General features: G+C 40.0%; 50 protein-coding genes and 5 tRNA genes (2 of these 55 running past the window's edge). 40 read left to right on the top strand and 15 right to left on the bottom strand.

The features are described from left to right. The 10 genes from I6F44_RS04580 to purF form a co-directional block, all read left to right on the top strand. Positions 1 to 1,781: the 3' portion of a TonB-dependent receptor gene (locus tag I6F44_RS04580; protein ID WP_197173355.1), read on the top strand. It extends 442 nt beyond the left edge of the window; 1,781 of the gene's 2,223 nt are visible here — the last part of the coding sequence; the start codon falls outside the window, past its left edge; it ends in the stop codon at positions 1,779 to 1,781. A 265-nt stretch (positions 1,782 to 2,046) separates the two neighbouring features. Next, positions 2,047 to 3,168 carry a 4-phosphoerythronate dehydrogenase gene (locus I6F44_RS04575; RefSeq protein ID WP_197173354.1) on the top strand — a complete coding sequence of 374 codons (1,122 nt, stop codon included), beginning with the start codon at positions 2,047 to 2,049 and terminating at the stop codon, positions 3,166 to 3,168. Between the two features lie 48 nt (positions 3,169 to 3,216). After that, on the top strand, positions 3,217 to 4,233 hold the full coding sequence (locus tag I6F44_RS04570) for an aspartate-semialdehyde dehydrogenase (protein WP_007586655.1): 1,017 nt from the start codon (positions 3,217 to 3,219) through the stop codon (positions 4,231 to 4,233). 354 nt (positions 4,234 to 4,587) lie between these two features. Next, positions 4,588 to 8,997 (top strand): FimV/HubP family polar landmark protein, encoded by a 4,410-nt coding sequence (locus I6F44_RS04565; protein WP_197173353.1) that lies wholly within the window; start codon positions 4,588 to 4,590, stop codon positions 8,995 to 8,997. 148 nt (positions 8,998 to 9,145) lie between these two features. Continuing rightward, on the top strand, positions 9,146 to 9,943 hold the full coding sequence (gene truA, locus I6F44_RS04560; RefSeq protein WP_007584098.1) for a tRNA pseudouridine(38-40) synthase TruA: 798 nt from the start codon (positions 9,146 to 9,148) through the stop codon (positions 9,941 to 9,943). Positions 9,944 to 10,083: 140 nt separating this feature from the next. After that, positions 10,084 to 10,959, top strand: coding sequence for an acetyl-CoA carboxylase, carboxyltransferase subunit beta (gene accD, locus I6F44_RS04555; protein WP_007376856.1), 876 nt, complete (start codon positions 10,084 to 10,086; stop codon positions 10,957 to 10,959). 25 nt (positions 10,960 to 10,984) lie between these two features. Beyond that, positions 10,985 to 12,250 (top strand): bifunctional tetrahydrofolate synthase/dihydrofolate synthase, encoded by a 1,266-nt coding sequence (folC, locus tag I6F44_RS04550; protein ID WP_024590974.1) that lies wholly within the window; start codon positions 10,985 to 10,987, stop codon positions 12,248 to 12,250. Between the two features lie 11 nt (positions 12,251 to 12,261). After that, the gene (locus I6F44_RS04545; RefSeq protein WP_197173352.1) at positions 12,262 to 12,903 is read left to right on the top strand and encodes an SPOR domain-containing protein; all 642 of its coding nucleotides are present in this window, start codon (positions 12,262 to 12,264) and stop codon (positions 12,901 to 12,903) included. 195 nt (positions 12,904 to 13,098) lie between these two features. Continuing rightward, complete coding sequence (locus tag I6F44_RS04540; protein WP_007376853.1) at positions 13,099 to 13,593, top strand: CvpA family protein; 495 nt, start codon at positions 13,099 to 13,101, stop codon at positions 13,591 to 13,593. Positions 13,594 to 13,611: 18 nt separating this feature from the next. Then, positions 13,612 to 15,138 (top strand): amidophosphoribosyltransferase, encoded by a 1,527-nt coding sequence (gene purF / locus I6F44_RS04535; protein ID WP_007580920.1) that lies wholly within the window; start codon positions 13,612 to 13,614, stop codon positions 15,136 to 15,138. 116 nt (positions 15,139 to 15,254) lie between these two features. On the opposite strand, the gene I6F44_RS04530 is transcribed toward purF, so the two are convergent. Then, positions 15,255 to 15,854, bottom strand: coding sequence for a Yip1 family protein (locus tag I6F44_RS04530; protein WP_007580923.1), 600 nt, complete (start codon positions 15,852 to 15,854; stop codon positions 15,255 to 15,257). Between the two features lie 206 nt (positions 15,855 to 16,060). Between I6F44_RS04530 and miaE the strand changes: the two genes are divergently transcribed. Beyond that, on the top strand, positions 16,061 to 16,828 hold the full coding sequence (gene miaE, locus I6F44_RS04525; RefSeq protein WP_007580925.1) for a tRNA isopentenyl-2-thiomethyl-A-37 hydroxylase MiaE: 768 nt from the start codon (positions 16,061 to 16,063) through the stop codon (positions 16,826 to 16,828). On the opposite strand, the gene I6F44_RS04520 is transcribed toward miaE, so the two are convergent. From I6F44_RS04520 to I6F44_RS04510, 3 genes are all read right to left on the bottom strand, one after another. Next, positions 16,825 to 17,610, bottom strand: a complete 786-nt coding sequence (locus I6F44_RS04520) for a transporter substrate-binding domain-containing protein (protein WP_007580927.1) — start codon at positions 17,608 to 17,610, stop codon at positions 16,825 to 16,827. The two genes, miaE and I6F44_RS04520, sit on opposite strands and share 4 nt — an antisense overlap. A gap of 54 nt (positions 17,611 to 17,664) precedes the next feature. Continuing rightward, positions 17,665 to 18,402: a UDP-2,3-diacylglucosamine diphosphatase gene (locus I6F44_RS04515; RefSeq protein WP_007580929.1), complete on the bottom strand. Its 738-nt coding sequence runs from the start codon at positions 18,400 to 18,402 to the stop codon at positions 17,665 to 17,667. Positions 18,403 to 18,489: 87 nt separating this feature from the next. Beyond that, on the bottom strand, positions 18,490 to 18,981 hold the full coding sequence (locus I6F44_RS04510) for a peptidylprolyl isomerase (RefSeq protein WP_007580931.1): 492 nt from the start codon (positions 18,979 to 18,981) through the stop codon (positions 18,490 to 18,492). Positions 18,982 to 19,136: 155 nt separating this feature from the next. Here I6F44_RS04510 and cysS point away from each other — a divergent pair, with 155 nt between their 5' ends. Beyond that, on the top strand, positions 19,137 to 20,516 hold the full coding sequence (gene cysS, locus I6F44_RS04505; RefSeq protein ID WP_024592761.1) for a cysteine--tRNA ligase: 1,380 nt from the start codon (positions 19,137 to 19,139) through the stop codon (positions 20,514 to 20,516). Between the two features lie 72 nt (positions 20,517 to 20,588). On the opposite strand, the gene folD is transcribed toward cysS, so the two are convergent. Continuing rightward, positions 20,589 to 21,443 carry a bifunctional methylenetetrahydrofolate dehydrogenase/methenyltetrahydrofolate cyclohydrolase FolD gene (folD, locus tag I6F44_RS04500; RefSeq protein WP_002958348.1) on the bottom strand — a complete coding sequence of 285 codons (855 nt, stop codon included), beginning with the start codon at positions 21,441 to 21,443 and terminating at the stop codon, positions 20,589 to 20,591. Between the two features lie 352 nt (positions 21,444 to 21,795). Between folD and I6F44_RS04495 the strand changes: the two genes are divergently transcribed. The 11 genes from I6F44_RS04495 to I6F44_RS04445 all read left to right on the top strand — a co-directional run bounded on the left by I6F44_RS04495 (position 21,796) and on the right by I6F44_RS04445 (position 31,293). Further along, a tRNA-Pro gene (locus tag I6F44_RS04495) sits at positions 21,796 to 21,872 on the top strand. 55 nt (positions 21,873 to 21,927) lie between these two features. Next, positions 21,928 to 22,004, top strand: a tRNA-Arg gene (locus tag I6F44_RS04490). Between the two features lie 23 nt (positions 22,005 to 22,027). Further along, positions 22,028 to 22,103, top strand: a tRNA-His gene (locus tag I6F44_RS04485). A gap of 14 nt (positions 22,104 to 22,117) precedes the next feature. Beyond that, positions 22,118 to 22,194: transfer RNA gene (locus I6F44_RS04480), tRNA-Pro, on the top strand. A gap of 70 nt (positions 22,195 to 22,264) precedes the next feature. Then, positions 22,265 to 22,341, top strand: a tRNA-Pro gene (locus tag I6F44_RS04475). Between the two features lie 378 nt (positions 22,342 to 22,719). Further along, the gene (tig, locus tag I6F44_RS04470) at positions 22,720 to 24,024 is read left to right on the top strand and encodes a trigger factor (protein WP_007580935.1); all 1,305 of its coding nucleotides are present in this window, start codon (positions 22,720 to 22,722) and stop codon (positions 24,022 to 24,024) included. 164 nt (positions 24,025 to 24,188) lie between these two features. Then, positions 24,189 to 24,806: an ATP-dependent Clp endopeptidase proteolytic subunit ClpP gene (gene clpP / locus I6F44_RS04465; RefSeq protein WP_024590978.1), complete on the top strand. Its 618-nt coding sequence runs from the start codon at positions 24,189 to 24,191 to the stop codon at positions 24,804 to 24,806. Positions 24,807 to 24,941: 135 nt separating this feature from the next. Then, on the top strand, positions 24,942 to 26,225 hold the full coding sequence (clpX, locus tag I6F44_RS04460; RefSeq protein WP_002958344.1) for an ATP-dependent protease ATP-binding subunit ClpX: 1,284 nt from the start codon (positions 24,942 to 24,944) through the stop codon (positions 26,223 to 26,225). 151 nt (positions 26,226 to 26,376) lie between these two features. Further along, positions 26,377 to 28,746, top strand: a complete 2,370-nt coding sequence (gene lon / locus I6F44_RS04455; RefSeq protein WP_010553844.1) for an endopeptidase La — start codon at positions 26,377 to 26,379, stop codon at positions 28,744 to 28,746. A 183-nt stretch (positions 28,747 to 28,929) separates the two neighbouring features. Further along, a complete protein-coding gene (locus I6F44_RS04450; RefSeq protein WP_157823336.1) occupies positions 28,930 to 29,220 on the top strand; it encodes an HU family DNA-binding protein in 291 nt (96 codons plus the stop codon). Positions 29,221 to 29,391: 171 nt separating this feature from the next. Next, a complete protein-coding gene (locus tag I6F44_RS04445) occupies positions 29,392 to 31,293 on the top strand; it encodes a SurA N-terminal domain-containing protein (RefSeq protein WP_101163092.1) in 1,902 nt (633 codons plus the stop codon). A gap of 108 nt (positions 31,294 to 31,401) precedes the next feature. On the opposite strand, the gene I6F44_RS04440 is transcribed toward I6F44_RS04445, so the two are convergent. The 7 genes from I6F44_RS04440 to pspF all read right to left on the bottom strand — a co-directional run bounded on the left by I6F44_RS04440 (position 31,402) and on the right by pspF (position 38,334). After that, entirely contained in the window at positions 31,402 to 31,893 is a 492-nt protein-coding gene (locus I6F44_RS04440; protein WP_197120707.1) for a VOC family protein, read from the bottom strand. Positions 31,894 to 31,978: 85 nt separating this feature from the next. Beyond that, positions 31,979 to 32,740, bottom strand: coding sequence for an ATP-binding cassette domain-containing protein (locus tag I6F44_RS04435; protein WP_010553756.1), 762 nt, complete (start codon positions 32,738 to 32,740; stop codon positions 31,979 to 31,981). Further along, positions 32,740 to 33,732: a peptide ABC transporter ATP-binding protein gene (locus tag I6F44_RS04430; RefSeq protein WP_007580952.1), complete on the bottom strand. Its 993-nt coding sequence runs from the start codon at positions 33,730 to 33,732 to the stop codon at positions 32,740 to 32,742. Before I6F44_RS04430 ends, I6F44_RS04435 begins: the two co-directional genes overlap by 1 nt. Further along, positions 33,733 to 34,626 (bottom strand): ABC transporter permease subunit, encoded by an 894-nt coding sequence (locus I6F44_RS04425; RefSeq protein WP_024592757.1) that lies wholly within the window; start codon positions 34,624 to 34,626, stop codon positions 33,733 to 33,735. It lies immediately after the preceding gene. After that, positions 34,613 to 35,647 carry an ABC transporter permease gene (locus I6F44_RS04420; RefSeq protein ID WP_007580956.1) on the bottom strand — a complete coding sequence of 345 codons (1,035 nt, stop codon included), beginning with the start codon at positions 35,645 to 35,647 and terminating at the stop codon, positions 34,613 to 34,615. Before I6F44_RS04420 ends, I6F44_RS04425 begins: the two co-directional genes overlap by 14 nt. Beyond that, positions 35,647 to 37,254: an ABC transporter substrate-binding protein gene (locus I6F44_RS04415; protein WP_024607851.1), complete on the bottom strand. Its 1,608-nt coding sequence runs from the start codon at positions 37,252 to 37,254 to the stop codon at positions 35,647 to 35,649. The genes I6F44_RS04420 and I6F44_RS04415 overlap by 1 nt, the downstream gene beginning before the upstream one ends. Positions 37,255 to 37,269: 15 nt before the next feature. After that, a complete protein-coding gene (gene pspF / locus I6F44_RS04410) occupies positions 37,270 to 38,334 on the bottom strand; it encodes a phage shock protein operon transcriptional activator (RefSeq protein WP_197173351.1) in 1,065 nt (354 codons plus the stop codon). A gap of 186 nt (positions 38,335 to 38,520) precedes the next feature. Here pspF and pspA point away from each other — a divergent pair, with 186 nt between their 5' ends. The 9 genes from pspA to I6F44_RS04365 all read left to right on the top strand — a co-directional run bounded on the left by pspA (position 38,521) and on the right by I6F44_RS04365 (position 46,653). Next, complete coding sequence (pspA, locus tag I6F44_RS04405; RefSeq protein WP_002958333.1) at positions 38,521 to 39,180, top strand: phage shock protein PspA; 660 nt, start codon at positions 38,521 to 38,523, stop codon at positions 39,178 to 39,180. 67 nt (positions 39,181 to 39,247) lie between these two features. Beyond that, positions 39,248 to 39,481: an envelope stress response membrane protein PspB gene (gene pspB, locus I6F44_RS04400; protein WP_002958332.1), complete on the top strand. Its 234-nt coding sequence runs from the start codon at positions 39,248 to 39,250 to the stop codon at positions 39,479 to 39,481. After that, a complete protein-coding gene (gene pspC, locus I6F44_RS04395) occupies positions 39,478 to 39,879 on the top strand; it encodes an envelope stress response membrane protein PspC (protein WP_007580963.1) in 402 nt (133 codons plus the stop codon). Before pspB ends, pspC begins: the two co-directional genes overlap by 4 nt. 63 nt (positions 39,880 to 39,942) lie before the next feature. Then, entirely contained in the window at positions 39,943 to 41,361 is a 1,419-nt protein-coding gene (locus I6F44_RS04390) for a YcjX family protein (RefSeq protein WP_197173350.1), read from the top strand. After that, positions 41,358 to 42,386, top strand: coding sequence for a YcjF family protein (locus I6F44_RS04385; protein WP_197173349.1), 1,029 nt, complete (start codon positions 41,358 to 41,360; stop codon positions 42,384 to 42,386). Before I6F44_RS04390 ends, I6F44_RS04385 begins: the two co-directional genes overlap by 4 nt. A 414-nt stretch (positions 42,387 to 42,800) precedes the next feature. Then, positions 42,801 to 43,982, top strand: a complete 1,182-nt coding sequence (megL, locus tag I6F44_RS04380) for a methionine gamma-lyase (RefSeq protein ID WP_007580969.1) — start codon at positions 42,801 to 42,803, stop codon at positions 43,980 to 43,982. 237 nt (positions 43,983 to 44,219) lie between these two features. Beyond that, complete coding sequence (gene phhA, locus I6F44_RS04375) at positions 44,220 to 45,017, top strand: phenylalanine 4-monooxygenase (RefSeq protein WP_002958327.1); 798 nt, start codon at positions 44,220 to 44,222, stop codon at positions 45,015 to 45,017. Positions 45,018 to 45,054: 37 nt separating this feature from the next. Further along, positions 45,055 to 45,399 carry a 4a-hydroxytetrahydrobiopterin dehydratase gene (locus I6F44_RS04370; protein ID WP_002958326.1) on the top strand — a complete coding sequence of 115 codons (345 nt, stop codon included), beginning with the start codon at positions 45,055 to 45,057 and terminating at the stop codon, positions 45,397 to 45,399. A 225-nt stretch (positions 45,400 to 45,624) separates the two neighbouring features. Further along, entirely contained in the window at positions 45,625 to 46,653 is a 1,029-nt protein-coding gene (locus I6F44_RS04365; protein ID WP_197173348.1) for a DUF2971 domain-containing protein, read from the top strand. A 112-nt stretch (positions 46,654 to 46,765) separates the two neighbouring features. Here the strand turns inward: I6F44_RS04365 and dapD are convergent, their stop codons facing one another. From dapD to map, 3 genes are all read right to left on the bottom strand, one after another. Further along, the gene (dapD, locus tag I6F44_RS04360; protein WP_002958324.1) at positions 46,766 to 47,593 is read right to left on the bottom strand and encodes a 2,3,4,5-tetrahydropyridine-2,6-dicarboxylate N-succinyltransferase; all 828 of its coding nucleotides are present in this window, start codon (positions 47,591 to 47,593) and stop codon (positions 46,766 to 46,768) included. 9 nt (positions 47,594 to 47,602) lie between these two features. Continuing rightward, positions 47,603 to 50,221 (bottom strand): [protein-PII] uridylyltransferase, encoded by a 2,619-nt coding sequence (gene glnD, locus I6F44_RS04355; RefSeq protein ID WP_121954025.1) that lies wholly within the window; start codon positions 50,219 to 50,221, stop codon positions 47,603 to 47,605. Positions 50,222 to 50,287: 66 nt separating this feature from the next. Beyond that, a complete protein-coding gene (map, locus tag I6F44_RS04350) occupies positions 50,288 to 51,073 on the bottom strand; it encodes a type I methionyl aminopeptidase (RefSeq protein ID WP_007580976.1) in 786 nt (261 codons plus the stop codon). Between the two features lie 271 nt (positions 51,074 to 51,344). On the opposite strand from map, the gene rpsB reads away from it, so the two are divergent. The 8 genes from rpsB to rseP form a co-directional block, all read left to right on the top strand. Further along, positions 51,345 to 52,073 (top strand): 30S ribosomal protein S2, encoded by a 729-nt coding sequence (rpsB, locus tag I6F44_RS04345; RefSeq protein WP_007580978.1) that lies wholly within the window; start codon positions 51,345 to 51,347, stop codon positions 52,071 to 52,073. A gap of 103 nt (positions 52,074 to 52,176) precedes the next feature. Then, positions 52,177 to 53,028 (top strand): translation elongation factor Ts, encoded by an 852-nt coding sequence (tsf, locus tag I6F44_RS04340; protein ID WP_007580981.1) that lies wholly within the window; start codon positions 52,177 to 52,179, stop codon positions 53,026 to 53,028. Positions 53,029 to 53,185: 157 nt separating this feature from the next. Further along, a complete protein-coding gene (gene pyrH, locus I6F44_RS04335) occupies positions 53,186 to 53,935 on the top strand; it encodes a UMP kinase (RefSeq protein ID WP_007580982.1) in 750 nt (249 codons plus the stop codon). Positions 53,936 to 53,984: 49 nt separating this feature from the next. Further along, positions 53,985 to 54,506, top strand: a complete 522-nt coding sequence (frr, locus tag I6F44_RS04330) for a ribosome recycling factor (protein WP_206008562.1) — start codon at positions 53,985 to 53,987, stop codon at positions 54,504 to 54,506. Between the two features lie 58 nt (positions 54,507 to 54,564). Beyond that, positions 54,565 to 55,344: an isoprenyl transferase gene (locus I6F44_RS04325; RefSeq protein ID WP_007580985.1), complete on the top strand. Its 780-nt coding sequence runs from the start codon at positions 54,565 to 54,567 to the stop codon at positions 55,342 to 55,344. 19 nt (positions 55,345 to 55,363) lie between these two features. Further along, positions 55,364 to 56,230 carry a phosphatidate cytidylyltransferase gene (locus I6F44_RS04320; protein ID WP_007580986.1) on the top strand — a complete coding sequence of 289 codons (867 nt, stop codon included), beginning with the start codon at positions 55,364 to 55,366 and terminating at the stop codon, positions 56,228 to 56,230. Next, on the top strand, positions 56,227 to 57,432 hold the full coding sequence (ispC, locus tag I6F44_RS04315) for a 1-deoxy-D-xylulose-5-phosphate reductoisomerase (RefSeq protein WP_121954026.1): 1,206 nt from the start codon (positions 56,227 to 56,229) through the stop codon (positions 57,430 to 57,432). The genes I6F44_RS04320 and ispC overlap by 4 nt, the downstream gene beginning before the upstream one ends. A gap of 1 nt (position 57,433) precedes the next feature. Beyond that, positions 57,434 to 57,671: the start of a sigma E protease regulator RseP gene (gene rseP, locus I6F44_RS04310; protein ID WP_121954027.1), read on the top strand. The gene runs 1,115 nt beyond the window's last position; the window shows 238 of its 1,353 coding nt (coding positions 1-238); its start codon is at positions 57,434 to 57,436; the stop codon falls past the right edge of the window.

Genomic DNA, 57,671 nt, shown 5'->3' with positions numbered 1-57,671 from the left:
GTACTTTATATGGCCGTAATACATTAGGTGGCGCTGTAAATGTAATTACAAAGCAACCTGGTGATGAAGGTATTGTTACTACTACAGCTAAGCTGGGAAGTCGTGGACGTATTGCCGGTGATGTTTATTTTAATAACTCACTAACAGATGATGTAAGTATGTCTGCAAGTGCATCGTATAAAACACGTGATGGTGTGGGCGAAGCTGTTAATTTAGCAAACCCAGAAAAAGAAATTGGTGAAGAAGAAGAATTTAGTGGTCGTGTTGCACTTAAATGGCAAGCAAATACCGACTTAGCATTCACTTTTTCTTTAGATGGTGTTGATAACGAATCTGGCCAATCGCCTTATACTATTGAATTGACAGACCCACTAGACTCAAATGATGTGTTTAATGGCGACTTCCCATTATTGACTCAAGATTTAATTCCATCAGACCCTGATGATTTAGGCACAACTGTTGCGGGTATTGAATCTACCTCTTACTCAGGTTGGGGCACATCGTTTTCAGCCGACTGGGCAATTAACGATACTTATACCACTAAGTTTATCTCAAGCTACCGTACATCTGAGTATGAAGGTGGCCTAGATGATGATGCATCACCTTTAAACTTGTCTGAGTTTCCAGAGGAGGGCGGTGCTGATCAGTACTCATTTGAAGTTCAGCTAAATGCAACATTCGATAATATGGACTTTGTATCTGGTCTTTACTTTTTTAATGAAGATGGCTTTACACGTTCAGGCCCGTTTGTATTTAGCCCATTTAATACACCTAATGGCTTGTTGAATGATGGTGTAACAGAATCATTTGGCGGTTACGGCGAATTTGAAATTAACCAAGAAACTAATTCGTATGCAGCATATATAAATGCCAGCTACGATTTAACTGACGATTTAACGGTTGGTGGTGGCCTTCGTTATTCAAAAGATAAGAAAGATGCAAATGCTATATTCCCATCATTTCCAACTCGTAAATATGTAAGTGCAGATTTTGATGCAGTTACGTGGGATGTAAATGCATCTTATCAGCTTAGCAATAATATGAATGTTTATGGCCAGATTCAAAAAGGCTATCAAACAGGTGGTTTTCCACCGCGTCCATTTGGTGGACCAGATCAATTTGTATCGTTTGACGAAACAAAAGCGATTAACTACGAAATGGGCTTAAAAGGCCAAGTACACGAAAATGTATCTATGATGCTTGCGGTATTTGTGACTGATTACACCGATTTAGCATTGCCGTTTTCAGATCCAACAGCGGGTGGTGGCTTTGTAACAATTGTAGAAAATGCGGGTCAATCTACAGCGCAAGGTATTGAGCTTGAAACAACCGTTGCTATTACCGATGACTTTACTATTCGTAGTGCAGTTGGTTATTTAGATTCTGAAATAACAGAAGTGGCTGAGGGTGTACAAGGCATAGGTAAAGGCGATTCACCAGCACTGACGCCACGCTGGACTGTCATGGTTGCACCTTCTTACTTTATGGATTTAGAGAGTGGCGCAACACTTGCGTTTAATGCTAATTATTCGTATCGCAGTGAAATGCAAGGTCAATCAGTTTACAACCAAAGTGAGACCATTGATTCTCGTGAACTAGTTGGTTTTAATATTTCGTACACTAATCCATATGGCGATATGGAAGTTACACTGTATGGTGAAAACGTTCTAAACGAAGTTTACGATGTTGGTCGCCTACAACAATCAGGTTTTGTTGGTGTAATGCGTAGTAATGACCGCAGTGAATTTGGTTTGAAACTCAAAAAAGATTTTGAGCTATAAACTAAAATAAAGTAAATAAAATTCAATGTAATTGACGTTTATTTTTCATAATAAAGGCCGAATCATGCTGTGATTCGGCCTTTATATATTCAATAGTAAAATTATTATCCGCATAATTTAAATCCCTAATTTAAATTGCTGATTTAAAACAATCAACATAACCACTTTTAAGTATTTGTATCAGCTAAAATGCGCCTTTTTAGTTTGTGTAAAGGCTTGGTTGTTCGTTACAATGGCGCCACTTAATTGCCAAACGGACTCAGTGATGAAAATTCTTGCCGATCAAAATATGCCTTTAGTTGAGCAGTACTTTGCAGACTTTGGTGAGGTTGAGCGTTTTGATGGTCGTAAATTAACGCCTGAACAATTAATAAATGTAGATGTACTCCTTACTCGTTCAGTGACTAATGTTAATCATGAACTATTGGCACAAGCTAACAAGCTGAGCTTTGTGGGCACTGCCACAATTGGCATTGACCATATTGATACGCAATTACTACATGACAGAAATATTGCTTTTACCAGTGCTCCTGGTTGTAATGCCGTTGCTGTAGCTGAATATGTAATTAGTAGTTTATTTGCATTAAGCCAAGAAAATGCGCGCCCATTGTGTGGTCAAACAATTGGTATTGTAGGAATGGGTAACATTGGCACGTGTTTGTCGCAAAAATTAAAAGCATTAAATGTCGACTTACTGTTATGCGATCCAATTAAGCACGAACAGGGCTTACTACAAGAGCATGTAGCGCTTGATGAGTTATTAGCGCAATCAGATGTTGTTACTTTTCATGTTCCACTTATTAAAAGTGGCGAGCACAAAACGCTGCAAATGATGAATAAAGAGCGATTAAAAGCACTTAAGCCAGGAACCACGCTAATTAATGCAAGCCGAGGCGACGTAATTGATAATCAAGCATTGCTTGAGGTAATGGAAGCTGGGGCTGATTTAGATATAGTACTTGATGTATGGGAAAAAGAGCCCAATATTCTAACTGAATTACTAGAGCATGTGCGTTATGCCAGTGTGCATATCGCAGGGCATACACTTGAGGGGAAAGCACGAGGTACACAAATGTTGTATCAAAAATTGTGTGACCTAAAAGGTGTAGAGGTGAGTAAATCGTTGGATGATTTTTTACCAATACCTGCTATTACACATGCAACTGTTACGCAAAGCCTTAGCGAGCAAGATATTGCCCGTTTGGTGCATTTAATTTATGACGTACGCCGCGATGACGGAATTTTACTTCGTCATTTAGAAGGTGAGGGCTTTGATAGTTTACGTAAAAACTATCCGGTAAGGCGAGAATTTAGCACCTTATTCCTACAAGGTGATAGCCCACAACTAGCAGCACTTAGTCAACTTGGCTTTAGCATAGCTAAATAATTATTTAACTAACGATGTTGTTTTAATGTCGTTTATAGAGGAAGAAATATGTCGCAAAAATATAACGTTGCCGTACTTGGCGCTACTGGTTTAGTAGGCCGTCAAATCATTGAAACGCTAGCAGATCGTAAGTTTCCTGTAGATCAGCTTTTTTTACTTGCGAGCAGCCGCAGCGCAGGTGAAGACATAAAGTTTCGTGGTGAGACCATTGAAGTACTTGACGTTGAAGGCTTTGATTTTAGCCAAGCGCATATAGGTTTGTTTTCTGCTGGTGGTAGTGTATCTGAAAAATATGCTCCTATTGCTGCTGATGCCGGCTGTATTGTAATCGATAATACATCGCACTTTAGAAATGATTTTGAAATCCCACTAGTGGTGCCAGAAGTTAATGCTTCAAGTCTAGCTGATTTTAGGAATCGTAATATTATTGCTAACCCTAACTGTTCAACTATTCAGATGATGTTAGCACTTAAACCAATTTATGATGCTTACGGAATAGACCGTATTAACGTATCTACTTACCAAGCTGTATCGGGCGCAGGTAAAGAAGCGGTTGATGAACTTGCAAAGCAAACAGCTAACTTGATGAATGCACGCCCTATGGATAATAAAGTATTTCCAAAGCAAATTGCATTTAACGTTATTCCTCAAATTGATAGCTTTGAGGATAATGGCTATACACGCGAAGAAATGAAAATGGTAAATGAAACTCATAAAATTTTGGGTGATACCACTATTGCAGTAAATCCTACATGTGTACGTGTTCCCGTGTTTTTTGGTCACTCAGAATCAATTAATATTGAAACGCGCATGCCTTATGACTTTGAACACGTTAAGCAACTTTTAAAAGACGCGCCTGGTGTCGAGCTAATTGATGATGAAGGTGATTACCCTACAGCAGTGTCTGACGCTAGTGGTAACGATACTGTTTATATAGGCCGATTACGTGCTGATATTTCTCATCCTCATGGATTAAACATGTGGGTTGTAAGTGATAACACTCGCAAAGGTGCTGCAACTAACAGTATTCAAATTGCAGAAGAGCTTATTGCTAATTACATGTAATAGTTAATAGCGCTGAACACACTTTCGAAGCGGTAAACATTATTTGTTTGCCGCTTTTTGTTTATAGAGCTTGTCAGTTTTTTGCCGTTTATTTTTAAAAGTATAAAAACTGATTGATAACACTCAATAAATTAATATTTATAAAGATGTTTTAAGGCATTTATTTTCAAGGTGTTGCGATGGATATTAAGCCTTAACTGGTTTATAGTTTGTAATTGGAATAGAGCTTGCAATAAAAATAGATTGTAATAATAAATGCGAATCAGTCATTTGGCTGATAACAGCAATAATCAACAATATTTATGCACTTAAGCTTTAAGTGTTTTGTTAATATTTAAATATTAAAGGATCAGCATGCGCGGTTTAGTTACACTTATTATATTAGCGTCTGCATTGATAGTAACGCCAGTTTACTCTCAAGACAGTACCCAATTAAAGGGGCCTAAAGGCGTTGACTATGGTGCGCAAGGGCGATCTATTGGGCCAATTAAACCAACAGATACACTTTGGCGTATAGCGGCTAAAGTGCGCCCAGATAACTCCGTCAGCATTTATCAAGTTATGCAGGCCTTGTATAACAAAAACCCCAACTCTTTTTTAGAACAAAATCTTAATCATATTCAAAATGGTGCCTATTTAAAAATCCCTACTTTAGCCGAAATAAAAGGTGTAAATACACAGCTTGCAAAACAACGCTCAGAGCAAGATGATGCATTATGGGAAAAGAAAAAAAATGGCACACTTACGCAAAGCGAAATTACCTCAGCACAAACAAAAGTAACCCAAGCTCGTAAAGTCGACGTAGACGATGCCAAAAAAGAGATACAGAAAGAATTAAATGAAATAAAAACAGAGCAAAGTACTAAGCTGGTTGAGTTACAACAACAATTTAAAAATTCTGTAAGCAATGTAGAAGAAATTTTAGTTGAGAATAATAATCTTAAAAAACAATTATCAGGTATTTCAAACGAACTCGAAAACTTACGCTTGCAGTTAGGGCAAGACAGTGAAATTCAAAATCAATTAAAAGAACTAATTGTTAAGCAAAACGAGATTATTGCACAACAAAAAAAACAAGAGATAGTACCAAAAGAATCGTTTGATTTAAGCTCATTATTTTCAAATCCGATAGTGCTGGGTTTATTAATGTTTATTCCTGGGCTACTGATTATTTTTGCAATTGTTATGTTTTTACGCAAACGAGCAAGTAATCAAGAAGAGCCACAAAACGATGATGACTTTTTACCACAAACCCCAATTTACACTGGCGATGATGATTTAGGTCCAAGTTTAAATGACGATCCAATTGTACCCGACCCTTTAGATGACTTGAGTGTTCAACTTGATGATAATCTTGAAAATGGTATGTTGCCTGATGATGATTTAGATGACGGCCTAGATGATTTTTCAGGTGGTGAGAATTTACTCGATCAGGATGAGCTTGAAAGTCTACTAAGTGATGACATTGTTTTTGATGATGAAAATACCGATGACGATGATGAACTCGATATTTTTATGCAGCAAGGGTTTGATCAACCTTCAGATGAAAACGCTGAAGATATTGATTTAGACTTATCTGATGACTCAATAAACAATGATGAAATTCTAACTAATGACGATTTAGATAGCTTGTTTGATGAAGACGATAGTCTACCTGAGTTTGATGCACCGCAAACAAGCGAAGCTTTAGAGGATGATAGCTTAGAGTCTCATGATGAAATGGCGGCTTTAAGTGAGGAGCTTGCAGATGATGATAATTTTGATATAGATGAATTATTAGATCAAACATCAACAGAATTAGATACCTCAAATAACACTTCAGCTGAACTTGATACAAGCGACGACTTTGATTTAGACGATATAGATAGCTTAATTGATGAAGCGAATGACCCAAAAAGTGATGTGGTAGATGACTCAATTGATGCAGAGTTACTCGACGAAGATGAACTTCTAGAAGAAAGCGACGATTTTGATTTAGATGACATAGATAGCTTAATTGATGAAGCAGCGGTTGACACTGCAGATGATTCATTAGTTGAGGAAAGCGACGATTTTGATTTAGATGACATAGATAGCTTAATTGATGAAGCAGCGGTTGACACTGCAGATGATTCATTAGTTGAGGAAAGTGATGACTTTGATTTAGACGACATAGATAACCTAATTGATGAGGCAGCAGTTGATACTGCAAATGATTCATTAGTTGAGGAAAGTGACGACTTTGATTTAGACGACATAGATAGCTTAATTGATGAGGCAGCGGTTGATACTGCAAATGATTCATTAGTTGAGGAAAGTGACGACTTTGATTTAGACGACATAGATAACCTAATTGATGAGGCAGCAGTTGATACTGCAAATGATTCATTAGTTGAGGAAAGTGACGACTTTGATTTAGACGACATAGATAGCTTAATTGATGAGGCAGCGGTTGATACTGCAGATAAATCATTAGTTGAGGAAAGTAACGACTTTGATTTAGACGACATAGATAACCTAATTGATGATGAACTAAAAAATTCAGATGTAAGAGATTCAGAACTTGATAATGCATTAGCAGACTCAGTTGAGGATTTAGCAGATGCTCAAGAAGAATTAAATGTCGATGATATTGAGTCGCTTGCTTCATCATTAAATGAAGAGCCTGAACTTACAGAAGAGCCAGAGCTTGAAGAAGAGCCAGAGCTTGAAGAAGAACCAGAGCTTGTAGAAGAGCCAGAGCTTGAAGAAGAACCAGAACTTGTAGAAGAGCCAGAGCTTGAAGAAGAGCCTAAGCTTGAAGAAGAGCCCGAGCTTGAAGAAGAGCCTGAGCTTGAAGAAGAGCCTGAGCTTGAAGAAGAGCCTGAGCTTGAAGAAGAGCCTGAGCTTGAAGAAGAACCTGAACTTGAAGAAGAGCCAGAGCTTTACGATGAGCCAGAACTTGAAGAAGAGCCTAAGCTTGAAGAAGAGCCTAAGCTTGAAGAAGAGCCAGAACTTGAAGAAGAACCAGAGCTTTACGATGAGCCAGAGCTTGAAGAAGAGCCAGAGCTTGAAGAAGAGCCAGAGCTTGAAGAAGAGCCAGAGCTTGAAGAAGAACCAGAACTTGTAGAAGAGCCAGAGCTTGAAGAAGAGCCTGAGCTTGAAGAAGAGCCAGAGCTTGAAGAAGAACCAGAACTTGAAGAAGAGCCAGAGCTTTACGATGAGCCTAAGCTTGAAGAAGAGCCAGAGCTTGAAGAAGAGCCTGAGCTTGAACAAGAGCCAGAACTTATAGATGTAACGGTTGATGATTTTTCAGACACATCAGAGTCGCTTCTTGATCCTGAAGATGCACTTGAAGAATATACAGATGATACTTTAAAGAGCGTTGATGAGCTTTTAAGTGAGCTACAACAGGCCACTGATGACGACTATATAGAAACACCTGATTGGTCTTTAGATGAGCTTGATGATGATCTTGAAGAAATAGAAGTTGATCTTGGTGACGATCCGCTAGCGGGCGACGATGACTCAGATCTTACTGAAATTGAAGAGCAGCTTGATAGCGAGCTTGTAACGCCAAGTGAAGAGTTGGATGAATATCCTGAACTTGAATTAGACGATGATCAATCATTATTAGAGAATGAGCCTTCGTTTGAGCCGCAAGAGCTTAAAGGAGATGCATCGGGTGATGAAAATGCAGTAGCACTTAGTCAAACAGAGAAAGATCTCGCAAATGCGCTTATGGCAGATGGTGATTTAGATAGTTTAGAAGATGATTTTGATGATGAACTATTAATTGATAATGACTTCTCTGAATTAGAAACTGAAACGGAGATTGAAGATGAGTCGCTTGATGATGATTTACTTCAAGAAATTAATAATGAGGTTGATTCTGTTGAACCACCAAGTATTGAAGATGACATCAAACCTCTTAACCTTGATGAAGTTCAAGAAACATTAGAAAGTGAGTTGCCATTTACCCCTGAAGAATTACAAGGGGATGATTTAGATGGTGAGGCACCGGGAGTCGCTTCCAGCCAAGCTGAGCAAGATTTAGCAAACGCACTTATGGCAGATGCTGATTTAGATAGTTTAGAAAATGATTTTGATGATGAGATTTTAATTGAAAATGATTTTTCTGAATTAGATGCTGAATTTGACGAAGATAGTTTAGAGCAAGCGCTAACTGATGAGTTATCAGACGAATCGCAAGAGCAAACAAATGCAGAGCGCGAAGCACAGTTAACAAGCTTAGATGAAGTGGGTAGCACTGATATTAGCTCTGACGACGAACTTGATGAAGAGTTTATGTCGAATTTGACGCAAACTGATTTTGATTCATTACTTAGTGAGTTAGCAGAGCCTGAAGACTTAAGTGTTGATGACAGCAGTGAATTTGATGTTGACTTTGACAGCTTGCTAAAAGAAGACTTAGAGACAGATGATTCATTAACTACAAAAGAGTCACTTGTTGAAGGTAGTGATGTTGAGCAACTTGATAATGACGAATTTGTAGATATTGATTCATTATTAGAAGAAAGTGACGACGCTGAACTTGAACACGAACCTTACACCGACGTTAATATGGATGTCGGTTTGAGTGAGTTTGATGCATTACTTGCAGGTGATAACCCAACGGATGTTGATGCTGAAAGTGGTGGCTACTCAGCTAAACTTGATTTAGCGCGTGCTTATATTGAAATTGATGATTTTGATTCTGCGCTTAAAGTTATTGAGGATGTCATTAACAAAGGTCCTGAAGAAGTTCAAGAGGAAGCACTTAGCTTAAAAGCTAAACTAAAATAATTAAAATGTTTATAAGAACCCGTATCTAGCTTAGCTAAATACGGGTTTTTTTATGTGTATTGGTTTGATTACGACAGGTCTCCTTTTATTGCATCGTTAGATAGCATAAAATGCCTCGTTCATTAGCACAGTAGGTAAAACGGTAATTATGCGAGTAGCACTTGGAGTTGAATACAACGGCGCACGTTATAGTGGTTGGCAGCGTCAATCACATGTAAATAGCGTACAGCAAGAAGTAGAAAAAGCGTTGTCGCGTATTTGTAATCATCCTGTTGAAGTTATATGTGCAGGGCGTACAGATGCTGGTGTGCACGGTACAGGCCAAGTAATACACTTTGAAACGCAAGCCGATCGCGATATGGTCGCATTTACACTAGGTATGAATACTTTAATGCCTAAAGATATTGCTATTCGCTTTGCCCAACCGGTTGCTGATGACTTTCATGCCCGTTTTAGTGCTACAGCTCGTCGTTATCGCTATGTTATTTATAACTCCCCCCTACGAGGTGCGGTATTAAACGAGGGGGTTACGCATTTTCATCATCATCTTGATGAAACAAAGATGCAAGAGGCGTGTCAGTACTTAATAGGTAAACACGATTTCACCTCTTTTAGAGCGATACATTGCCAAGCGAATACACCGACAAGAACAATTCATCATCTGTCGGTACAGCGCCAAGGTACTTACGTTATTATTGATATTAAAGCGAATGCATTTTTACATCACATGGTACGTAATATCACAGGCAGCTTAATGGATGTTGGTTTACATAAACAACAACCTATATGGATAAAAGAGCTACTTGATTGTAAAGAACGCGCAAAGGCCAGTGCTACCGCTAAGGCTGCTGGTTTGTATTTAGTGGATGTTGACTACCCTGAGCAATTTAATATTCCTCAAACACCTTTAGGCCCTTTATTTTTGCCTGATATAGATGTGGTATAAGTACTTTTTATGAGCACTTTTAACTACTAAGACCAGTTTTTTATACCGCGTTAGTGTAATTCATGTTTTAATTGAAAAAATTTGTCTGCTAATTGCTATTAGCAGGCTCGCGACACAGAACAGTATTAAGAGAGTTGCAAATGAGTTGGCTAGAAAAAATCTTACCTAAAACGACAAAATCATCAGGTCGTAAAGAAATCCCAGAAGGTGTTTGGGCTAAGTGTACATCGTGTGATTCAATTTTATATAAAGCTGAATTAGAAAAGTCATTAAACGTATGTCCTAAGTGTGACCATCACATGCGTGTTAGTGGCCGTAAGCGCCTAGAGCACTTTTTAGATGAAGGTGATCGTCAAGAGCTTGGTACACAACATGAGCCTAAAGACATTCTTAAGTTTAAAGATTCTAAAAAGTACTCTGACCGTATCAGTGCAGCCCAAAAAGCAAGTGGTGAAAAAGATGCACTTGTAGCTATGAAAGGCCGATTAAAAGGTATTCCAGTGGCAGCGGTAGCATTTGAGTTCTCATTTATGGGTGGTTCAATGGCTTCTGTTGTTGGCGCTCGCTTTGTTGATGCTGTTGATCAATGTTTAGAGCATAACATGCCGCTTATTTGTTTTTCTGCATCAGGCGGAGCACGTATGCAAGAAGCGCTTATGTCGCTTATGCAAATGGCTAAAACAAGTGCTGCACTTGCAAAAATGACGGAAAAAGGTCTTCCATTTATTTCAGTAATGACCGACCCGACAATGGGTGGTGTATCTGCATCACTTGCTATGCTGGGTGATATTAACGTTGCTGAACCTAAAGCGTTAATTGGTTTTGCAGGTCCTCGTGTTATTGAGCAGACTGTTCGCGAAACATTACCTGAAGGTTTTCAGCGTAGTGAATTTTTGCTAGAACATGGTGCAATTGACATGATTATTGACCGCCGTGAAATGCGCGATACCCTTGCACGCATTTTAGCTAAATTTATGAACTTGCCTTCTACGGAACAAGAGCATAGAGTAGCGTAAATTTCAGCTTTACTGATTACACGCTATGACAAAAACAATTCCTAGCCAATCATCAAGCCTTGATGATTGGCTTTTTTATTTAGAAAGTGTTCACCCAGCTAACATTGCAATGGGCCTAGAACGAGTTGCTAATGTTGCCAACAATATTGGCCTTTTAAACACTCCAAGTAAAATTATTCTTATTGCCGGTACAAACGGTAAGGGCACCACTGCACGTTGCTTAGAGTCGCTATTGCTAGCGCAAGGTTTTAGCGTGGGTACTTACGCATCTCCTCATTTAATTCGTTATAACGAGCGTGTACGAGTTAATGGCGAAGAACTGGCAGACCAATTTCATATAGATGCTTTTCACCAGCTTGAGCAAGGCCGTAAAGACACTCCTTTGACTTATTTTGAATATGGTACTTTGGGTGCGTTGGCAATTTTTAAACGCTGTAAGGTCGATTATGTATTACTAGAGGTTGGTCTAGGCGGGCGCTTTGATGCTACAAATATAGTAACTCCCTTTGCAAGCGTGATCACCACTATCGATTTAGATCATAAAGAGTACCTAGGTGATACACGAGAGTTAGTGGCTTATGATAAAGCCGGTATTTTTCGTGAAAATACGCCTGCTATTATAGGGGATTTAAATATTCCTCACACAATGACTGATTACGGCAAAGAAATTAATGCCAATATGACGTTGTCGGGCAGTGACTTTATTTTCAAAGAGAATGCTGAGAGCTTTAATTGGCAATATAAAGAACATAATCTTGTAATAGATAAGCCAGCAATACCGTGTCAAAATGCAGCAACTGCGTTAACTGCGCTAAGTGTTTTAAGCTTATTACCTAGTGAGCAAGTCATACGAAGTTGCCTCGCTAATTTAGTTGTAGAAGGGCGGTTTCAGCAGTTAAGCGCTGAGCCTTTAGTCTTTACCGATGTAGCACATAACCCTGAGTCGGCGCGTTATTTAGCCAATAAGTTATCAAGCTATAAAGATAAAGGCTTTAAAATTCATGCATTAGCCGCTATGCTTGCTGATAAAGATAAAGTGGGTGTACTCAAAGAAGTAAGTCACTTGGTCGATGAGTGGTCATTAGCGAGCTTAAGTGGTCCGCGAGGCGACACTGCAAGTAATTTACAAAATGCGCTGCAGGGTATATCTCATCATAATACTATCAATAGCTATGATAGTGTGGCACAGGCACTGAGTGTAATTTTACCAAAACAACAAAGTGATACTATGTTGATTGTATTTGGTTCATTTTTTACAGTGGCCGGCGCTATTAATTACTTTAAAAAATAGAGAGGATGTCGGTGAACTCAAGTTTTATTAATCGCTTAGTCGGAACAAGTATAGTAGTGATCGCAGCAATTGTGTTTATCCCTAATATACTCGATGGCGAAAAAGTGCATTATAAAGAGGGCTTTAAAGCGATACCTGATCGCCCTGAGTTCAAAACAATCGATCTTCAAGAGTCAATTGATGAAAACATGGCTAATGCTGAGCCACTAAAACAAGATGAAATTGAAGATATTCAAGCTGACGATGAAGCTTTTGAGCAGCAAAACGCTATTGATGAGAGTGACTACGCTGTAGAGAATAAAGTTGTTGAAGCGACTATTGAACCCAAAGCAACACCGATCACTAAGGCACCGGTTCAGGCTAAACCAAAACCTATTGCGCCTCGTAAAAGTGATGAAAACCTAACAAGTATGGCTTACGTTATTCAATTAGGTAGTTTTTCACATGTTGCAAATGTAAAAGCATTACAGGCTAAATTAAAAGTTGAAGGGTTTAAAACGTTTACTAAACCGATTAAAACCCCAAATGGGACGTTAACCAAGGTATTTGTTGGTCCTTCGCTTGATAAAAATGAATTACAAAAGCAGCTTCCCCAGCTGAAAGAGCTTACTAAATTAAATGGTAAAGTTACGCAATACGAAGTAACAAAATAATTTAAAAAAGGCTTGTATCACAAGCCTTTTTTTATTTATTTATATTTGTTTTTATCATTATCTTTATCTCACAATACCCATTCTATAATGTTAATTTTTTGTATTGACTACAACCCAGTAATCTCCCGTTTAAACTTGCATACTAACGATGTTTGGGTATAGAATGCGCCCCAAATTAGCGACTAATTGGTTCTTATGATCTGGGTTGATTACGCCATTATTGGCATCATTGCATTGTCTACCATCATCGGTTTAATACGCGGCTTTGTAAAAGAAGCAATGTCATTAGCGGTATGGGCTGGCGCCTTTATCATCTCTAGCTTATTTTACCAATATTTAGCTTCCTTCCTAACAACCATTTCTGAACCCCTTTTAAGAAATGCTGCGGCCATAGCCATATTATTCTTTGCGACGCTACTGTTAGGCGGTTTACTAAACTATATTTTAGGTGAGCTTGTACATCGTACTGGTTTATCGGGTACCGACCGTGTCTTTGGCATAGTGTTTGGTGCTCTACGAGGCGTGTTGGTCGTGAGCGCGTTACTCTTCTTTCTTGATGCTTTTACTGGTGCACCCAATACGCACTGGTGGGGCAATTCTATTTTGATTCCAGAATTTGGCTTTGTTGTTGAATGGTTCTTTTCGTACCTAGAAAACAACTCGAGCTTTTTAAATTCAGTAAACCGTTAATCGGCGAGGATAAATTACATGTGTGGTATCGTTGGAATAGTCGGAACATCCCCTGTGAATCAGGCGATTTATGATGGCTTAACTGTTTTGCAGCACCGTGGTCAAGATGCCGCGGGTATCATTACCATTGAGAATAATACGTTTAGCTTGCGCAAAGCAAATGGCTTAGTGAAAGATGCCTTTCACACACGTCATATGAAACGACTACAAGGTACAATTGGTCTTGGCCATGTGCGCTATCCTACAGCAGGATCTTCAAGCTCATCTGAAGCACAGCCTTTTTATGTTAACTCACCGTTTGGTATAGCACTTGCCCATAATGGCAACCTTACTAATGCAGAAGCTTTAAAAGAGCAGTTATTCTCAGAAGCACGTCGTCACGTTAATACAACATCAGACTCTGAAATTTTACTTAATATCATGGCACATGAATTAAGCAAATCTGATAAGTTGCATTTAGACCCTGAAGATATTTTTACTGCGGTAACCGAAGTAAACAATAAAGTAAGCGGTGGTTATGCAACTATTGCTATGATTATCGGCCACGGCATTGTTGCTTTTCGCGACCCTAATGGTATTCGCCCACTTGTATTTGGTAAACGCGAAACCGAAAAAGGTACTGAGTACATGTTTGCCTCAGAAAGCGTTGCGTTGAAACCGGACGGTTTTGAGTTTGTACGTGATGTAGCCCCTGGTGAAGCTATATATGTTACAGAAGAAGGTGAATTCCATTCACTTAGTTGTGCTGATAAGGCATCTTACTCGCCGTGTATTTTTGAATTTGTTTATTTTGCTCGACCTGACTCAACAATAGACCGTATGTCTGTGTACGCAACACGCGTAAACATGGGGACTAAACTAGGCGAAAAAATTGCACGTGAATGGGCTGACAAAGATATTGATGTAGTTATCCCAATCCCAGAAACTTCATGTGATGTAGCACTGGAAATCGCACGTGTACTTGATTTACCGTATCGCCAAGGTTTTGTTAAAAACCGTTATATTGGTCGTACATTTATCATGCCTGGCCAAGAGATGCGTAAAAAATCAGTGCGTCAAAAGCTAAACGCAATTGATCGCGAGTTTAAAGGTAAAAACGTATTATTAGTTGATGACTCAATTGTTCGTGGTACAACATCAGCACAAATTGTTGAAATGGCCCGAGAGTCTGGCGCTAAAAACGTTTACTTTGCATCAGCGGCACCTGAAATACGCTTCCCTAATGTGTACGGTATTGATATGCCTTCAGCAGCTGAGCTTATTGCTCACGGACGTGAAGTAGAAGATATTAATGCAAGTATTGGTTCTGACGGTTTAATCTTTCAATCGTTAAAAGATTTAATTGCTGCGGTTAGCCAAGAAAATCCTGAAATTACTAAGTTTGAAACTTCAGTATTTGATGGCCAATATATTACTGGCGATATTGATCAAAACTATTTAAATCGTATTGATAAGCTACGTAACGATTCAGCAAAAAGCACCCGCGAAAGTGCGATGTCTTCAGGTTTAGAGATACACAACCAAGACGAAAACGAAGCTGATTAATGATTAGTTAATAAAAAGTCGTTACACAAACAAAAGGAGCTAATTAGCTCCTTTTTTGCGAAGGAAAGAAAGGGAACATTTCTATCAAACATGACTCTTTTTTTAGGTGAAATTTATTAAGTAAACATTGGGCTAACAATCCCATTAGTCCAAAGCATAGCTGTTACAGCTAAAATAATAACCAGTAATATTAATCCACACGTTACTACCGAGCTGGCGTAAATAAAGCCGCGCTCTTCTGGGATATGCATAAGTATTGGTACGCCGGTATAGAGTAAATAAACCGAGTAAGCCAGTGCAATAATTCCAATACACACTACAAACCAAAGTACAGGCCAAAAAGCGGCGAGTGCCGACATAAACACTGGTGTTGCAGTATATGCTGCAAGTTCAAGTGTTTGTGTAAATGTAGGTTTAGAGCCAAATGTAACCGCCATCCAATGGGCTAAATACGCCAATGCAAAAACACCCGCTATTAAAGCAAAATACATTGCACCTGCAATTAGCAGTGCACTATCGTGCGTTAAAAATACGGGATTGCCTGCACCTATACTCCATCCTAAATAAACAGATGAGTAGTAGCCCATTATTGAAGGAAATAAAGCAATCAGTAAAATATGCGACAAACTATAGGTTAAACTTTCATGGCGATTATCTATTGTTTGCCATTCTTCAAGTGGGTGAGCATAAATGCCCCAGAGGTGATTTAGTATCATAGTACTTACTCCATAAAAGGAACGTATTATTGTTTTGGTTGGTTTATTTTTATACAGTCTATGTACAGTTATGGTTCACTTATTTTGCAAAGTCAAGTTAACTCGTTATTAACATTTAGACGCAGATAAGGGCTTTGATTTATCCCAAGCAAAATTTCGTGTTAAAATAACGGTCTATCAAATTTATTTAGTAATGAGCAGTCAACGTGCCACATAGCCAACTTTTAGAGCCGATTAATAACTTTTTATTGTGTACCACCCCAGAGCAATGGGTGGAGCAAGCAATTAAAAAAGAAAACTTATCAGTCATTTTAATAGATCACTTAATTTGTGAATTAAAAGCAGCTCAAAGTGCGATGTTTTTAATACGTAAATACGCGGTAGATAAAGAGGGTAGTGATGCATTACTCGAGTGGCTAAAGCCATTTGAAACGCTTATTTACAAGCGAGAAGGGAATTGGCGCGATCTGGCTGCTAAAAATAAGCTCACTAAATCAATAATTCCTAAATCGAGTTCTCCATACGGGCAAGGTCTAATCGATAAAATGGTTTTGCTGATAAAAGAAGAGCTGCATCACTTTTATCAAGTGCTCGAAATTATGGACGAGTACGGTGTTGAGTATCGAAGTATTACACCATGTCGTTACGCAAAAGGCATGCTCCGTCATGTTAAAACGTTCGAGCCCGATGCATTAGTCGATAAGCTAATAGTAGGCGCTTATATTGAGGCGCGTTCGTGTGAGCGTTTTGCAAAGCTTGCACCGCATGTTGACAAACGTTTAGGTGATTTTTATATTTCGTTGTTACGTTCAGAAGCGCGTCATTACCAAGATTATTTAACTTTAGCGCAAGAAATTGCTGATTTTGATATTACCGAACGCGTAAACTTTTTTGGTGAAAAAGAAAAAGAGCTAATTTCTACAACCGATACTGATTTTAAATTTCACAGCGGTGTTCCAATAGCGCAAAGCTAATTTTCTTTTAAGAAATTAATATACTCTGCTATTTTCTGATTGCTGAAATTATGTTTTTTCATAATTTTAGCAATGCATCCATTTTTAGTTATTATATCAATTCCTCTATTAAATTTTTGTAAGTATTCTTTGGCTCTATAATTTGATTTAGAGACAACTAAATATAGTTTATGAGAAGCAAGATCTGGCGATAAGTACTCAATATTATTATCATCTGAATCTTCGGTTTTAGTGTGTTCAAGCCAATAATTTCCAACCTCTTTAGTACCCGCGACTAAATCAATACGCCCTTGTTGTAGTAAATATAAGCTTGTAGGAAGGCTTTTAGTGGACGTTATTGCCAGCTCCCTATTTCTAGCAAACTCTTGGCTTACAACGGCATTGTCTTCTGTGCCAATACTATAAGGTGTTAATGATTGAACTGTACCATCGAAATTAATAACACTCTCTTTTCGTTTGAAAACTCCTGAGTGAGCAACTGCAAGTGGACGAGAGTAGTAAAAAACTTCATTTCTTTTTAATGAATAAAAAGCACCTAAAATAGCGGTTTTTCTGTTTTTTTCTAATAGCTTTAGGGCGCGGTCCCAGGTCGTAAACTCGGCTTCGCTATTAATACCTTGCGTTTTAAGAGCTGATTCGGCTATTTCATATAGCCAGCCATTACTAGGTAGGTTTTCGCTAAAATAGGGAGGGTAGTTTTCTGTAACAATTTGCCATGTTTGCTTGCTAAATACTTGTGTAGGAATGGCAATTACTACGATGAAAATTAACAGCTTAATCATTCAACCTCTCACTATTATTCATATATATAGATAAATAATAGTCAGAATTTTAAATTATGCGAAAGGCGTGCTAATTAATTCTTGTGATTGAGGGGTAACGACTAAATAAGAGCCTTGGGTATACCAGTCACCTAGCACTGTGCGAGTAAGTGTTTGTTCATTAACTTTATACGTATGAACATTAGGGCGATGAGTATGACCATGAATCATATTCGTAACGTTATGTTTGGCAAAGGTGGCAAGTACAGCCTCATCGACAACGTCTAAAATTTCGATAGGTTTATCAGCTTGGCTTAACTTACTTTTTTCGCGGGCATTACGCGCTATTTTTTTACGATACCAAAGCGGCATTGCAAGCATCAATTTTGGCCACCACCAACCACGGCTCTTTTTACGAAAGTTTTGATATTCAGTGTCTTGGGTGCACATTTCGTCGCCATGTAAAATAACGGTAGGCGTGCCATATAAATCAATGACTGTTTGTTCATCGAGTAATGTCATTGCGGCCATGTCGGCATATTGCTTGCGCATAATGAAATCACGATTGCCATGAATAAAATAAACAGGTGTGCCACCATCATTAACGGCGCTTAAATGTTTTGCTACATCGGCACTCAGTGCAGTAATGTAGTCATCTCCAACCCATACTTCAAAAAAATCACCCAAAATATAAAGTGCATCTACATCTTTATTTAATATATGTGTATTTAAAAAGTCAAAAAATGCAGCGCTAATGTCGGGGCGGTTTTCGCTTAGGTGTAAATCTGCAATAAAGTAAGTTTGGCGAGTCATAGGTCAGTCTATTCTAGTTTTAAAAAAACGGGCATATACTAATAGTACACACCCGCTTATATACTCACATAATATGAGTAAACGTTACTAGTTAACAGTAACGCTTTCGATGATCACATCTTCAAGAGGTACGTCTTGGTGAAAACCAGTACTACCTGTTGCAACTGCTTTAATCTTATTTACTACGTCCATGCCTTCTACTACTTCAGCAAAAACACAATAACCCCAACCTTGCGATGTTTCGCTGCTGTGGTTTAAAAAGTCGTTGTTGTTCACGTTAATGAAAAACTGTGCTGTAGCTGAATGAGGATCAGGTGTACGTGCCATAGCTAAAGTGCCTACTTTATTAGACAGGCCATTATTCGCTTCATTCTGAATTGGGTCGTTTACTTCTTTTTGTTCCATACCTGGAACAAAACCACCGCCTTGAACCATAAAACCATCGATTACACGATGAAAGATAGTGCCGTTGAAAAAATCAGCATTTGCATACTCTAAAAAGTTTTTAACTGTGTTTGGAGCTTCTTGCTCAAACATTTTAATGGTGATGTCACCAAAATTAGTGTGTAGAACAACCATGTGTTTTCCTATATCCGGTTTAAATATTGGCGCTATTTTATCGTAGTTGGCTAAGATTAACAAAGTAGATGTTTGGTTTGTTATAAAGCGCTAGAGCAGGGGCTTTTCAAGTGGTAACATAACTGTTCAAGTAAATAGTCAAGGACTCAAAGTAAATGGTAAATATATACAACACACTCACGCGACAAAAAGAGCAATTTAAACCTATGGTCGAAGGAAAAATCGACATGTATGTGTGTGGTATCACCATTTATGATTACTGCCATATTGGACACGCTCGTACTTTTGTAGGTTTTGACGTTATTGTGCGCTATTTACGCCATATTGGTTACGATTTGAAATATGTACGTAACATTACAGATATCGACGATAAAATAATTAAACGTGCGAACGAAAATGGTGAGTCAATAAACGACTTAACTGTGCGCATGACTAAAGCGATGCATGAAGATTTTGATAGCCTAAATATGTTACGCCCAGATATTGAACCAACAGTTACAAGCCATATGGATGAAATTATCGTTATGGTTAAGCGCTTGATTGAAAAAGGCCATGCCTATGTCGCAGCCGACGGCGATGTTTTGTTTGATGTATCAACGTTTGAGCAATACGGTGCACTTTCTCAGCAAGATTTGACTATGTTGCAATCAGGCTCTCGCGTTGAAGTAGCGCAAGATAAAGACGATCCACTTGATTTTGTGTTATGGAAAAAAGCAAAAGCAGGTGAACCATCATGGTCATCACCTTGGGGTGAAGGGCGTCCGGGTTGGCATATTGAATGTTCGGCAATGAGCTCAAAGCACTTAGGTGAGCATTTTGATATTCACGGTGGGGGGTCTGATTTACAGTTTCCACATCATGAAAACGAAATTGCCCAATCGTGCTGTGCAAACAACGGCAAGTATGTAAATACATGGATACATACTGGCATGGTTCAAGTAAACAAAGAAAAAATGTCTAAGTCGTTAGATAACTTCTTTACAGTGCGTGAAGTTTTAAAAGCATACGATCCTGAATCTGTTCGTTACTTTTTAATTTCAGGTCATTACCGCAGCCAACTAAATTACTCACAAGAAAATTTAGACCAAGCGCGTTCATCACTTGAGCGCATTTATACAGCGCTTCGTGATGTCGAACCGGTAGAGTGCGATTTAGAAGGTAATGAGTTTGTTGCTAAATTTAGAAAAGCAATGAATGACGACTTTAATACACCAGAAGCACTACCTGTGTTGTTCGAACTTGCTAAAGAATTAAACCGCGTAAAAGAAAGTGACGCAGTTCAAGCTGGGCAACTTGCGTTTATATTACGCAGTATTGGTAACGTTTTAGGTGTTGCTCAACAAGCACCGGAAGCCTTTTTACAAGGCGGGCAAGATGACGACGAAGTTGCGACAATTGAAGCATTAATTGTAAAACGTAATGAAGCACGTACGAGTAAAAACTGGGCTGCTGCTGATGAAGCACGTGATGCGCTTAATGCGTTAGGTGTAATACTTGAAGATTCAGCCGGTAAAACAACGTGGCGTAAAGCGTAAGCGTTTAAAGTAATACACGTTAAACAAAAAAAGGGTTGCCAAATGGCAACCCTTTTTTGATTTTTTAACAGCTTAGCTGTGATATTTCTCACACGCTTCAAGTGTGTTTTCAATTAAGCTCGCGACCGTCATCGGGCCAACGCCACCTGGTACAGGTGTAATAAAATGCGCTTTTTGTTCAGCCACACTGTATTGAACATCACCAACTAATTTACCCGTGTCTAAACGGTTAATGCCTACATCGATGACTATAGCGCCTTCTTTTATCCAATCTCCAGGTATAAATTCAGGTTTACCTACAGCCACAACTAATAAGTCAGCGCGGCGAACATGCGTTTCTAAGTCTTGAGTAAACTTATGGCATACTGTGGTAGTACAACCCGCTAATAAAAGCTCTAGCGACATTGGACGACCAACAATATTTGACGCGCCAACGACAACTGCATGCATCCCTTTATAACGTACACCCGTTGAATCAAGTAATGTAATAATACCTTTAGGGGTACATGGGCGAAGGGCAGGCATACGCTGTGCTAATCGACCAATGTTATATGGATGAAATCCATCAACATCTTTATGTGGGGTAATGCGTTCTAAAATCTTTTCAGCATCAAGACCTTTTGGCAGTGGTAACTGCACTAAAATTCCATCAACTTCGGCATCATTATTTAGCTCGTCAATTAAATCTAAAAGAGTTTGCTCTTGCGTGTCTGCTGGTAAATCAAATGATTTGGAGATAAAACCTACTTCTTCACAGGCTTTACGTTTTGAACCAACATAAACTTGGCTTGCTGGATCAAGTCCTACAAGTACTACTGCAAGTCCTGGTGCACGTAAACCATTTGCTACACGTTCACTTACGCGTTCTGCTACAGCGCTACGTACTTGTTTTGCGATTGCCTTACCATCAATGATGTTTGCCGTCATGGGTGACCTTTAATTGGGGTTAATTAACTAGATACCGATACTCTAAAAACGAATGCATAATAAAATAGGGGTAAAAATGCTAATAAAGAAAACATACTCTTTATTTAACTCGTTTTATAATGTGCCTACTATTTTCGCAGAAAAGCATAGCAGCGCCAAGTTGCTTTTAATGTATATAACATTTGAGTTATTAAATAGTTTAAATTTCAGCCTACTATTGTAATATTTAACCATTGTGGACTAAAAATGAGCACTTGATTGGTTTTATTAAAAAAACGTTTGACCTAACCCCGTCAAATCACTATTATGCACCCCGTTGTCAACGAGGTCACTCGCTAACAATAATAAGTTTCGGCGATTAGCGCAGTTTGGTAGCGCACTTGGTTTGGGTCCAAGGGGTCGCAGGTTCAAATCCTGCATCGCCGACCATTTTTATAATTTATTATAATCGAATAGCTTATTGGTAAACTATGAAGTTTTCGATGCGCCCATAGCTCAGCTGGATAGAGCAACGCCCTTCTAAGGCGTGGGTCGAAGGTTCGAATCCTTCTGGGTGCACCATTTGAAAACATGTAAATATAGCGGTGATTGTAGCTCAGTTGGTAGAGCCCCGGATTGTGATTCCGGTTGTCGTGGGTTCGAGCCCCATCAGTCACCCCATTTACAACGAATATCGGCGATTAGCGCAGTTTGGTAGCGCACTTGGTTTGGGTCCAAGGGGTCGCAGGTTCAAATCCTGCATCGCCGACCATTTTCTTAAAATGGTCTTAAACTCTCAGTTTAAGTGTTCAGTATGAAAAAAGAAGTTAACTCTTCAATGTCGGCGATTAGCGCAGTTTGGTAGCGCACTTGGTTTGGGTCCAAGGGGTCGCAGGTTCAAATCCTGCATCGCCGACCATTTTCTTATCTAATAAGAATAATAAGTAAATTCCTCTAAGTTATAAATCTAAATCTGTTAGCCTATAATTCTATTAAATAATTTCTACTTTAATCCATTCAATGCCTAGTTAGCCTGTTTTTTATTCAGTTAGTCTCTATAGTCCCTTATCTAGTCCAAATAATTGCCCCCTATACTCGACTATCATAAATATTAGGTTATAATGCCGCGTCTATTGTTTAACATAGTGCCCGAAGGGCAAAGCAGCAATGGTATCTCATGGTAGCGACGGATGCTTTTAAGTGTGAAAAACCGCTTAAACTTTATCAAGACTCATGCAGATCACTTTGTTTGTAAAGGAAGGCGAACAGTCGCCAAAATTGAATATTGAGGTAAATCATGCAAGTTTCTGTTGAGACGACCCAAGGCCTTGAGCGCCGTATAACTATCACCGTTCCTTCAGAGAACGTTGAGACCGAAGTAAAAAAACGCCTACAACAACTGTCAAAAACACAGCGTATAGATGGTTTCCGTGCTGGTAAAGTTCCAGTATCTGTAATTAACAAGCGTTTTGGCCCTGCAGTTCGTCAAGAAGTTGCTGGCGAAGTAATGCAACGTAATTACATTGAAGCAATCGTTTCTGAAAAAATCAATCCAGCTGGCGCGCCTACATTCGCACCTAAATCACTTGAAGCAGGTAAAGATTTAGAATTCTCAGCAACGTTTGAAGTTTACCCTGAAGTTGAAGTTCAAGGTTTAGATAAAATTACTGTTGAGAAACCAGCGGTAACAGTGACTGACGAAGATTTAGCTAACATGCTAGAAACACTTCGTAAGCAACACGCAGCTTGGGCTGATGTTGATGCAGCTGCTGGCGAAAACGACCGTGTAACAGTTGATTTCGTAGGTACTATCGACGGTGAAGTATTTGAAGGCGGCAAAGCTGAAGACTTCCCATTAGAACTTGGCCAAGGTCGTATGATCCCAGGTTTTGAAGATAACATCGTAGGTAAAAAAGCAGGCGAAGAAGTAGTTGCTGATGTAACTTTCCCTGATGATTACCACGCTGAAAACTTAAAAGGTAAAGCGGCTCAATTCACTATCACAGTGAAAAAAGTTGAAGCGCAAGAATTACCAGAATTAAGCGAAGAGTTTGCAACTAAATTCGGTGTTACCGAAGGCGGCGTAGACGCGCTTAAAGAAGAAGTTAAAAAGAACATGACACGTGAGCTAGACCAAGCGGTTAAAGCAAGCGTTAAAGACCAAGCAATCAAAGGTCTTTTAGCTAACAACGAAATCGAAGTGCCTAAAGCACTTGTTGATCAAGAAGTTGATGCTCTACGTCAGCAAGCAGCTCAACGTTTTGGCGGCGACGCTCAAAACATGCCAGAGCTTCCAGCTGAATTGTTCCACGAGCAAGCTGTAACACGTGTTAAAACTGGCCTTTTATTAGGTGAAGTGATTAAAGCTAACGAGATTAAAGTTGATGACGCTAAAGTTGAAGCATTAATCGCAACGGTAGCTTCTGCATACGAAGATCCAACTGAAGTAGTAGAATACTACAAAGGTAATGATCAACTTATGCAGCAAATGCGTAATGTAGCAATGGAAGAGCAAGCTGTTGAAGCTATTTTAGCTAAAGCAGTTGTTACTGATGTTGAAAAAGCATTTGATGACATCATGAATCCACAGCAAGGTGCTTAATAAGTCATTGACTTAAGCTCTCGCTAACGATTAAATGGCTCGTGCTACTCTGTTTATACAGCGTGCCCGGGCCATTTTAGTTTTTGGCTCTAAATTTGCGAAAAACGATAACTATGCTTCCTTATAATAAGGATAAGTATAAGCGCATAAGGAATTAAATAAGTATGAATACTGGTATTACAGATCCCCTAAATGCATTGGTCCCAATGGTTGTTGAACAAACACCGAAAGGCGAGCGCTCGTATGATATTTATTCGAGATTATTAAAAGAGCGTATTATCTTTTTAACAGGTCAAGTTGAAGACAACATGGCAAATCTGATTTTAGCGCAAATGCTATTTTTAGAATCAGAAAATCCTGATAAAGATATCTTTTTATACATCAACTCACCAGGTGGTTCAGTAACTGCGGGTATGGCTATTTACGACACAATGAACTTCATCAAACCAGATGTAAGTACAATATGTGTAGGTCAAGCTGCAAGCATGGGTGCTTTTTTACTTACTGCTGGCGCTAAAGGTAAGCGTTTTTGCCTACCAAACTCACGTGTGATGATTCACCAACCATTAGGTGGTTTCCAAGGTCAAGCATCTGACTTTGAAATACATGCTAAAGAAATTCTGTCTATTAAAGCTAAGCTTAATCGCTTAATGGCTGAGCATACAGGCCAACCATTAGATATTATCTCTAAAGACACAGATCGTGATAACTTTATGAGTGCCACGCAAGCTGTAGATTACGGCTTGGTAGACTCTGTGTTTACAAATCGCGACAAAAAGTAAGCGCTTGGCGAGCAGGATTGCCTGTTTGCCACTTTGAGTTACTATGCGAAAACCAATAAATTTTGGTATAGTTAAAGCGTATTGAAATAGCCGCCAACAGTTTTGGTGGCCAACGTAATAAAATGAGGTAGCTGAATGTCTGACACTCCTACAGACGGCGACAAAAGTAATAAATTGTTATACTGCTCTTTTTGTGGCAAAAGCCAACATGAAGTGCGTAAATTAATTGCAGGCCCTTCAGTATACGTTTGTGATGAATGTGTAGAGTTGTGTAACGATATTATCAGGGAAGAGATCAAAGACATTGCTCCTAAGCATGATACGTCTGACAAACTACCTGTACCAAAAGAAATTCGTAAACACTTAGACGATTATGTTATTGGTCAAGATCATGCTAAAAAAGTATTGTCTGTTGCCGTTTATAACCATTATAAACGCCTACGTAACCAATCGACTAAGCAAGACATTGAATTAAGTAAAAGTAATATTTTGCTTATCGGCCCAACAGGTAGTGGTAAAACATTACTTGCAGAAACATTAGCGCGTCTACTTGATGTGCCGTTTACTATGGCCGATGCCACTACATTAACCGAAGCCGGTTATGTAGGTGAAGATGTTGAAAACATCATTCAAAAGCTTTTACAAAAATGCGATTACGATGTTGAAAAAGCGCAACGTGGCATTGTTTACATTGATGAAATTGACAAAATTTCTCGTAAATCAGATAACCCGTCAATTACACGTGATGTATCGGGTGAGGGCGTTCAACAGGCGCTACTTAAACTGATTGAAGGCACCGTTGCTTCTGTTCCACCGCAAGGTGGTCGTAAACATCCACAACAAGAGTTTTTACAAGTAGATACGTCTAAAATCTTGTTTATTTGTGGTGGTGCATTTTCAGGCCTAGATAAAGTAATTGAGCAACGTAGCCATAAAAATACCGGTATCGGTTTTGGCGTTAGCGTAAAAGAATCTGCGGCGAGTCGTTCTTTAAGTGAAACTTTTAAAGACGTAGAACCAGAAGATTTAGTTAAATACGGCTTAATTCCTGAGTTTATAGGTCGTTTGCCAGTAGTTGCTACGTTAACAGAACTTGATGAAGCTGCTCTTGTGCAAATATTGAGTGAACCTAAAAACGCGATTACTAAACAGTTCTCAGTATTGTTTGGTATGGAAGACGTTGAACTTGAGTTTCGCGATGATGCCTTAGCTGCAATTGCCCACAAAGCAATGGAGCGTAAAACAGGTGCACGTGGTCTTCGTTCAATCGTTGAAGGTGTGTTACTTGATACTATGTACGAACTTCCTTCAATGGATGACGTAAGCAAAGTGGTTATTGATGAAACCGTTATTAAAGGTGAGTCAGACCCAATCTTGATTTATGAAAATAATAAACAAGATAAAGCTGCATCAGAATAGTTTTTAAGCTATTTGAATGAAAAAAGGAGCCTTAGGCTCCTTTTTTTATAATTAATTTAATCGAGTATGGGAAAATTGTTGAACTTTAATTAGGTTATCCCCATATACTTGAGTAATCTTTAAAATAAATGAAGTGCGAAGAGAAACTATAATGACGCTTGAGAGAACCGACCGAGTCGAAATCCCAGTCCTTGCACTGCGCGATGTTGTGGTATACCCGCACATGGTGATCCCGCTTTTTGTTGGCCGTGAAAAATCAATAAAATGCCTAGAAGCGGCAATGGACAAAGACAAACAAATTTTCTTGGTTGCACAAAAAGATGCAACTGTAGATGAACCAGAGCAAGATGATATTTATCGTATCGGTACTATTGCCACTGTACTTCAGTTATTAAAATTACCAGACGGTACAGTTAAAGTTTTAGTTGAAGGTACACAGCGCGCACAAATTGAAGAATTTGTAGATAACGATGACTTTTTTGTTGCTAATGCTCAATTTATTGAATCTGATTCGGTAGACGAGAAAGAACAAGATATTTTTATTCGTAGCGCAATTAGCCAGTTTGAAGGCTATGTAAAGCTAAACAAAAAAATTCCACCTGAAGTACTAACTTCAGTTTCAGGTATTGATGAGCCAGCACGCCTTGCCGATACAATGGCAGCTCATATGCCGCTTAAAGTACCTGAAAAGCAAAAAGTGCTCGAAATTTCAAGCGTTACAGAACGTCTTGAATATTTAATGGCATTAATGGAAGGCGAAATAGACTTACTGCAAGTTGAGAAGAAAATTCGTACCCGCGTTAAAAAGCAGATGGAAAAGTCTCAGCGCGAGTATTACCTCAATGAGCAAATGAAAGCCATTCAAAAAGAGCTGGGTGAGCTTGACGATGTACCTGACGAATTTGAAGCACTAAAAAAACGCATCGAAGAATCGGGTATGCCAAGCGAGGCACAAGACAAAGCGACGACAGAGCTTAATAAGCTTAAGATGATGTCGCCAATGTCTGCAGAAGCGACTGTAGTGCGTTCATACATTGATACATTAATTAATGTGCCATGGAAAAAACGCTCTAAAGTGAAAAAAGACTTAGCGGGCGCGCAAAAAATTCTTGATAGCGATCACCACGGCTTAGATAAAGTAAAAGAACGCATTATTGAGTACCTCGCGGTACAACAGCGTACTAATAAGCTTAAAGGGCCAATTTTATGTTTAGTTGGGCCACCAGGTGTTGGTAAAACATCACTTGGGCAATCTATAGCGCGTTCAACTGGTCGTAAGTATGTTCGTATGGCGCTTGGCGGCGTACGTGATGAAGCTGAGATCCGTGGTCATCGTCGTACATATATTGGTTCAATGCCAGGTAAGCTAATTCAAAACATGACAAAAGTGGGCGTTAAAAATCCATTATTTTTGTTAGATGAAATCGATAAAATGTCATCAGACATGCGTGGCGACCCAGCATCAGCACTATTAGAAGTGCTTGATCCTGAGCAAAACAGCCACTTTGCCGATCATTACCTTGAAGTAGATTACGATTTATCTGATGTTATGTTTGTCGCAACATCAAACAGCTTTAACATTCCTGGCCCATTATTGGACCGTATGGAAGTTATTCGTTTATCGGGTTACACCGAAGATGAAAAGCTAAACATTGCAAAAGAGCACTTAATTACTAAACAAGTAAAACGTAACGGCTTAAAAGAGTCTGAAATAGTTATCGAAGATAGTGCAATTATTGGCATTATTCGTTACTACACACGTGAAGCGGGCGTACGTAACCTAGAGCGCGAAATTTCAAAACTATGCCGTAAAGCAGTTAAAAATATCTTACTTGAAAAAGACACTAAAACAGTGACTATCAATCAAGATAACCTAGAAGACTTTTTAGGTGTGCAACGCTTTGATTATGGTAAAGCTGAAGATGGCGACCGTATTGGTCAAGTTACAGGCTTAGCATGGACAGAAGTTGGCGGTGATTTGCTAACAATCGAATGTGCGGCTGTACCAGGTAAAGGTAAACTTACTTATACCGGTTCACTGGGCGATGTAATGCAAGAGTCGATTCAAGCGGCAATGACGGTAGTACGTAATCGCGCAGATACATTTCGTATTAATAGCGATTTTTACGAAAAACGTGATATTCACGTTCACGTACCAGAGGGCGCAACACCAAAAGATGGTCCTAGTGCGGGCGCAGCAATGGTAACAGGTCTTGTATCTAGCTTAACGGGTAACCCTGTACGAGCAGATGTTGCAATGACCGGTGAAATTACGCTACGTGGTGAAGTACTTCCTATTGGTGGCTTAAAAGAGAAATTATTGGCGGCGCATCGTGGTGGAATTAAAACAGTAATCATTCCAAAAATTAACGAACGTGACTTAAAAGAGATTCCAGAGAACGTGCTGGCAGGTCTTGATATTCACCCAGTTACTTGGATTGACGAGGTGTTAAAGCTTGCTTTAGTGCATCCTGTTGAGAGTTTTTCGGTCGAAACACCTAAAAACCAAGAAAAAAGCTAAAAAAAGTGCTTTTTAGGGCTTTTCAAATCTAAACGGTATGATAAGTTAAGCACTGGTTTTCAAGCCTAGCCCTTATGGGGCGTAGGCTTAAGAAAAATATAATCATGTGAGCATTAAAAGTTTGCTCTACAATTTTCAAAAAAGTGATGTTAGTTTAAAAAACCATCGCTCTTGATAATAACAATGAAAGAGGATGATATTGTGAATAAATCTCAATTAATCGATCAAATCGCAGCTGATGCTGACATTTCTAAAGCGGCTGCAGGTCGTGCACTAGATTCATTCATCGAATCTGTATCTGGCGCGCTAAAAGAAGGCGACTCAGTTGCACTTGTTGGTTTTGGTACTTTCTCAGTACGTGACCGTGCTGCACGTTCAGGCCGTAACCCGCAAACTGGTGAAACAATCCAAATTGCTGCTGCAACTATTCCTGCTTTTAAAGCCGGTAAAGCGCTTAAAGACGCAGTAAACTAATCACTGTTTTAAACACATTAGTTATGGCGAGTGTAAAGTTACTGATTCACCACAACAGATGAATTAAGTAACTTTACCGCCAGTTACTTCAAGTGAAAAAGCGTATCTGGTAAGATACGCTTTTTTTACATGTGACAAGGTAAAATACCTTGATCAAAAAGAGATAAACAAATGCTTGAGAAAATCAGAGAAGGTTCGCAAGGACCTGTAGCCAAAATAATTTTAGGCGCGGTGATTTTATCTTTTGCCTTAGCAGGGATCGGTAGTTACTTAGGTCAAACCACAGAACAACCCGTTGCTGAAGTAAATGGAATTAAAATTAGTCAAACCGATTTTAACCGTGCTTACCAAAATGAACGTAGCCGTTTAGAGCAACAATTTGGTGAATATTTTACACAAATTGCCGCTGATCCAAATTACATGGCGCAAATTCGCCAAGGTGTAGTTGACCGCTTAGTACAACAAGAATTGCAATCACAGCTAGCGGCTGATTTAGGCCTTCGCGTAAGCGACGAAAGTGTACGTAAAACAATTTTAGAGCTACCGTACTTTCAAATTGGTGAAAAGTTTAATAACGATCGTTACTTACAAGTAATTCGTCAAATGAACTTTCAACCAGATGCTTTTCGTGAATACTTACGTAAAGATATGACACGTAGTCAGGTTGTATCAGCTGTTGCAGGTACAGACTTTGCCCTAGAGAGCGAGCTCAAAAGCGCAATTGCTCTACAGCAGCAAACTCGTAGTATTGACTACTTAGTCATTAATAAAGAAGCGCTTGCCGCGGACGTAGAAGTATCAGAGCAAGAAGTGTCTGATTACTACGAGCTAAACGCATCACAATTTTTATCTCCAGAGCTTATTTCAGTAAGTTATATTGAGCTTAAAGCAGCAGATATTAATGTTGAATCGGTAACCGAGGATGACGTTAAAGCGTATTACGAGCAAAACAAAGCGCAGTACATAGAACCTGAAAAACGTCGCGTATCACATATCTTAATTGATAACAGTGAAGACGATGATGCAGCAAAAGAAAAAGCCAATGCACTTCATGCACAACTAGAGCAAGGTGCAGACTTTGCTGAGTTAGCAGAATCATCATCTGACGATATCGTTAGTGGCGAAATGGGCGGCGACCTTGAATGGATTGAACGTGACGTAATGGACCCTGCATTTGAAGATGCGACTTTCGCACTGCAAAACAAAGGTGACATTTCTGAGGTTGTTGCTTCTGAGTTTGGTTATCACATAATTAAACTTACAGACATTCAACCACAACAAGTTAAAGCGTATGACGATGTTAAAGCTGACTTACGTGCTGAATTAGAACAAGCTGAAAAAGTAGATGCATTTTACGAAAAGCAAACAGAAATGGGCGCACTTGCATTTGAAATTTCAGACCGCTTAGACGACGCTGCAGAAGTTGCTGAAGTGGAAGTTAAATCTACACCTCTTTTAGCACTTAATGCTCTACCAGAGCCTTTAAACAGCCCTGCAGTTGTAACAGCACTAACATCAGTTGATTTACTTGAGGATAAAGTAAACTCTGAAGTTATTGAGCTTGGTGAGGAGCATGCAATTATTGTTCGTATTAACGAGCATAAACCTGCTGCTACTAAAGCGCTGGATGAAGTAAGCGAGCAAATTAAAGCGCGTTTAGTTAATGAAAAATCATCTGAGCTTGCTAAAGAAAAAGCGCGTAGCTTATTTGCAGAAGTACAAGCAGGTAAGAGCTTAAACGATGTAGCAAACGAGCAAAGCTTGACGGTTCGTCAAGAAGCGCAGTTAACACGTCAAAGCTACACTGTTTCACCTGCTATTGTGACTCAAGCATTTAAAATGGCTCACCCAGCAGATTCTGCGGTAGTTGAGCTTGTTAATTTAAATAATGGTGATGCAGCAATTGTTGCGCTTAAGTCGGTAACAGATGCACAAGTTGCAGCTAATATTGACCCTCAAGCAAAACAAAGCATTACTATGGCGCAAGCTAATAAAAACTACATGGTATTTATTGAAGCGCTTAAAGCCAATGCTGAACTTAACTTACCAACGGCTACACAAACTGTTGAATAATTAATTTTAGCTCATAAAGAAAGGCGCTTTTAAAGCGCCTTTTTTATTGTCTTAAATAAAGTTGGTATATTACCAATTCGCTTAATTAAGTATTATTGCGGATTGGTATTAATTACCTCTGGCAATAAACTCAATCCGATTGCCGCTAGGCTCTCTTATCATCATATGTTGGGTTGGACCTTTACCTAAGTTTTCTGGTGCAAACTCTATAGTAATATTATTTTGCATTTCTAAGTGTGTATGTAGCTCGCTTAACTTTTTGATACTTTCTACACTGAGTGCTAAATGGTGTAAGCCCACATTTTCTGCTCGATTAAACTCCACACGTTTTTCATCATTTTTTACGCGCCATAATGTAATGGTTATTTTATTGTTTGATAAAAAATAAGCGGGGTAGGTTGGATCACTTCCTAGCGTTTTAAAACCAAGTACATCAGTAAAAAATGCTTTGGATGCATTTAAGTTTGATACGGTTAAACCTAAATGATCAACGCCACCAACCCAACTTTTAGAGCTAGAGTTTTCGTCAGCTATTGAGGTTGTTGATAGCAGTAGTAACGCTAATGATGAAATGCCTGTGAGTAATGTTTTTTTTAGCATAGATCCTCTTTATGGTTTTAGTTGTTAAATTGCGCATTTAACAAAGACCTTCATAAAGGAGATTACATTACACGCTAGGCTGCGTTTAGCAGCTAAGTAATCGCTGCGTTACTTTTGATTGGGGGTTTTGAAAAACATCTTCAGTAGGGCCGTATTCAACTACTTCGCCTTTATCGAGTACAACCACATAATCACTGATGTGGCGCACTAGACTTAAATGATGGGTGATCATCACATATGTAAGGCCTGTGTCGCGCTGCAGCTTAAGTAATAAATTCACTATTTGCGCGCGTATAGAAGGGTCTAAAGACGAAACGGCTTCATCAAGCACAATCACCTTAGGATCTAAAATTAATGCACGAGCAAACGCAACACGCTGTAGTTGCCCCACACTAAACATATGCGGATAGTAGTGTTTATGATCGATTAACAAACCCACCTTTGAAAGCGTTGCATCAATCTTTTCAGTGCGTTCACTAGCATCAAGTTCAGTATTATATTGCAGGCAATCATCAAGCATTTCGCCAATGGTTAACCCCGGGTTGAGCGATGCAGCTGAATCTTGAAAAATCATACGAATATGGCGACATTGATTATCGCGTACGCCATTGTCTTCAATAATATTATTCTCGAGCAAAATTTGCCCGCTATCAGCAGTATCAGCTCCAGAAAGTAGTTTTGCTAATGTACTTTTACCTGCACCTGTTTCACCAATTATGGCAATACTTTCGCCTTTACCGACACAAAACGAAATATTTTTAAGTACTTCAAACTTTTTACGTGAAAAAAGCCCAGCTCGCACATTGAATGTTTTAGATAGCGCTTGTACTTTTAGTAGCGGCTGCATTATTTCATGTCCTTAATTAACGGAAAATGGCACGCATAACTATGACCATGATGCTTAGTAAGAGTGGGAGTTACCACGCAGGCTTTTTGTGCTTGCGGGCAGCGTGGCCCGAGGCGGCAGCCAATAGGCAAATGTTGCAGAGTAGGGATAGTCCCTTTAAGTGCATAAAAAGGTTCTTTATGCGCTAAACCTTGTTCGTAGTCAGGCAAGCTTTTTAGTAATGCTTGCGTGTATGGATGGCGAGGCTGTTTAAATATTTCATGGGTTGGGCCTGCTTCAACCATTTGCCCGCAATATAAAACATGAATGCCATGCGACCAATGTGCAATCTCTTCAAGTTCATGAGAGATCATCAAAATAGACATGTTTTTAAGTTGGTTTAAGCTTTTTAGTAATCTAAATACTTGTGCGCGAGTTGTGCTCTCAAGCGCTGTAGTTGGCTCATCTGCTATCAATAGCTTTGGAGTGCGGGCAATGGCCATTGCAATCATTACTTTTTGGCATACGCCCTCTGAGAGCTCATGAGGGTAACTACTTAATACCGCTTCGTGGTTTTTAATGCCCACCTTATGAATAAGCGCTTTTACTCTGTCTTTTCTCTCGCGGTTGCGCTTTAAAAAGAAACCTTTAGTTGCGATCTCTGGGAGTGTTTCGGCAATTTGGTCAAATATTTTAGCGGTTGGGTCAAGGCAGCGACTTGGATCTTGATAGATCATCGCTATATCTTGGCTTACTATTTTACGGCGTTTCTCTGGGCTTAAACGCATTAAGTCTACGCCGCGCCAATGAATACGGTCGGCAGTAATGTCCCAGCGTTCGTTCAATACACCAATAATCGCTTTTGCTATTAGACTTTTACCAGAGCCAGACTCGCCTACAAGCGCATGTACTTCGCCCTCTTTTAAGCTAAAGCTCACTCTGTCTACGGCTCTAATTACAGTTTCAGAGGTACGTAGTTCAATTGTTAAGTTACGAACATCGAGTAATTGCATTTAATCAGCCTTACGTGCTTTTAGCACTTGTCGCAGGCCATCGCCTACTAAATTAGTAGATAACACGGCTAAAAATAACAGTACACCAGGTAGTGCTACAGTCCACGGTGCTAAATAAATGAGGCCTAGGTTTTCGGCTAATATTGCGCCCCATTCGGTCGTCGGTGGCTGAGCCCCTAATTTTAAAAATCCCAGTGCTGAAATATCTAATATAGCGGTAGAAAGCGCCATCGTGAATATAACCACAATGTGCTCATAAATATTAGGGAAAATACCGCGCGATATAATATGCCAATTAGACGCACCATCGAGTCTAAACGCAGTAATGTAGTCTTTACTTAATTCATCAACAATCAAGTTACGCACTGAGTGAATAAATTGCGGCAGTAGCGCTAAAATAATTGCCCATACCGTATTCATTAAACCCGGGCCGAGTATGGCGATTATTATTATTGCCAATAACAAAGAAGGAATAGAAAGCGTTATATCAAGTAAGTGATTTAAAAAGCTTGAACGCAGTCCTTTACTAATCCCTGCAAAAGTACCCACTAATACACCAAAAATAGTCGTGATTAGGGCGGCTACAACAGAGAGGCCAAATGTATACGTAGCACCATTCATTAAGCGCGAGAGTACATCACGGCCTAAATCATCGGTACCTAAAAGAAAGCGTACATCGCCCATTTCTCGCCACGATGGCGGAATAAGCAGTGCATCACTGTGTTGTTGGTTTACACCATACGGGGCTAAAAAAGGAGCGGTGGCGGCTAATAGTGCAAACGCCATAAATATCCATAAACCAACCAAAGCAGGGTGGTTATTTTTAAACTTTCGCCAAAATCGCGCCAGTGGCGATTTATTCGACTCTTCAGAAAATAAATTAAACTTTGCCATGGGCCTGATTCCGCGAGAGTGGATCGAATAAAGTGTAAGTAAGCTCAGCTGTAATAGAAGCTAAAATAACAAATAAAGACACTGCCATTAACCCGCCTTGAATTGCAGGAAAGTCACGCTGATAAATACTATCGATTAACCATCGGCCAATACCCGGCCACGAAAAAATAACTTCGGTAATCATCGCAAGCGTTATTAGCGTACTAAATTGCAAACCAATTTGCTTAATTACCGGCAGTAATGCATTACGCAGTGCATGGTGCATGATAAGTTGGCGGCGGTTAAGGCCTTTTGCCCTAGCTGTTTTAATAAAGTTTTGATCCATTACTTTAAGCATAGACTCGCGAGTAAAGCGCACTAATACAGTGGTTGGATACATAGCCAGTACAATAGTCGGAAGTGTTAAATGGCGCAGCGCATCAACAAAGGCCATTCCTTTATATGGAAAGCCAGCCAGTGCAATATCAATTAAAATAAATCCAGTACTGGCGGGTATTTCGTAAAGGAGCCCCATTCTGCCCGACATAGGAAACCAGCCAAGCTTTAATGAAAAAACCATTATTAATAACAATGCGAGCCAAAATACAGGCATTGAATAACCCACCATAGTGGTAGAGTTTATAAGCTTGTCGGGCCAACGTTTATGATACCCAGAGCCTAAAATGCCAGTCGGTACACCAATAACAACCGATACAATTAATGCGTATACGCTTAGCTCTAAAGTAGCTGGTAGCAAATCAACAATATGGCTAAACACACTATTACCAGAGGCAAACGAAAGCCCCCAATCACCCTGAAATATTCGCCCTAAAAAGGCAATGTATTGCATAAAGTAATTGCTGTTATATAAATATTTGTCTTCAAGCTCACTATGCTGTGCAAAGTTACTACTTGGTATGCCGCTTAAATTACTTAGCGGATCACCGGGAAATAAATACGCCAGTGAAAACGTAAATACGCTGAGCATCAGTATCATAAAAAAGAACAAACCAAGGCGACGTAAAATATAATCTAAGATCATTATTTCTTCCTCGCATTGGCAAGCGAAATAGCGCCAAATGGGCCAAGTGTTATGCCTTCCACGTCGGCGCTACTCGCTTGAAAGCGCAGGCCATGAGCAATCGGTAATAACGGCAGCTCTTGAATAATTAAGCTTTGTGCGTCTTCGTAGTATTTTTTACGTTTGTTTAAATCAGTGGTGTCTAGTGCTTGAGTGAGCAATAAGTCAAATTGGGGATTACACCAGTTTGCTGGGTTTTTACCACTAAAAGTAGCGGTACAACTCAGCAGTGGGCTAAAAAAGTTATCAGGATCGGGTGTATCTGCGGCCCAACCAAGTAATACACTGTCGTGCCTATGCTCGCCAATACGTTGAATAAACGTGTTCCATTCATATTCTACAATGCTTACATTAACGCCCACTTTGCGTAAATCACTCTGCATAAGCTCAGCCATTTTACGCGCATTAGGGTTATAAATACGACTCACAGGCATAGCCCATATCGTCATATCAAAGCCGTCAGGTAAGCCTGCTTCAATTAGTAACTTTTTAGCAAGTTCTGGATCAAACGTAGGTATATCTTCTTGTGGCTCAAACGCCCAAGAGGTTGGCGGCAAAATAGATTGTGCGCGAGTACCGTTACCGTAATAAACCGCCTGCATTATTTTATCTACATCTATTGCATGTGCGAGTGCTTGGCGTACGCGTAAGTCGTCAAACGGGGCACGTTCTGTATTAAACGCCCAATAACCTATGTTTAAGTTCGTTTCTTTTTCAACGTTTATATCATCACGTTGCGCTAAAATACTCAATTGCGCACTACTTGGATGAGCCGTTACATCGCACTCTTTAGTCAGCATTTTTGCTATACGCGTAGTGCCGTTAGGGGTTATGTCGTAAACCAATTGTTCAAGTGCAACGTCGTGCTTCCAGTAAAGTGGATTACGGTAAAAGCGTACAAGGTGATCTCGGCGGTATTCTTTGTAAATATACGGGCCGGTGCCAATAGGGTACTGATCAAATAAGTTTTCTTGGTTTTTTTTCTTAAGTTCCATGGCGTATTCTTCTGAAAGTACCACGGCAAAGTCGGTGGCCATATTAGCTAAAAAGCTGCTTTCAGGATTAAACAATTCAAAACGCACTTGGTAGTCAGACACGCGCACAATTTTACGAATAAGTTGATCAATCCCCACACTTTGAAAATACGGGTAATTGGCATCGCCCACAAAGTGATATGGATTGTATACATCGAATAATCGGCTAAAGGTGAATATAACGTCGTCGGCGTTAAAATCCCGCGATGGGGTAAAATAAGAAGTTGTATGAAACTTTACATCTTTACGCAAGGTAAAGGTAACCGATTTACCATCTTTACTAATTTTCCAATCGGTTGCTAACTCACTTTGAAATTCTGCCGTAACAGGGTCAATGCTAATTAAACGGTCGTATAATTGGTTAGCAATTATATCAATAGTTGAACCGGTGGTCGTGACTTGCGGATTAAACGACACAGGGTTAGCTTCAGCGCAATAAACTAAGCCTTGGTTTTTTTCTTCTATGATTTCTTCTTTGCTATCAAGGCAACCAACTAAAGTGGTGGCAAGCAAAACAAGTAATAATTTATGCACCCGCATAACCTCTGACTATTGTTGATCCAACAAGTTGTATTTTTTAAGATAACCACGTAATTGATGATACGTTAAACCAAGTACTTCTGCAGTTTTCTTTTGATTAAATTGGCTATGTTCGAGCGCTTTATTAATCATGTTTATTTCAAAGTCGCTAGAACGCTCTTTTAAGCTGCACGGAAATTGAATATCAACGGCTGAATCATTGCTTGTTTGAGTAATCGGCGGCGCAACAACAATAGGCTCGGCGTTAACAGTTTGAGCCGCTATAGGTGCTTTAATGCGCGCTTTTGGTCTAAATGGGCTATCGAATGGGTCTAAAATAATCTGGTGAACGGGGATATGTTCACTACCGTGGCGATACAAACTGCGTTCAACCACATTTTTAAGTTCACGAATATTACCAGGCCAATCATAACTAAGCAGTGTTTCTGTTGCGCTTCGGGTAAAACCGCTAAACAGTTCCCACTCTAAATCGCGCGCCATATTCATCGCAAACTGCTCAGCAAGAAGCATAATATCGTCTTGGCGTTCGCGCAGTGGCGGCAGGGTAATTACATCAAAGGCAAGGCGATCGAGTAAGTCACTTCTAAATTCACCTTGCTCAGCTAAATAAGGAAGATCTTCGTTTGTAGCACACACTAAGCGTGTATCTACTTTTACAGTTTGTTTGCCGCCAACACGTTCAAACTCACCGTATTCTATAACGCGCAGCAATTTTTCTTGTACCATAGCTGAGGTATTAGCTAATTCATCTAAAAACAGTGTGCCGCTGTTAGCGCGTTCAAAACGACCTTCGTGGCGTTTGCTTGCCCCCGTAAAAGCCCCGCTTTCGTGGCCAAACAATTCACTTTCGAGTAAGTTTTCGTTAAGTGCTGCACAGTTAAGTTTTACGTAGTTTTGATCCCAACGCTTTGATAAAAAGTGTAAGCGTGCTGCTATTAGCTCTTTACCTGTGCCGCGTTCACCAATAATAAGTACCGGTTTATCTAAATTAGCCAGTTGCGATACCTGATCTAATACAGACAGAAAGCTATCTGATTGGCCGAGTAAATTATCCTGTTGGCGATATTGGCTCATATTTCCTAACTCTTGGTCATTTTTACTAACAGTTAGTGTATTTCATAAGTAGGGATAACTAAAGAAATTTGTATATTTAGTTTAACGTAATGAAAATAAAGTGTATTTTAACTTTTAAAAAGTTGGCAAGCATATTGATACTAGTTATAGCAGACTAACTACGTTTTAATTACAGAGGTAAATGTTATGGGAATTTTTTCACGTTTTGCAGATATTGTTAATTCTAATATCAACGCCATTTTAGATAAAGCAGAAGACCCAGAAAAAATGGTTCGTCTGATTATTCAAGAAATGGAAGATACGCTTGTTGAAGTACGTTCTACATCAGCTAAAACATTGGCTGAGAAAAAAGAAATTGTACGCCGCTTAGATACGCTTAAGGCACAGGTAAGCGATTGGCAAGATAAAGCCGAACTGGCTTTAAGTAAAGACCGCGACGATTTAGCGCGCTCAGCCCTGCTTGAAAAGCAAAAGTCGGCAGATGCCGTTGCTTCAGTCGCTAGTGAACTTGAACATGTAGAGTCTCATATTGAGAAGCTACAGCAAGAAGTAACGACACTACAAGAAAAGCTAGCAGATGCGAAATCTCGTCAAAAAGCAATTATACTTCGCCAACGTTCGGCTGAGTCGCGTCTTGAAGTGAAAAAGACACTTGATAGTTCAAAAGTAGAAGACGCACTTAACCGCTTTGAACGTTACGAAACCAAAATTGATGGACTAGAATCTCAAATTGAGTCTTACGATTTAGGTAAAAAGACGTTAGCGGACGAAATTGCTAATCTACAAAAAAATGAAAAGATAGATGATGAGCTAGCCGAACTTAAAAAGAAGCTAGCTGATAAATAATTTATAAAGGGGCACTTAAAGTGCCCCACTGCTTAAAAACATCAAAACGGATTGTCAGGAGAGGATTATGTTTGATTCAGACGTAATAATTGTACCATTTGTTATATTTATGATTTTTGTTGCCCCGCTGTGGTTAATTTTACATTACCGTAGCAAAAAACAAGTAAGCCAAGGTTTAAGTGAACACGAACATCGCCAGTTACTTGAGCTTGCACATAAAGCCGAAAAAATGGCAGACAGGGTTGAAACACTTGAAGCATTACTTGATCAAGAGTCACCACAATGGAGACGCAAAGTATGAGTGCCAAACGCGAATTATTAAGAGACCCACAACGCGGTAAAATAGCCGGAGTATGTGCGGGATTAAGTGACTACTTTAATATGGAGTTATGGTTAGTTCGCATTATATTTGTTAGTGCGGTACTGCTAACGGGTGGCCCATTATTTGTGGTAGCGTATATTGCAGCCTGGTTCATTTTAGATAAAAAAGAGCCCGCAACAGTGCAAACTAAAAGCTCAACTAAAACTGACGATCCGCTAGAAGTAAAATTTAAAGTATGGCAAAAGGGCGAGCCACCGCGCCGCGCATTGCAAGATTTAAAAGAGCGTTTAACGCGTGTAGATACTCGCCTTCAAGATATGGAGCGCCATGTAACTTCAAGCGAGTTTACGGTGAGCCGTGAAATTAACAAACTTTAAAGGATTTAATAGCACCTTATTTGCAGCGTGATAAATTACGGCAAATTAGGTGCAAGACACTTTATGAGCCAATCATTTGCAAAAAAGACCTTTAAAAGTATTAAAGGCAAAGCACAAAAAGCCCTTCATCGCAGTTTAGACCAACACGTAAAACTTGCCGTAACTGGCCTAAGTGGTAGTGGTAAAACAGCCTTTATTACCGCGCTTGTTAAACACTTAACAACCCAAGCGGACGATAAAAACTTACCTTTTTTTGATGTAATGCGCGAGCACCGCCATGTGGCCACTAAAGTTGTGCCGCAAGAGGCGTTAAAAGTTCCTACGTTTAATTATACGCGCGCGCTAAATTCATTATTACCCAGCGATGGGATGCCTACATGGCCTGCATCAACCGAGCGGATTAATACGCTGCGCTTGGCAATAAAGTATCAAAGTAATGCAGGGCTGCGCGGCCACTTTTCGCCGCAATCAACGCTTTATTTAGATATTATTGACTACCCGGGTGAATGGCTCCTTGATTTACCTATGCTTGAGCAAAGCTATGCTCAATGGTGCGAGCAGCAATATCCGTTATTAACTCAGCCTTCGCGCGCAAACACATCAAGTGATTTTTTAATGGCCGTTGAGCAACTTGACTTAAACGCTCCCGTTGATGAAAACGCACTTGCCCATATTGCTCAGCTTTATCAAAGCATGTTAGTCGGGCTTAAAAAAGACACCAAACTTGCCATGTTACAACCTGGGCGCATGCTAATGCCTGGCGACTTACAAGGCGCGCCATTGTTATTGTTTTTTCCGGTATCGGGTAAAGTAAATAGTGACGATGTCGTTGCGGGTTCTAATTTAGCGCATTTAATTAAGCGCTTTAACGCCTATATAAAAGAAGTTGTAAAACCATTTTATAATGAGCACTTTAGGCACTTCGATCGCCAAATTGTACTTGTAGATGTACTTAGTGCATTAAACGAAGGGCACGAAACACTCCAAGAGCAAAGCAGTGTAATAAACCAATTACTCGCACACTTTAACTATGGTGAATCGGGCTTTTTTAAACGTTTATTTAAGCCCAACATAGACAAAATATTATTTGCAGCTAATAAGTCAGATCATATAAGTGCTAAGCACCATAAAGATTTAGCACTGCTACTTGATTCGCTCGTGCATGAGCAAAGTAATCACTTAAAGTTTGATGGTGTAAAAATAGAAACCATGGCTATGTCGTCAATTACAGCAACGCAGCCGCGCCAAATTACCGACAAAGGTCAAACACTTGACTGCATTTACGGCAAACCATTATACGAGCCTGATTGGCTTACCTATTTACCGCCGCAACCTCCCTCGCGGATGCTTAATAAAAGTGAGTGGCCAGCACAGGGATTTGAGTTTTTATCGTTCTCTCCAATGCCGAGCCCCGATAAACAACTAAAACATATTCGATTAGATCATGTCATGCAGTACCTGCTAGGAGACAAATTAACATGAGTGAGTCAAACCAACCATTTCAAGCAGGGCGTCGCATAGATACGCAAAGCATTGAGCAAAACGAACCCGTTTTAGCACCTGCAAAAATTATTCAGCACGGACAAAGTGATTACGAAGAACTTGAAGAAGATGAAGCACTAGAGCCAGAAATAGATCTAGAACCTGTGTACAAAAAGTCAAAGTGGCAAACGCTCAAAGGTGTTTTTGCTATTAGTTTTATAGTGCTGGTGCTTTTAGAGTTTGCATACTCGTTATTATTTGCTTTCGAGCAGTCAATTATTTTAGGCAGTGTTTATTTAACCGCGGTTGTAAGTGGTGTGCTGCTAATAGGGCGCTTATTGTGGCGAGAGTACCGAATGCTGCGCAGTTTAAAGCGTAACCAATTGCACCGAGTTGAAGCCGACAGGCTTTTAAACAGCGAGCAAGTAGGCGGTGCATTACCTTGGCTCGAAAAGCTCAATAAACATCAGGAGCTTGATAACTTTGAAACCTTTAAAAACCAAGTAGCGACGCATCACAGCGACAAAGAAATAATGACGCTGTACGCCAATAGTTTATTAATAACCCAAGACACCAAAGCTAAAAAGCTTATAAATCGTTTTGCGACAGAATCTGCACTGCTAGTTGCCCTAAGCCCACTTGCGCTGGTGGATATGATGGCTGTGCTTTGGCGCGGTACTAAGTTAATAGAACAAATTGGTAAAATTTACGGCATTGGTTTTGGCTACGCGAGCCGTATAAAGTTATACCGTATGCTGATAAAACAAGTAATGTTTGTAGGCAGTGCTGAGCTTGTATCTGACCTTGCTGCAACTGCACTAAGTGCTGAGCTTTTAGGTAAGCTTTCGGGGCGGGCAGCGCAAGGTGTCAGCGCCGGTATTTTTACAGCGCGTATTGGTTACAAAGCAATGGAGCTTAGTCGCCCATTACCACGGCTTGAAAACAAACGCAGCTTGTTAAAAGGCACTGTGCAAAGCATCGCAGGTAAAATTATGAGCCGCAAAAAGGCGGAGTCAACACACTAGGGTCTGTTGAACTTTCTAGGTTAAATTTGCGGCAGTCTGTTTGGTATTTAGGCAAGGCAGAGCCTATGTAGTGTGGTTATTCCCCATAAATGGGTGATAACGTAGCATTAATGCCAAACAGGCGCTGCCCAAAGGTTCTTCCTAGGGGCTATTTACTCTTCGTTGCTCGGTTTTTACTTAGCCCACTAGGTTACAAACCTCGCGCCGCGATTAAATAACCCCTAGTTTGAACAAATTTTAATCCGCAAAGATCAACAGACCCTAGATTAGCAGTGGCAATATTTGTGTACAAACGTGCGCTGCACGGTTTTTACACAAATAGCCATCTGAGCATCCGGCATGCTTGCTGTTTGTAAGCGCATACGTTTTGATTGTTGAATCGCAAAAACATAATAATCAAAAAATGAGCCTACAATGAGCAAGCATCATATAAACACCCAGTGTATTCACGGACCACAAAAAGCAAACGACCCGCACGGCGCACTCACTTCTCCTTTGTATCAAACCTCTACCTTTCATTTTGAAAATGCCGCACAAGGTGCTGCGCGTTTTGCAGGCGACGAACCTGGCTATATTTATACGCGTTTAGGAAACCCTACAACCACAGAACTTGAACAAAAAGTTGCTCAACTCGAGAGTTGTGAAGCAGCAGCTGCAACCGCAACGGGTATGGGGGCTGTATCTGCCTCAGTACTGAGCTTTTTATCGCAAGGAGATCACCTTGTTGCTTCAAGTGCTTTGTATGGTTGTACCTTTGCGTTTTTCTCGCATATGTTGCCGCGCTGGGGAATCGAAGTCACTTTTGTTGATATGACCAACGAGGACGAACTACGCGCTGCCATCAAACCTAATTCAAAAATGATATTTGTAGAAACGCCAATCAACCCCACTATGGCGGTGATTGATTTGGCACTCATTGGCGCAGTTGCTAAAGAGCACAATTTAATTAGTGTGGTCGACAACACCTTTTTAACACCGCTACTGCAATCGCCTAAAAAATACGGTATCGACATTATAATGCACAGTGCGACCAAGTACTTAAACGGCCACGGAGACGTAGTTGCCGGTATTGTATGTGGATCGCTTGAGCACATAACACACATTAAAATGACCGTACTAAAAGACATTGGTGCAACTATAAGCCCGCACGATGCATGGCTAATTAATCGAGGCCTAAAAACACTCGCTATTAGAATAGAGCGCCATTGTCAAAGCGCACAAACAATAGCCGAATATCTAGAAGCGCACCCACAAGTAAGCACCGTATATTACCCGGGGCTTAAATCGCACCCAGGTTATAAGTTTATTGGTAATCAAATGAAAGCCGCTGGTGGTGTTATTGCGTTTGAAATAAAAGGCACGCTACAAGATGGCGCACAATTTATTGATAGTATGAAACTTTGTACACTTGCAGTAAGCCTTGGCGACGCTGAAACACTGATTCAGCATCCTGCATCTATGACTCACTCGCCTTATACGCCAGAGGAGCGAGCCGCCGCTGGAATAAGTGATGGGCTGATCAGACTCTCGGTTGGGCTTGAAGATGTTAACGACATTATTAGTGATTTAAACCAAGCTTTTACTAAAATTGGTTAGGTGTAATTAATTGTATACACATAAAAACAAGCTACAGGCCTTTATTTGAAGGTCTGTATTTTTAGTGTGCCACAGGTGTAATTTTAACTTTACGATTAGGGTGATCGCGACAAATACTGATGTTAGCCTATCTATTAAACTTTTCTTCACTTTTGCATAGTATGGGGTCATTCGATATTCAATAGGTTTGAGTATCACACTGACACCGATTTAGGGCTCACACCCAAGAAGGTACTTATGGCTAAAGCAAGTAAATACACATCCAAAACACCAGACGAAAATGGTGTTATACATTGGAGTGATGAAGAAAATAAAATTTGGTCTGAGCTTGTAGCGCGCCAACTTGCATGCATTGAAGGCAAAGCCTGCAACGAGTACATGCAAGGGTTAAAAAAGATTAACCTGCCGCACGATCGTATCCCGCAGTTAAGCGAACTAAACGAAGTGTTACTAGCCACTACCGGTTGGCAAGTTGCACCAGTACCTGCGCTTATCGACTTTGATGAGTTTTTTAGATTACTGGCAAACAAGCAGTTTCCGGTAGCTACATTTATTCGTAGCCGCGAAGAATTTGACTACCTACAAGAGCCAGATATTTTTCATGAAATATTTGGCCATTGCGCCATGCTAACTAACCCTGACTTTGCCGAGTTTACGCATAAGTACGGGCAATTAGGTTACGCAGCGCAGAAAAAAGACCGTGTATACCTTGCGCGTATATACTGGTTTACGGTTGAATTTGGTTTAATGCAAACCGAAGATGGCCTGCGTATTTACGGCGGTGGCATTTTATCAAGTCCAGGTGAAACTCAGTACGTATACTCAAACACGCCAGAAATTAGCCCAATGAATGTGCTTGATGTACTGCGTACGCCGTACCGTATTGATATTATGCAACCACAGTACTACACCATAAATTCGATTCATGATCTGTTTGATATATCGCAAATGGATATTATGACTTTGGTTGAGCGAGCTAAAGAGCTTGGCTTGCACGACCCAAAATTTCCACCAAAAGAAAAATTAGCCAGTTAAACATTAATGCTAAAAAAGCTAAAAGTAAGGATTTAGAATGTCTTCATTAAGTGCACAAAAATGCGAAGCCTGTCATGTAGATGCGCCAAAAGTATCTGACGAAGAGTTAGCGCAATTAATTACTAAAATTCCAGACTGGGTACCAGAAGTACGCGACGGTATTATGCAGCTTGAGCGTGTTTATAAATTTAAAAACTTTAAACAGGCTATCGCATTTACTAACAAAGTAGGCGACATGGCAGAAGACGAAGGCCATCACCCAGGTTTATTAACCGAGTGGGGCAAAGTAACGGTTACATGGTGGAGCCATTCAATTAAAGGCCTACACAAAAACGATTTTATTTGCGCAGCTAAAACAGACGACGTATTTAACGCGCTGTAAAGAAAACTAATTGGGCAAACCAACAAAAGCACTTATTTTATAAGTGCTTTTTTGGTTTTGGGAGGTCATTGCTAACAATGAGCAGCTCGGTATTGTTTTTATCGGCGTAGGTTGGGTTGAGAGAAACGAAACCCAACTTTTTACGTCTTAGAATATTCAATTTTATTGTTTTCTCTAAAGAGTTAGACTCAGAATGAAGAAGGTTAATCATTTAAGGCTTTTTATATGGAATATGTTTATCACTACACTTCTGCAGATGGTTTAAAGGGAATTTTAGAGAGTAAAAGTTTATGGGCTACTAATACAGAGTATTTAAATGATTTTAGAGAAATTAAGGAAGGTATTGATACGATAAAATCGCTTAGACAGAACTTGTATGAATTTTCACAAAGAAAACTCGAAAAAATCTATGCCAAGCATAAAAATATGCCTTTAGAGATTATCCAAGAAGCAATGCAAAATAAAAAAGTGCATCTCGCAAATCATTTTTTAAAGTTTCTGTGGGATATAATTGATAATAATAGCATTGATGAAATTTACACGACTTCATTTACAACTAAGCATGATAGTTTAAATCATTGGCTTACCTACGGGTCAGAGCAAACCTCATACTGTATAAAGTTTAACAAAGAAAAGCTATTTGATGATATGTATTTCAGACAACGAAAATTTTTGAGTGGCTATGATAATGTTGACTACGAACCGGCTACGAATATTTTTCACTCTTTGCTCGAGGAACATTACCTTCCAGAGGTTTTAGGTTACATCTTAAATTCAAATTTAGATTTAGATTTAGATAAGAAAGAACTTGATAAAAAATGTGCTATAGCTGCAATTGAAATTTTTAATGAAGTTATTTTTAAGATTGCCAGTATTAAAGATAGAGCATTTAAGTATGAGGAAGAGTATCGTTTTACCCTATTTCATCCTGGTTCGGTAATGCTAAATGACGATGACCAAATTGATTACTTTGATTTCATAGATTCTTCTGATATCGACTTTTTAGAGCAAGGAGAGCAAGGAGAGCAAGGAGATAAAGATGGAAAGCACTTTCCTTTATGCTATCGCACTCTTAAATCTGGCATTATAGCCCCATATAGAGCGATACCTTTTCCTAAAAATTCAATTGAAGAAATTATAATAGGACCATCAGAAAATAATGAGTTGGCTGTTAAAGGCTTAAAGTCCCTTTTGAGTTCATTAAATTTTGATGTAGAAGTGTCTAGTACTAAAACTTCATTTAGAAGAATTTAAAAAAGCTCTAAACCCAAAGGGCTTAGAGCTTTCTATATACAATTAAAGTTTAGCTAAAACACTTTACTTCAAAGTATCGTTGGGTTTCGTTTCACTCAACCCAACCTACGTGTTACTCATCAATTGAGCGTAGTAGGGCGTTGATGCCTACTTTTTCACGTGTTTGTTTATCTACTTTCTTCACGATGATTGCAGCGTAAAGGCTGTGAGTGCCATCTTTTGACGGTAGTGCGCCTGGTACAACTACAGCGCCTGCTGGTACGCGGCCGTAGTGAATTTCGCCAGTTTCGCGGTCATAAATACGGGTGCTTTGGCTGATGTAAACGCCCATTGAAATTACCGCGCCTTCTTCAACAATTACGCCTTCAACAATTTCAGAACGTGCGCCAATAAAGCAGTTGTCTTCAATGATAGTTGGGTTAGCTTGTAGAGGCTCTAAAACACCGCCTATGCCTACGCCACCTGATAAATGTACGTTCTTACCAATTTGTGCACACGAGCCTACAGTTGCCCATGTATCAACCATGGTGCCGTCGTCAACATATGCGCCAATGTTTACGTACGATGGCATAAGTACTACGTTTTTACCTACAAAGCTGCCTTTACGTGCTACAGCGTTAGGCACTACGCGCATACCACCTTGTTGAAATTGCTCTGGCGTGTAGTCGCTAAATTTAAGTGGTACTTTGTCATAAAACTGGTTTACACCGTCGTTCATTGGTTGGTTGTCGCGAATACGAAACGACAGTAATACTGCTTTTTTAAGCCACTGGTGTACAACCCATTCACCAGATATTTTTTCAGCAACGCGTGCTGCGCCGCTATCAAGTAAATCAAGTGCGTCAATAATGGCTTGCTTTACGTCGCTTGATACTGTGCTTGGGCTAATGCTATCGCGGTTGTCCCATGCGTTTTCGATCATCGTTTTTAAATCTGACATGTGTGTCCTCTATTCTGTTTCGGCGTTGAATTTTTTACGTAATGCCTGATGAATTTTTGCTTGCTCTTCATCAGTCAGCGCTTGGTATTCGTTATTAGATACGACAAAGAAATCCTCGGCACGTTCACCTACCGTTGTAATACGGGCAGCGTGAATGTGTAGTAAATGCGCTTGGAAAACTTCGGCTATTTTGGTTAGTAAACCTTGTATATCGACGGCTTGAATTTCTATTAAGCTACGGTCTTTGCGTGCATGTGGGCGCAACACAATTTTAGGTTTAATATTAAAATCTTTAAAGCGTTGAGAGCGGCTCTTTTTAAAGCGAATCTTTTTACGCGGATCGCTTAGTGCTTGCTCAAGCCCACGTTTAATTGATTGCGCTCGACCACTTGCAATAGGGTCGCCACTTACTTCAAGTATTACAAAGCTAAACAAGACGTAACCGTCTTTTGTGGTCAGTACTTGCGCATGTTGTATTTGCGCTTTTTTAGAGCCAATCACACTTACTAATCGGGCAAACAGTGGGCCAGAGTAGGGGCTGTATACAAATACTTGTGTGCCACCATGCATAGCTTTGTTAGATACAACAACACTTGGCTGGCTTAAGTCTGTGCTAGTTAATAAATGCTCACTTTGCCATGATATTTGTTGTTCGCTAAAGGCGGTAAAGTAGTTGGCTTTAAAGCGGCTCCAAATTAAATCAATTTTTTCCTCTTGATAACCCAGATTTATTAAGCGTTGTTTAGCTTGGTGCTTTTTGTCGCGAATTTGGTCGCGTTGGTCCATTGGGTTTTCGAGCCCTAGGCGCAAAGCGCGCTGCGTGTGTAAGTATAGCTCACGCAGTAGGGTGTTTTTCCAATCGTTCCATAAGTTGTCGTTGGTTGCACGTATGTCGGCAACGGTTAAACAATATAAGTAGTCGAGTTGGCGCTCTGTTTTAACGCGTGTAGCGAAGTCTTTTATTACAGCAGGATCGTTAATGTCTTTACGCTGTGCGGTAACCGACATAAGTAAATGGTTACTTACAAGCCATGCAACGAGCTTTGCATCCACCGATGAAAAACCATGTAATTTAGCAAATGCTATTGCGTCAACAGCGCCAAGTTCTGAGTGGTCGCCACCTCGGCCTTTAGCAATGTCGTGAAATATACCGGCTAAATAAAGTAGCTCTGGTTTGTCCATTCGAGTGACTATTTCACTACAAATAGGAAACTCGCTAATGCCTGTTTTATCAAAATATTCGTAAATGTTTTTGATTAATTTGTGAGTGTGCTCATCTACGGTGTACGCGTGAAACAAATCAAACTGCATTTGCCCAAATATATTACGCCACTGCGGTAAGTAGGCGGCAAGCATGCCGTGCTTGTGCATGAGCGTAAATGCGCGGCCCATGCCGTTAGGATGTTTAACTAAGCGTAAAAAGGCTTCGCGACAGGCTGCGTAATCTTGCAAATCGCCCAATAAACGACGGCGCACTTGGCGAATAGTACGAATAGTACTTGGGTAAATATGCGTTATTGCTGGGTTATCGGCTATGTGCTCAAACAATACAAAGAGTTGGTCGCGTCTAAAAAATACCGACGGATCTTTTACGCGTATTTGATGACCTACTTGCTCAAAGTTTCTGTCGAGTTCTATTGCTGCCACAGCACTACTTTCGGGCATTATACTTTGTTCAAAGTATGAAAGTAGCATTTGGTTAAGTTCGCGCACGCGGCTCATTATTCTAAATAAGCGTTTCATCATACGCTCAACAGAGGCTTTACCGTCGCTACCAAAACCTAAAATTTCGGCGGCTTGCGGTTGATGATCAAACAATAAGCGGTTTTCAGCTCGACCTGCAGCTAAATGCAGTGCAAAGCGAATGTTCCATAGGTTTTCTAGGCACTCAGAAAGCTCTTGAAACTCTTCGTGAGTTAAGTATCCGTGGCTTATTAACTCTTGCAGGGTTTCGGTTCTAAAATGCTTTTTTGCCACCCAAATAATGGTTTGTAAGTCGCGCAGACCACCGGGGTTTTCTTTAATGTTTGGCTCAAGATTATACGCGGTGCCGTGGCACTTTCTGTGGCGTAAGTTTTGTTCTTGAACTTTGGCAGTAAAAAATTCACCTGAGCGCCATACTGGCGTTTCAAGAATATGCATTTTGAGTTTTTCAAACTCAATGTGGTTACCAAAAATAAGGCGGCTTTCGAGCAAGCTGGTGGCAAAAGTAACGTCTTCACGTTTTTGCTCAATGGCTTGTTCTATCGTACGCACGCTGTGACCAATCTCTAAGTTGAGATCCCATAGCATGGTGACAAACTGGCCTATTTTTTCGCATATTTCTTCGCTTGGCGGTTTAGTTACAAGCAATAAAAAGTCGATGTCGGAGTAGGGATGTAGCTCACCACGTCCGTATCCGCCTACCGCTATTAATGCTAAATCAGGTTCGCGCGCTAAGTCGTAAACATGAAAAAGCTTAATGAGTAGGCGGTCAATAAACTCAGCCCGGGCATTAATTAAATTCCCAACCGGTTGTTTAGAAAATTCGTTATGTAACCATTTATAAAAATAGCTAGAACAATCGCGATAATCACTAAGTTGCTCTGCATCGCTAAGCAACTTTTTTACTTTGTTGGGTAATGCCACGTGGGCTGGCTCCTTGTTGAACCTTTCACACGGATAAGAATTTTCTTATCAAGTGTTTCGGTTTTATTAGTGTTCTATGATCCGCTCGATAGTATCATCTGATCGTAGCGTTAAAATTTCAACACCATTTTCAGTCACTAATAAAGTATGTTCCCACTGTGCAGACAAACTACGGTCGCGTGTTACTACTGTCCAATCATCTTTAAGAAGTTTGCATTGGCGTTTACCCGCATTAACCATAGGTTCAATAGTTAAACACATACCTGCTTTTAAGGCTTCGCCAGTACCGGCTTTACCGTAATGCATTATTTGTGGTTCTTCATGAAATCCTGCGCCGATACCGTGGCCGCAATATTCACGTACAATTGAGTAGTTAAAGCTCTCTGCATATTTTTGAATTGCTGAGCCAATATCACCCAAGCGCACACCTGGTTTTACCATTTTAATAGCAAGGTATAAGCTTTCTTGTGTTACTTCTGCAAGACGCTTAGCTTGAATGTTTGGTGTACCAACGTGGAACATTTTAGATGTGTCGCCGTGGTAACCATCTTTGATGACAGTTACGTCGATATTTACACTGTCGCCTTCTTTTAATGCTTTGTCATTTGGAATTCCGTGACAAATAACATGATTAACTGACGTACAAACTGATTTTGGAAAGCCATGATAATTTAACGGAGCAGGGATTGCTTGTTGCACATTAACAATATAATCATGACAAAGTGTATTTAGCTCATCGGTGGTAACACCTGGCACTACATGAGGGCCGATCATTTCAAGTACATCGGCCGCTAAGCGCCCAGCTACGCGCATTTTCTCTATTTCTTCAGGGGTCTTGATAATAGCGCTCATTGAGGCTCCAAAGTTGAGTTTTTAACATTTATCGTCGAACAAATTTTGCACGCGATGTTGAGTATTTAATTTTAATATGGTATAAAGCGCGCCGTCTTTTTACAAATAAATTCTTAAATGATTTTTTGTATTTAAGGCAAACACAATTTTATTTTAACACACACACGTATCGTCACATACACTTGGGTGCATTTGAAGTTTAATTACTTCGGTGTTGGTGCTATGGGATATGTGGAGGCCTAACCCTAAACAACTATAGAGGATCTATAAAATGGCAAACGTTTCAATGCGCGATATGCTTCAAGCTGGTGTTCACTTTGGTCACCAAGCACGTTACTGGAACCCTAAGATGAAGCCTTTCATCTTCGGCACACGTAACCGTGTACATATCATCAACCTTGAGCAAACTGTACCAATGTTCAACGACGCACTTAAGTTTTTATCAAGTGCTGCAGCAAACAAAGGTAAAGTTCTTTTCGTTGGTACTAAGCGCGCAGCAAGCGACGCAGTTAAATCAGCTGCTTTAGAAAGCGACCAGTTCTTCGTAAATCACCGTTGGTTAGGTGGTATGTTGACTAACTGGAAAACTGTACGTCAATCAATCAAGCGTCTTAAAGACCTTGAAGCACAAAGCCAAGACGGAACTTTCGAGAAATTAACTAAGAAAGAAACGTTAACGCTTAACCGCGAAATGGAAAAGCTTGAAAAGAGCCTTGGTGGTATCAAAAACATGGGCGGTCTTCCAGACGCGCTTTTCGTTATCGATGCTGACCACGAGCACATTGCTATCCGTGAAGCAAACAACCTAGGTATTCCAGTTGTTGCAATCGTAGATACTAACTCTAACCCAGACGGTGTTGATTACATCGTACCTGGTAACGATGATGCTATCCGTGCTGTAAGCCTTTACACTAGCGCTGTTGCAGCTGCTATTACTGAAGGTCGCGAGAATAACATCGTTGCTCAAGCTGAGAAAGACGATTTCGTTGAAGCTGAGTAATTAGCTGTCATCAAGTCTTCATCTTTTTAAGGTGAAGACTTGCTATTCTTGTCGAGCGGGTAACCCGCTTATCTAACCTGATTTCAGATTTGAGGATTTACTAATGGCTGTAACTACTGCCCTAGTTAAAGAATTACGCGAGCGCACAGGCGCTGGCATGATGGATTGTAAAAAAGCGTTAACTGAGACTGATGGCGACATCGAGTTAGCGATTGAAAACATGCGTAAAAGTGGCGCTGCTAAAGCTGCTAAAAAAGCAGGTAACATTGCTGCTGAAGGTACTATCATCATCAAGCAAAACGCGGGTGTTGCAGTACTAGTAGAAGTTAACTGTCAAACAGATTTCGTTGCAAAAGACGTAAGCTTCTTAGCATTTGCTAACAAAGTTGCTGACGCTGCAATTGCTGACACTATCTCTATCGAAGACTTACAAGCTAAGTTTGAAGAAGACCGTGTTGAGCTAGTGACTAAAATTGGCGAAAACATCAATGTACGTCGTTTACAGTACGTAACTGGTGAAAACCTAGTTGAGTACCGTCATGGCGATCGTATCGGTGTTGTTGTTGCGGGTGTTGCTGACGAAGAAACACTTAAGCACGTTGCAATGCACGTTGCTGCATCTAGCCCTGAATACTTAACACCTTCAGATGTACCAGCCGATGTTGTTGCTAAAGAAAAGCAAGTACAAATCGAAATCGCGATGAATGAAGGCAAGCCTGCTGAAATCGCTGAGAAGATGGTTGTTGGCCGCATGAAAAAATTCACTGGTGAGGTTTCTCTTACTGGTCAAGCTTTCATCATGGAGCCTAAGAAAACTGTTGGCGATATTCTTAAAGAGAAAAACGCAACAGTTACTAGCTTCGTACGTGTAGAAGTTGGTGAAGGTATCGAGAAGAAAGAAGAAGATTTTGCTGCTGAAGTTGCTGCTCAAATTGCTGCTGCTAAAGCTAAGTAAGATTACTATTTGTGAAGGATAATGAAATTAGATGCAATTAAAGTACTATTTGGTTTTGCTTCGCAGCTAGAAATTCTTTAAAATAACCGCGCTTTTATGTTTAACATAAGCGCGGTTATTTTTTATCCATAATTCAATAAAAGTTGGCCCCAATACTATGACTATCAATCGCAAACCTATTTTTAGACGTGTTCTTCTCAAATTAAGTGGTGAAGCTTTAATGGGAGACGAAGGCTTCGGCATCGATCCTAAAGTTTTAGACCGTATGGCACAAGAAATTAAAGAGCTAGTAGAGCTCGACGTAGAAGTGGGTTTAGTTATTGGTGGAGGTAACTTTTTACGCGGTGGATCACTTGCAGAAGCAGGTATGAATCGCGTAGTAGGCGATCACATGGGTATGCTTGCAACGGTTATGAACGGCCTTGCAATGCGTGATGCGCTACACCGTGCATTTGTAAATTGTCGTCTTATGTCGGCTATTCCGCTTAATGGTGTATGTGACGCTTATAACTGGGCTGAAGCAATTAGTTTATTGAAAACTGGTCGCGTAGTCATTTTTGCAGCGGGTACTGGTAACCCATTTTTTACTACCGATTCTGCAGCATGTTTACGCGGTATCGAAATTGAAGCGGATACAGTAATTAAAGCGACTAAGGTTGATGGCGTATACAGTGATGACCCTGTTAAAAACCCAGATGCGACGCTTTATACCCACTTAAGCTACAATGAAATCATTGAAAAAGAATTAAAAGTTATGGATTTAGCGGCATTTACTCTAGCCCGCGATCACAATATGCCATTGAGCGTATTTAACATGAATAAATCAGGCGCGCTAAAACGCGTAATTATGGGTGAAGAAGAAGGTACACTTATTTCTTCACAAGCCTCAGATGAAATAATCAAATAATTAGGATTAAACCGTGATTAACGATATTCAAAAAGACGCGCAAGCGCGCATGCAAAAAAGTGTAACTGCACTAGGTAGCCAATTATCTAAAATTCGTACTGGCCGTGCACATCCTGCAATCCTAGATGGCATTATGGTGTCGTACTACGGTGCTCCAACGCCTTTAAACCAAGTTGCTAACGTAACAATTGAAGATTCTCGTACACTTGCTATTGGTGTATTTGATAAGTCTTTAGCGCAAGCTGTTGAAAAAGCAATTATGGCGTCTGACTTAGGTTTAAACCCTATGTCGGCAGGTACTGTTATTCGCGTACCACTTCCTCCACTTACAGAAGAGCGTCGTAAAGACCTAATCAAAATTGTACGTGGCGAAGTTGAAGGCGGTCGTGTTGCTATTCGTAACATTCGTCGTGATGCTAATGGCGATGTAAAGGGTTTATTAAAAGATAAAGACATATCTGAAGATGAAGCGCGTCAATCAGATGATGCGATTCAAAAGCTTACTGATAAGTTTATTAAAGAAATGGATACTTTATTAGCTGCCAAAGAAACAGAATTGATGGAAATCTAAGCAACTAAAATTATTAGTTTTGAAACGCCGTCTAGGGTATACTAGGCGGCGTTTTTTTATGGAATACTCGATATTTATGGTTCTAGATGCTGACACAATTTCACAGCAATGTTTACCCAAACATGTTGCTATCATCATGGATGGGAACGGACGTTGGGCGCAAGCTAGAAATAGACCTCGTGTGTATGGGCATAAAAAAGGCGTAGACGCAGTTCGTCAATCTGTTCAGTTTTGTACTAAATTAGGGATACAATCGTTAACCTTATTTGCTTTTAGTAGTGAAAACTGGCGCCGCCCTGAAGACGAAGTAAACACTTTAATGGAGCTTTTCTTATTTGTTTTAACAAAGGAAGTTAAAAAGCTTCATAAAAACAATGTAAAACTGACCATTATTGGAGACTTATCACGATTTTCTGAAGGATTACGTAGCAAGGTAGACGCTGCGCATAAGCTGACTGAAAATAACACCGGGTTGCGTTTAAATGTTGCAGCTAATTACGGTGGTCGTTGGGATGTTGCCAATGCGGCAAAACAACTTGCTTTGCAAGTTGCGCAGGGCACACTAAACGCAGAAGATATTACAGAAGAGCGCTTAGCACAGCATATGAGCATGGCAGATCAGGCTGAACCTGATTTACTTATTCGCACTGGTGGCGATGTTCGTATTAGTAATTTTTTACTATGGCAAGTTGCTTATGCAGAACTTTACTTTACCGAGACACTTTGGCCAGATTTTAATGAAGCAGCATTTGCTGAGGCCATTGCGTGTTACGTTGCCAGAGAGCGACGTTTTGGTTGTACGGGCGAACAAATAAAACAATTACTCGCTCAAACCTAAATAGAATAAGGGTCACATTTTGTTAAAACAACGAATTTTAACCTCTCTAGTGCTAGCTCCATTAGCATTGGCTTTGGTTTTTTATACACCGCTTACGTTATTTAGTTACTTTGCTGGTGCAATTGTATTATTAGGCGCATGGGAATGGTCTGCATTTATGGGCCTTTGCGACAAGCTTAAACGTGCTGCCTTTGTTGTGTTTATTGGCGCTTTACTTGCCTTGCTTAATTTACATTGGCCTATTGAATCATTATGGGAAAATGGCAAGCTAGTCGGTGATGCAAATTACGTATTTACGCTTTCGTTTGCTTGGTGGATTGTTGCTAGCTATTTAATTTGGCGCTACCCAGAAATGGCTAAAGCGTGGAATGAAGGCCTAGTTATGCGCGGCATTGCGGGGCTACTCACGCTTGTACCGCTATGGCTTGCACTAAATACACTACGTAGCGCGCAATATGCTGAATCAACTCATTTTGGTTCGGTGCTTATTTTAGTGGTACTTGGTATTGTATGGAGCGCAGATGTGGGTGCTTACTTTACGGGTAAAAGTTTTGGTAAACATAAGTTAATGCCTAAAGTAAGCCCTAATAAAACAATTGAAGGGTTAGCAGGCGGTGTAGTCGCTTCTATTATTTTTGTATTAGCATTTTGTCACTTTACCGATGTTGATTTAGTTGTATGGCCTGTGTACGCGATAATGACAGCATTTATTGCGTTGTTTTCTGCGGTAGGTGATTTACTGGAAAGCATGTTTAAACGTGAAGCTGGTTTAAAAGATAGCGGTCGATGTTTACCAGGGCACGGCGGTATTTTAGATAGAATTGACAGCTTAACGGCTGCTGCTCCAATGTTTGTTATGTGCTATGCGTGGACTCTTAGTTTATGAGCCAAAAGCAATTGCTGGTTATTTTAGGCGCAACAGGCTCAATTGGTTTAAGTACACTTGATGTTGTGTCGGGCAATAAAGAGTTATTTGATGTTTTTGTTTTGGCTGCAGGACAAAATGCAAAGAAAATGGCAGAGTTGTGTATTGAACATGAACCGCTTTATGCGATTATGGCTAACCAGCAGGCCGCAGAGCAGTTATCTGCGTATTTAGCTAATACTCAGTGCCAAACTCTTGTTATGCACGGTGAGCAAGCAATGAGTGACTTATGTGCTCATCCTGATGTTGACATTGTAATGTCGGCAATTGTAGGTGCAGCTGGTTTACTACCCACATTAAGTGCTGTTGAAGCGGGTAAAAAAGTACTACTAGCTAATAAAGAATCTTTAGTTATGTCAGGTCAGTTGTTTATTGATAAAGTTAAACAACATAAAGCCACTTTGCTGCCAATAGATAGTGAGCATAATGCAATTTTTCAATGCCTACCTTCTTCGTTACAAAATGCCAAAGGCGATCAAAAACTACAGCAACATGGCGTAAGTAAAATTTTGCTTACCGGCTCTGGTGGCCCGTTTTTAACGCGTGATATAAATACGTTAAAAGATGTAACCGTAAGTGAAGCCGTTGCACACCCTAACTGGTCGATGGGTCAAAAAATATCAGTAGATTCCGCAACTATGATGAACAAAGGCTTAGAGTTTATTGAAGCTAAGTGGTTATTCAATTGTGATGCGAGTGATATTGATGTAGTTATTCATCCGCAAAGTATTATTCATTCAATGGTGCAGTACCACGATGGTTCTATTTTAGCGCAAATGGGTAACCCCGATATGCGCACGCCAATTGCCCATGCACTTGCGTATCCTGAGCGAATTAATGCGGGTGTTAAACCGTTAAACTTCTCTGACATTTGTGATTTTTCGTTTACTAAACCTGATTTTTCTCGTTATCCAAATTTACAATTAGCAATTGATGCGTGTAGTGCAGGGCAGGGCGCGACAACAACGGTTAACGCAGCAAATGAAATAGCTGTGGGCGCATTCTTAAACGGTAAAATTGGTTTTACCGATATATACAAAATAAATGCACAGACGCTAGAAGCTGCAACTTACACCAATGTGCAAAGCCTAGATGAAATTTTAGAGTGTGATAAATTAGCGCGTATTAGCGCTTCAGAATTTATAACAAAAGTGGCGCATTAATATGTTTGATTTTTTTTGGAATCTTGGCTCATTTATTTTAGCGCTTGGTATTTTAGTGGCCATACATGAATATGGCCATTTTTGGGTTGCACGAAAAATGGGCGTCAAAGTGCTGCGTTTTTCAATTGGTTTTGGTAAGCCACTGTTAAAATGGCATGACAAATATAATACCGAATACGTGATTGCCGCCATTCCATTAGGCGGATATGTAAAAATGCTTGATGAGCGAGTTGATGACG

The organism is Pseudoalteromonas sp. NZS11_1 (genome assembly GCF_015864275.1).
Taxonomy (GTDB): Bacteria; Pseudomonadota; Gammaproteobacteria; order Enterobacterales; family Alteromonadaceae; genus Pseudoalteromonas; species Pseudoalteromonas arctica.
The sequence above is the reverse complement of the archived record's forward strand: the minus strand, read 5'-3'. Positions and strand labels throughout refer to the sequence as shown.

Bases quoted from the DNA above. Each gene is read 5' to 3' on its own strand.
- I6F44_RS04575 (WP_197173354.1), top strand. From the start codon at position 2,047: ATGAAAATTCTTGCCGATCAAAATATGCCTTTAGTTGAGCAGTACTTT.
- I6F44_RS04570 (WP_007586655.1), top strand. From the start codon at position 3,217: ATGTCGCAAAAATATAACGTTGCCGTACTTGGCGCTACTGGTTTAGTA.
- I6F44_RS04565 (WP_197173353.1), top strand. From the start codon at position 4,588: ATGCGCGGTTTAGTTACACTTATTATATTAGCGTCTGCATTGATAGTA.
- truA (WP_007584098.1), top strand. From the start codon at position 9,146: ATGCGAGTAGCACTTGGAGTTGAATACAACGGCGCACGTTATAGTGGT.
- accD (WP_007376856.1), top strand. From the start codon at position 10,084: ATGAGTTGGCTAGAAAAAATCTTACCTAAAACGACAAAATCATCAGGT.
- folC (WP_024590974.1), top strand. From the start codon at position 10,985: ATGACAAAAACAATTCCTAGCCAATCATCAAGCCTTGATGATTGGCTT.
- I6F44_RS04540 (WP_007376853.1), top strand. From the start codon at position 13,099: ATGATCTGGGTTGATTACGCCATTATTGGCATCATTGCATTGTCTACC.
- purF (WP_007580920.1), top strand. From the start codon at position 13,612: ATGTGTGGTATCGTTGGAATAGTCGGAACATCCCCTGTGAATCAGGCG.
- I6F44_RS04530 (WP_007580923.1), bottom strand. From the start codon at position 15,854: ATGATACTAAATCACCTCTGGGGCATTTATGCTCACCCACTTGAAGAA.
- I6F44_RS04520 (WP_007580927.1), bottom strand. From the start codon at position 17,610: ATGATTAAGCTGTTAATTTTCATCGTAGTAATTGCCATTCCTACACAA.
- I6F44_RS04515 (WP_007580929.1), bottom strand. From the start codon at position 18,402: ATGACTCGCCAAACTTACTTTATTGCAGATTTACACCTAAGCGAAAAC.
- I6F44_RS04510 (WP_007580931.1), bottom strand. From the start codon at position 18,981: ATGGTTGTTCTACACACTAATTTTGGTGACATCACCATTAAAATGTTT.
- cysS (WP_024592761.1), top strand. From the start codon at position 19,137: ATGGTAAATATATACAACACACTCACGCGACAAAAAGAGCAATTTAAA.
- folD (WP_002958348.1), bottom strand. From the start codon at position 21,443: ATGACGGCAAACATCATTGATGGTAAGGCAATCGCAAAACAAGTACGT.
- tig (WP_007580935.1), top strand. From the start codon at position 22,720: ATGCAAGTTTCTGTTGAGACGACCCAAGGCCTTGAGCGCCGTATAACT.
- clpP (WP_024590978.1), top strand. From the start codon at position 24,189: ATGAATACTGGTATTACAGATCCCCTAAATGCATTGGTCCCAATGGTT.
- clpX (WP_002958344.1), top strand. From the start codon at position 24,942: ATGTCTGACACTCCTACAGACGGCGACAAAAGTAATAAATTGTTATAC.
- lon (WP_010553844.1), top strand. From the start codon at position 26,377: ATGACGCTTGAGAGAACCGACCGAGTCGAAATCCCAGTCCTTGCACTG.
- I6F44_RS04450 (WP_157823336.1), top strand. From the start codon at position 28,930: ATGAAAGAGGATGATATTGTGAATAAATCTCAATTAATCGATCAAATC.
- I6F44_RS04445 (WP_101163092.1), top strand. From the start codon at position 29,392: ATGCTTGAGAAAATCAGAGAAGGTTCGCAAGGACCTGTAGCCAAAATA.
- I6F44_RS04440 (WP_197120707.1), bottom strand. From the start codon at position 31,893: ATGCTAAAAAAAACATTACTCACAGGCATTTCATCATTAGCGTTACTA.
- I6F44_RS04435 (WP_010553756.1), bottom strand. From the start codon at position 32,740: ATGCAGCCGCTACTAAAAGTACAAGCGCTATCTAAAACATTCAATGTG.
- I6F44_RS04430 (WP_007580952.1), bottom strand. From the start codon at position 33,732: ATGCAATTACTCGATGTTCGTAACTTAACAATTGAACTACGTACCTCT.
- I6F44_RS04425 (WP_024592757.1), bottom strand. From the start codon at position 34,626: ATGGCAAAGTTTAATTTATTTTCTGAAGAGTCGAATAAATCGCCACTG.
- I6F44_RS04420 (WP_007580956.1), bottom strand. From the start codon at position 35,647: ATGATCTTAGATTATATTTTACGTCGCCTTGGTTTGTTCTTTTTTATG.
- pspF (WP_197173351.1), bottom strand. From the start codon at position 38,334: ATGAGCCAATATCGCCAACAGGATAATTTACTCGGCCAATCAGATAGC.
- pspA (WP_002958333.1), top strand. From the start codon at position 38,521: ATGGGAATTTTTTCACGTTTTGCAGATATTGTTAATTCTAATATCAAC.
- pspB (WP_002958332.1), top strand. From the start codon at position 39,248: ATGTTTGATTCAGACGTAATAATTGTACCATTTGTTATATTTATGATT.
- pspC (WP_007580963.1), top strand. From the start codon at position 39,478: ATGAGTGCCAAACGCGAATTATTAAGAGACCCACAACGCGGTAAAATA.
- I6F44_RS04390 (WP_197173350.1), top strand. From the start codon at position 39,943: ATGAGCCAATCATTTGCAAAAAAGACCTTTAAAAGTATTAAAGGCAAA.
- I6F44_RS04385 (WP_197173349.1), top strand. From the start codon at position 41,358: ATGAGTGAGTCAAACCAACCATTTCAAGCAGGGCGTCGCATAGATACG.
- megL (WP_007580969.1), top strand. From the start codon at position 42,801: ATGAGCAAGCATCATATAAACACCCAGTGTATTCACGGACCACAAAAA.
- phhA (WP_002958327.1), top strand. From the start codon at position 44,220: ATGGCTAAAGCAAGTAAATACACATCCAAAACACCAGACGAAAATGGT.
- I6F44_RS04370 (WP_002958326.1), top strand. From the start codon at position 45,055: ATGTCTTCATTAAGTGCACAAAAATGCGAAGCCTGTCATGTAGATGCG.
- I6F44_RS04365 (WP_197173348.1), top strand. From the start codon at position 45,625: ATGGAATATGTTTATCACTACACTTCTGCAGATGGTTTAAAGGGAATT.
- dapD (WP_002958324.1), bottom strand. From the start codon at position 47,593: ATGTCAGATTTAAAAACGATGATCGAAAACGCATGGGACAACCGCGAT.
- map (WP_007580976.1), bottom strand. From the start codon at position 51,073: ATGAGCGCTATTATCAAGACCCCTGAAGAAATAGAGAAAATGCGCGTA.
- rpsB (WP_007580978.1), top strand. From the start codon at position 51,345: ATGGCAAACGTTTCAATGCGCGATATGCTTCAAGCTGGTGTTCACTTT.
- tsf (WP_007580981.1), top strand. From the start codon at position 52,177: ATGGCTGTAACTACTGCCCTAGTTAAAGAATTACGCGAGCGCACAGGC.
- pyrH (WP_007580982.1), top strand. From the start codon at position 53,186: ATGACTATCAATCGCAAACCTATTTTTAGACGTGTTCTTCTCAAATTA.
- frr (WP_206008562.1), top strand. From the start codon at position 53,985: ATGCAAAAAAGTGTAACTGCACTAGGTAGCCAATTATCTAAAATTCGT.
- I6F44_RS04325 (WP_007580985.1), top strand. From the start codon at position 54,565: ATGGAATACTCGATATTTATGGTTCTAGATGCTGACACAATTTCACAG.
- ispC (WP_121954026.1), top strand. From the start codon at position 56,227: ATGAGCCAAAAGCAATTGCTGGTTATTTTAGGCGCAACAGGCTCAATT.